40 protein-coding genes (1 of these 40 cut by a window edge) are annotated in these 47223 nt (G+C 66.9%); 23 read left to right on the top strand and 17 right to left on the bottom strand.

Features of this window, described 5'->3' with window-relative positions; translation table 11 throughout:
* The coding region (locus AC1DR1_RS06090) for a hypothetical protein (protein WP_476992327.1) at nucleotides 1-664 on the bottom strand (664 nt) is incomplete at its 3' end.
* A 665-nt stretch (nucleotides 665-1329) separates the two neighbouring features.
* On the bottom strand, nucleotides 1330-1908 hold the full coding sequence (locus AC1DR1_RS06085) for a MarR family winged helix-turn-helix transcriptional regulator (RefSeq protein WP_476992326.1): 579 nt from the start codon (nucleotides 1906-1908) through the stop codon (nucleotides 1330-1332).
* 227 nt (nucleotides 1909-2135) lie between these two features.
* On the opposite strand from AC1DR1_RS06085, the gene AC1DR1_RS06080 reads away from it, so the two are divergent.
* Nucleotides 2136-4502 carry an MMPL family transporter gene (locus AC1DR1_RS06080; protein ID WP_476992325.1) on the top strand — a complete coding sequence of 789 codons (2367 nt, stop codon included), beginning with the start codon at nucleotides 2136-2138 and terminating at the stop codon, nucleotides 4500-4502.
* A 37-nt stretch (nucleotides 4503-4539) separates the two neighbouring features.
* Here the strand turns inward: AC1DR1_RS06080 and AC1DR1_RS06075 are convergent, their stop codons facing one another.
* Nucleotides 4540-5502: an NAD-dependent epimerase/dehydratase family protein gene (locus AC1DR1_RS06075; protein ID WP_476992324.1), complete on the bottom strand. Its 963-nt coding sequence runs from the start codon at nucleotides 5500-5502 to the stop codon at nucleotides 4540-4542.
* Between the two features lie 122 nt (nucleotides 5503-5624).
* On the opposite strand from AC1DR1_RS06075, the gene AC1DR1_RS06070 reads away from it, so the two are divergent.
* The 8 genes from AC1DR1_RS06070 to AC1DR1_RS06035 all read left to right on the top strand — a co-directional run bounded on the left by AC1DR1_RS06070 (nucleotide 5625) and on the right by AC1DR1_RS06035 (nucleotide 14864).
* The gene (locus AC1DR1_RS06070; protein WP_476992323.1) at nucleotides 5625-6401 is read left to right on the top strand and encodes a TetR/AcrR family transcriptional regulator; all 777 of its coding nucleotides are present in this window, start codon (nucleotides 5625-5627) and stop codon (nucleotides 6399-6401) included.
* Between the two features lie 91 nt (nucleotides 6402-6492).
* Nucleotides 6493-6948: a hypothetical protein gene (locus AC1DR1_RS06065; protein ID WP_229994338.1), complete on the top strand. Its 456-nt coding sequence runs from the start codon at nucleotides 6493-6495 to the stop codon at nucleotides 6946-6948.
* Nucleotides 6949-7299: 351 nt separating this feature from the next.
* On the top strand, nucleotides 7300-9168 hold the full coding sequence (gene dnaK / locus AC1DR1_RS06060; RefSeq protein WP_229994337.1) for a molecular chaperone DnaK: 1869 nt from the start codon (nucleotides 7300-7302) through the stop codon (nucleotides 9166-9168).
* 2 nt (nucleotides 9169-9170) lie between these two features.
* A complete protein-coding gene (locus AC1DR1_RS06055) occupies nucleotides 9171-9845 on the top strand; it encodes a nucleotide exchange factor GrpE (protein WP_229994336.1) in 675 nt (224 codons plus the stop codon).
* Between the two features lie 264 nt (nucleotides 9846-10109).
* On the top strand, nucleotides 10110-11093 hold the full coding sequence (locus tag AC1DR1_RS06050) for a DnaJ C-terminal domain-containing protein (protein ID WP_229994335.1): 984 nt from the start codon (nucleotides 10110-10112) through the stop codon (nucleotides 11091-11093).
* 15 nt (nucleotides 11094-11108) lie between these two features.
* On the top strand, nucleotides 11109-11531 hold the full coding sequence (locus AC1DR1_RS06045) for a heat shock protein transcriptional repressor HspR (RefSeq protein ID WP_229994334.1): 423 nt from the start codon (nucleotides 11109-11111) through the stop codon (nucleotides 11529-11531).
* Nucleotides 11532-12211: 680 nt separating this feature from the next.
* Nucleotides 12212-12610 carry a hypothetical protein gene (locus AC1DR1_RS06040; protein ID WP_229994333.1) on the top strand — a complete coding sequence of 133 codons (399 nt, stop codon included), beginning with the start codon at nucleotides 12212-12214 and terminating at the stop codon, nucleotides 12608-12610.
* 91 nt (nucleotides 12611-12701) lie between these two features.
* Complete coding sequence (locus tag AC1DR1_RS06035) at nucleotides 12702-14864, top strand: elongation factor G-like protein EF-G2 (RefSeq protein WP_229994332.1); 2163 nt, start codon at nucleotides 12702-12704, stop codon at nucleotides 14862-14864.
* A gap of 14 nt (nucleotides 14865-14878) precedes the next feature.
* Here the strand turns inward: AC1DR1_RS06035 and AC1DR1_RS06030 are convergent, their stop codons facing one another.
* Together AC1DR1_RS06030 and AC1DR1_RS06025 are read right to left on the bottom strand one after the other, a co-directional pair.
* A complete protein-coding gene (locus tag AC1DR1_RS06030) occupies nucleotides 14879-16288 on the bottom strand; it encodes an aldehyde dehydrogenase family protein (protein WP_229994331.1) in 1410 nt (469 codons plus the stop codon).
* 147 nt (nucleotides 16289-16435) lie between these two features.
* A complete protein-coding gene (locus AC1DR1_RS06025) occupies nucleotides 16436-17014 on the bottom strand; it encodes a TetR/AcrR family transcriptional regulator (protein WP_229994330.1) in 579 nt (192 codons plus the stop codon).
* 169 nt (nucleotides 17015-17183) lie between these two features.
* Here AC1DR1_RS06025 and AC1DR1_RS06020 point away from each other — a divergent pair, with 169 nt between their 5' ends.
* The 4 genes from AC1DR1_RS06020 (at nucleotide 17184) to AC1DR1_RS06005 (ending at nucleotide 21746) form a co-directional block, all read left to right on the top strand.
* On the top strand, nucleotides 17184-17528 hold the full coding sequence (locus tag AC1DR1_RS06020) for a cupin domain-containing protein (protein ID WP_229994329.1): 345 nt from the start codon (nucleotides 17184-17186) through the stop codon (nucleotides 17526-17528).
* A gap of 11 nt (nucleotides 17529-17539) precedes the next feature.
* The gene (locus AC1DR1_RS06015) at nucleotides 17540-18850 is read left to right on the top strand and encodes a flavin monoamine oxidase family protein (protein ID WP_229994328.1); all 1311 of its coding nucleotides are present in this window, start codon (nucleotides 17540-17542) and stop codon (nucleotides 18848-18850) included.
* 164 nt (nucleotides 18851-19014) lie between these two features.
* Nucleotides 19015-20484 carry an APC family permease gene (locus AC1DR1_RS06010; protein WP_229994327.1) on the top strand — a complete coding sequence of 490 codons (1470 nt, stop codon included), beginning with the start codon at nucleotides 19015-19017 and terminating at the stop codon, nucleotides 20482-20484.
* A 248-nt stretch (nucleotides 20485-20732) separates the two neighbouring features.
* Entirely contained in the window at nucleotides 20733-21746 is a 1014-nt protein-coding gene (locus AC1DR1_RS06005) for an isopenicillin N synthase family dioxygenase (RefSeq protein WP_229994326.1), read from the top strand.
* A 191-nt stretch (nucleotides 21747-21937) separates the two neighbouring features.
* Here the strand turns inward: AC1DR1_RS06005 and AC1DR1_RS06000 are convergent, their stop codons facing one another.
* Nucleotides 21938-22909 (bottom strand): AraC-like ligand-binding domain-containing protein, encoded by a 972-nt coding sequence (locus AC1DR1_RS06000; protein WP_229994325.1) that lies wholly within the window; start codon nucleotides 22907-22909, stop codon nucleotides 21938-21940.
* Between the two features lie 147 nt (nucleotides 22910-23056).
* Entirely contained in the window at nucleotides 23057-23647 is a 591-nt protein-coding gene (locus AC1DR1_RS05995) for a TetR/AcrR family transcriptional regulator (protein ID WP_229994324.1), read from the bottom strand.
* 118 nt (nucleotides 23648-23765) lie between these two features.
* On the opposite strand from AC1DR1_RS05995, the gene AC1DR1_RS05990 reads away from it, so the two are divergent.
* Together AC1DR1_RS05990 and AC1DR1_RS05985 are read left to right on the top strand one after the other, a co-directional pair.
* Entirely contained in the window at nucleotides 23766-25688 is a 1923-nt protein-coding gene (locus AC1DR1_RS05990; RefSeq protein WP_476992322.1) for a primary-amine oxidase, read from the top strand.
* Between the two features lie 9 nt (nucleotides 25689-25697).
* On the top strand, nucleotides 25698-26162 hold the full coding sequence (locus AC1DR1_RS05985) for a hypothetical protein (protein WP_229994322.1): 465 nt from the start codon (nucleotides 25698-25700) through the stop codon (nucleotides 26160-26162).
* A 39-nt stretch (nucleotides 26163-26201) separates the two neighbouring features.
* Here AC1DR1_RS05985 and AC1DR1_RS05980 read toward each other — a convergent pair whose 3' ends face one another.
* Entirely contained in the window at nucleotides 26202-29651 is a 3450-nt protein-coding gene (locus tag AC1DR1_RS05980; RefSeq protein WP_476992321.1) for a DEAD/DEAH box helicase, read from the bottom strand.
* A gap of 196 nt (nucleotides 29652-29847) precedes the next feature.
* Here AC1DR1_RS05980 and AC1DR1_RS05975 point away from each other — a divergent pair, with 196 nt between their 5' ends.
* A complete protein-coding gene (locus AC1DR1_RS05975; RefSeq protein ID WP_476992320.1) occupies nucleotides 29848-30759 on the top strand; it encodes a DMP19 family protein in 912 nt (303 codons plus the stop codon).
* 114 nt (nucleotides 30760-30873) lie between these two features.
* On the opposite strand, the gene AC1DR1_RS05970 is transcribed toward AC1DR1_RS05975, so the two are convergent.
* Nucleotides 30874-31401, bottom strand: a complete 528-nt coding sequence (locus AC1DR1_RS05970; protein WP_229994319.1) for a COG4315 family predicted lipoprotein — start codon at nucleotides 31399-31401, stop codon at nucleotides 30874-30876.
* Nucleotides 31402-31589: 188 nt separating this feature from the next.
* Here AC1DR1_RS05970 and AC1DR1_RS05965 point away from each other — a divergent pair, with 188 nt between their 5' ends.
* The gene (locus AC1DR1_RS05965; RefSeq protein WP_229994318.1) at nucleotides 31590-32090 is read left to right on the top strand and encodes a sigma-70 family RNA polymerase sigma factor; all 501 of its coding nucleotides are present in this window, start codon (nucleotides 31590-31592) and stop codon (nucleotides 32088-32090) included.
* Nucleotides 32087-32770 carry an anti-sigma factor family protein gene (locus AC1DR1_RS05960; RefSeq protein WP_364748593.1) on the top strand — a complete coding sequence of 228 codons (684 nt, stop codon included), beginning with the start codon at nucleotides 32087-32089 and terminating at the stop codon, nucleotides 32768-32770. Before AC1DR1_RS05965 ends, AC1DR1_RS05960 begins: the two co-directional genes overlap by 4 nt.
* Nucleotides 32771-32772: 2 nt before the next feature.
* Here AC1DR1_RS05960 and AC1DR1_RS05955 read toward each other — a convergent pair whose 3' ends face one another.
* Nucleotides 32773-33579: a DUF1206 domain-containing protein gene (locus AC1DR1_RS05955; RefSeq protein ID WP_364748591.1), complete on the bottom strand. Its 807-nt coding sequence runs from the start codon at nucleotides 33577-33579 to the stop codon at nucleotides 32773-32775.
* A 104-nt stretch (nucleotides 33580-33683) separates the two neighbouring features.
* Nucleotides 33684-34640, bottom strand: a complete 957-nt coding sequence (gene trmB, locus AC1DR1_RS05950) for a tRNA (guanosine(46)-N7)-methyltransferase TrmB (protein WP_364748588.1) — start codon at nucleotides 34638-34640, stop codon at nucleotides 33684-33686.
* A gap of 103 nt (nucleotides 34641-34743) precedes the next feature.
* Between trmB and AC1DR1_RS05945 the strand changes: the two genes are divergently transcribed.
* A complete protein-coding gene (locus AC1DR1_RS05945) occupies nucleotides 34744-36006 on the top strand; it encodes an MFS transporter (protein ID WP_364748586.1) in 1263 nt (420 codons plus the stop codon).
* A 112-nt stretch (nucleotides 36007-36118) separates the two neighbouring features.
* On the opposite strand, the gene AC1DR1_RS05940 is transcribed toward AC1DR1_RS05945, so the two are convergent.
* Both AC1DR1_RS05940 and AC1DR1_RS05935 read right to left on the bottom strand, forming a co-directional pair.
* Complete coding sequence (locus AC1DR1_RS05940; protein WP_229994069.1) at nucleotides 36119-37408, bottom strand: MFS transporter; 1290 nt, start codon at nucleotides 37406-37408, stop codon at nucleotides 36119-36121.
* 23 nt (nucleotides 37409-37431) lie between these two features.
* A complete protein-coding gene (locus AC1DR1_RS05935; protein WP_229994070.1) occupies nucleotides 37432-38697 on the bottom strand; it encodes a M20 metallopeptidase family protein in 1266 nt (421 codons plus the stop codon).
* Between the two features lie 212 nt (nucleotides 38698-38909).
* Between AC1DR1_RS05935 and AC1DR1_RS05930 the strand changes: the two genes are divergently transcribed.
* Nucleotides 38910-39941 (top strand): Lrp/AsnC family transcriptional regulator, encoded by a 1032-nt coding sequence (locus AC1DR1_RS05930; protein WP_229994105.1) that lies wholly within the window; start codon nucleotides 38910-38912, stop codon nucleotides 39939-39941.
* 302 nt (nucleotides 39942-40243) lie between these two features.
* On the top strand, nucleotides 40244-41599 hold the full coding sequence (locus AC1DR1_RS05925; RefSeq protein WP_229994106.1) for an MFS transporter: 1356 nt from the start codon (nucleotides 40244-40246) through the stop codon (nucleotides 41597-41599).
* 103 nt (nucleotides 41600-41702) lie between these two features.
* On the opposite strand, the gene cycA is transcribed toward AC1DR1_RS05925, so the two are convergent.
* The 4 genes from cycA to AC1DR1_RS05905 all read right to left on the bottom strand — a co-directional run bounded on the left by cycA (nucleotide 41703) and on the right by AC1DR1_RS05905 (nucleotide 45886).
* Nucleotides 41703-43208, bottom strand: a complete 1506-nt coding sequence (gene cycA, locus AC1DR1_RS05920) for a D-serine/D-alanine/glycine transporter (RefSeq protein WP_229994071.1) — start codon at nucleotides 43206-43208, stop codon at nucleotides 41703-41705.
* 497 nt (nucleotides 43209-43705) lie between these two features.
* On the bottom strand, nucleotides 43706-43912 hold the full coding sequence (locus AC1DR1_RS05915) for a CsbD family protein (protein WP_229994072.1): 207 nt from the start codon (nucleotides 43910-43912) through the stop codon (nucleotides 43706-43708).
* A 202-nt stretch (nucleotides 43913-44114) separates the two neighbouring features.
* Nucleotides 44115-44828, bottom strand: a complete 714-nt coding sequence (locus AC1DR1_RS05910) for a class I SAM-dependent methyltransferase (protein WP_229994073.1) — start codon at nucleotides 44826-44828, stop codon at nucleotides 44115-44117.
* A 17-nt stretch (nucleotides 44829-44845) separates the two neighbouring features.
* Nucleotides 44846-45886, bottom strand: coding sequence for a class I SAM-dependent methyltransferase (locus AC1DR1_RS05905; RefSeq protein ID WP_229994074.1), 1041 nt, complete (start codon nucleotides 45884-45886; stop codon nucleotides 44846-44848).
* 198 nt (nucleotides 45887-46084) lie between these two features.
* Between AC1DR1_RS05905 and AC1DR1_RS05900 the strand changes: the two genes are divergently transcribed.
* Nucleotides 46085-46402: a hypothetical protein gene (locus AC1DR1_RS05900; RefSeq protein WP_229994075.1), complete on the top strand. Its 318-nt coding sequence runs from the start codon at nucleotides 46085-46087 to the stop codon at nucleotides 46400-46402.
* 343 nt (nucleotides 46403-46745) lie between these two features.
* Nucleotides 46746-47223 carry the start of a DEAD/DEAH box helicase gene (locus AC1DR1_RS05895; RefSeq protein WP_229994076.1) on the top strand. The gene runs 1427 nt beyond the window's last position, so the window shows 478 of its 1905 coding nt (coding positions 1-478); it begins with the start codon at nucleotides 46746-46748; its stop codon lies off the right edge, out of view.

The raw sequence follows: 47223 nt of genomic DNA, 5'->3' as shown, positions 1-47223 counted from the left end.
GGTCAAAGCYGTAGAGSTGGGTGCCGTTGGCGSTGTAGATGCTGAGCGTGTAAGTGGATCCGGTTCCGAGGCCGGCGGGGAACCTGAAGTTCAGGCCGGCCCTGCCTGCCTTGGGCAGGTCGATCGCGTAGTAATCGGTGTCGTAGAAATTTGCGCTAAGTGTTGAACCGGAAATAGTGGTTCCAAGGGGCACCACTGTCGCGGCGGCGGTGCTGCTGTTGGGTTCGAGTTCGCCGGTCCCCGCGGTCAGGGTGGTGTTGAGGGTGTAGGTCCTGCCCCAGCTTGCCTGGCTGTTTTCGCCGTAGATTTTGATGTAGGCGCGGCCTGCGGGCAGGAACGTGCCCTGGCTGGCGAGCGAGGTTCCGTCAGCGTCGGAGCCATCGAGGTCAAAGCYGTAGAGSTYGGTGCCGTTGGCGSTGTAGATGCTGAGCGTGTAAGTGGATCCGGTTCCGAGGCCGGCGGGGAACCTGAAGTTCAGGCCGGCCCTGCCTGCCTTGGGCAGGTCGATCGCGTAGTAATCGGTGTCGTAGAAATTTGCGCTAAGTGTTGAACCGGAAATAGTGGTTCCAAGGGGCACCACTGTCGCGGCGGCCATGGTGCCGTTGGGTTCAGCCTCGGACGTCGCAGCCAGGGAGGGCGCAGCTGTCAGAAGTGAAAGAAGCACCGCTAGGAGCGCTATGAGTGCTGTGCGTGCCGGACTGAAAATGTGACGTATGGCGCCGATCCCATGTGATGCCAATTTGTCCCCCTGAATTGTGTACTAGCCCTATTGCAGTCGACAAAGTATGTCGAGAGTGTCCACGCAAGATAATGAAGTGCCCGAATTGTCATGCAGAATTTCGCCGGATTCGTCAAATCGAAGAAAGCTGTCAAGTCGCTTGAGTCGCGGCTTGTTGGTTAGGTGCGCGCGGGTAACTCGCTTTGCTGGGGTCGCGCCTCGCTACTCTTGGGGAGAGATGACGTTGTGGCGTGCCGTTGGCTGCGTTGCTGTGCCACCACGTAAGGCTAGGTTTTTAACCTGTATCTTTTCTTGACTTGCCGTCGGAACCGAGTGCTTTCCATGATGAAGCGCCTTCGCAAAGAACGGCATGGTGGTCAACTCCGGCCTCCGCGAATTAGATAGATCGACTTCATTCGTCGACATCACCAATTCAGCATCCTGCCAGTCTTCTCGCCCATTGATCCCGCAACTGACCAGCAATATATCGATGAAAGGGAGCCTTCACCGGCGTTGCCGCCGTAGTCACCGGCATGCAGTTCCAGTTTGGGGAGGCGCTTCCCGGTCGCCGGCCGGAAACCGCCGCCCACCCGTGACGCCCGGGCCGCGAGTCAGCCGGGGCGCTGCTCCGGCGCTTGCTCCGGCCCGGGGCCGTGGGCCGCTTCCTCGCCCGCCCGGACAGTGGCATCGATCATGGAGTTCAGGAACCGGGTGACGATCTCCAGTTCCTCCGGCGTGAAGTTCGCCATGGCTGCACCCATGTGGCGGGCCAGCGGCAGGAACATTGCGCCGCCGTCCCGGTAGGCCTTGGGCGTCATGCGCAGCTGCACCTGGCGGCGGTCAGCGCCCTCGCGCTCACGGACCACGTGGCCGGAACTGTGGAGCCGGTCGATCAGTGCGGTGGTGGCCGGGGAGCTGAGGTTCAGCTCTTTCCTCAGCACCCCTGGAGTGACAATCTGGTCTCGCGCCGCATGCCGCATGATGACGGCGAGGGCGTTGAGGTCCGTGCGGTGCATGTCATTGCGGCCGCCGGCGGAGTCCACATAGCGGTTGGCCTCGAGGGTGAATTCCTGCAGGAGCCGGACAAGGGGCGGCGGACCGGCGGCTTCGGGCGGGACTGTGTTCCTGGGCGAGACCGCGTCTTCGGATAGGCCTGCGTTTTCGGATAGGCCCGGGGATTCGGCTGACACGGCGGACCTCCTTCGTCCCTTGATCCTGCACCGGCGGTCTGACCGCGGCAGGTCGGCGCTGTCGACGGCGCCTTCGGGAGTCTACTGCAGGGTCTGCGCAGCGGCCTGACGCCGGCTGTCTCTATTCTCCTCCGGTGCCCCCGGTCATTGGGTTATCTCTATGATGGAGATAGTCTACTATGGAGTTGATCTCTGCTCCCACTCCGAGGCGCACCCTGGAAGGAAACATGAAAACGACTTCGTCCGCGGCGATCCGTGTCCCGTTCTGGCTGAGTTGGCTGGTTCCCGCAGTGCTCGTCGTGGCCTGGCTGGCGCTCGCCGGCGTCGGCGGCCCGACATTCGGCCGCTTGAGTGAGGTGTCATCAAACGATCAGGCATCATTCCTGCCGGCCGGGGCGGAGGCCACGGAGGCCGCGGACTGGCAGGCCAAATTCCGGGACTCCAAGGAGATCCCCGCCGTGATCGTGATTGAGAGCGGCTCCGCCTTCACTCCGGCCCAGCTGCGCGAGGCCGCGGCACTCAAGGACAGGCTGGAGGCCCTGCAGGGCGGCAGCACGGTGATCGGCCCCATCCCTTCCGAGGACGCCAAGGCGGTCCAGTTCGTGGTGCCCATTCCTTCCTCTGCGGAAGTGAAGACGGTGGTCAAGGAGCTGCGCAACGAGGTTCAGGCGTCCGCGCCGGCAGGAATGCAGACCTTCGTTACCGGACCGGCCGGGCTCACGGCGGACCTGGTGAGTGCTTTCGCCGGAATTGACGGCATCCTGCTGCTTGTGGCCCTCGGGGCCGTGTTCCTGATCCTGCTGATCGTCTACCGTTCCCTGCTGCTGCCTGTCATGGTGCTGTTCACGTCCGTGTTCGCGCTGTGTGCCGCGATCCTGCTGGTGTTCGGGATGGCCAAGGCCGGCTGGATCCAGCTGAACGGCCAAAGCCAGGGCATCCTGTCCATCCTGGTGATCGGCGCGGCAACCAACTACGCCCTGCTGTACGTGGCACGGTTCCGCGAAGCCCTGACCCACACCACCGACCGGACGGCGGCCGCCCTCACCGCATGGAAGGCGGCCTGGGAACCGATCCTGGCCTCCGGCGCCACCGTGATCATCGCACTGCTCTGCCTGCTCTTCTCCGACCTCAATTCCAACAAGGCCCTCGGCCCCGTGGCGGCCGCGGGCATCCTCTGCGCGCTGTTCGCGGCCCTGACCCTGCTGCCTGCCCTGATGGCGCTGCTGGGCAGGGCGGCGTTCTGGCCGTTCCGGCCCAAGCTGCTGCCGGAAACCCAGCGGGAACCGGAACTGGTCACCGGGCTGGAGGGCCAGAAAGGGCTCTGGCGCGCCACCGGTTCACTGGTTGCCCGCCGGCCGCGCACCGTCTGGGTCGCCTCGGTCCTCCTGCTCCTTGTGGCCGGTTCCGGCATCCTGCAGCTCAAGGCCAACGGCGTGGCCCAGACTGACGTCATCCTCACCGCCTCCAACGCCGTCGACGGACAAGATGCCCTGGGCCGGCACTTCGACGCCGGGTCCGGCAGCCCGGCGGTGATCGTGGCCGACCAGGCAAGGGCCCAGGAGGTCCTGGATCGGGTCATGGCGAGCAACGGCGTCGGGGACGCCTATCTGCTGGCCGAAGGCGGCGTTCCCATCATGACCGGCGCCCTGGCCAACCCGGCCAACCCGGCCGCTTCGGGCACTCCCGGCGCCCTGGCCAACCCGGCCAACCCGGCCGCTTCGGGCACTCCCGGCGCCCTGGCCAACCCGGCCAACCCGGCCAACCCTGCCGCTTCGGGCACTCCTGGCGCTCCGGCGGCCCCGGCGTTCCCGGCGGCCCGGGACGGGAAGGTCCTGATCAACGCGACGCTGGACTCCGCCGCGGACTCCACCGAAGCCGAAAACGTCGTGTTGTCGCTCCGCCAGGAACTGAAGGAGATAGACGGTGACGTGCTGGTCGGTGGCGTGACGGCGACGGCCCTGGACACGAACACCACCGCCCAGCGTGACCTCGTCACGATCATTCCGGTGGTCCTGGGTGTGATTCTGGTGATCCTCATGCTGCTGTTGCGCTCGGTGCTCGCGCCGGTCCTGCTGGTCGCCTCCGTGGTCCTGTCCTACGCAGCGGCGATGGGCGTCTCAGCCTTCGTGTTCAACAACGTTTTCGGCTTCCCGGGAGCGGATGCAACGGTGCCCCTGTTCGGCTTCGTCTTCCTCGTGGCACTGGGCGTTGACTACAACATCTTCCTGATGAGCCGGGTCCGGGAGGAATCCCTCAAGCACGGCACCCGGCCCGGCATCCTGCGGGGCCTCAGTGTGACCGGTGGGGTCATCACCTCGGCCGGGGTGGTCCTCGCCGCCACCTTCGCTGCCTTGGGCGTCATTCCGATCATGTTCCTGGTGCAGCTCGCCTTCATCGTCGCGTTCGGCGTCTTGCTGGACACGGTGCTGGTCCGCTCCCTGCTGGTGCCCGCGCTGGCCTACGACATCGGCCCGCGGCTCTGGTGGCCCGGCAAGGCGGGCCAGCCGGGGAACGATGCCGCGGCCCGCAGCGGTGCCCTTTCCTCGCGCGCGCCGTCCTCCCGGCAGGAGGAAGAGGAAGCCGGAGTCCGCTAGGGGGAACCGAAAGCCGCAGCCGCCGTCGCTCTCCCTGTCATTGTCCCCCGTCCGCCCACCAGGCGACCGTGGCGGCGGCTGCCTCGTGCAGCGGGGTCGGGGCCACGCCCAGGGCGGCCTGGCTCGCGGTCGAATCCATCACGAACGGGCGCTCGAACTGGTACAGCGTCTCGGCGATTTCCCGCATGTCGGGGGAGAACACCCCCATCGCCTTCAGCGCCCATCCGGGTATCGCCGTGACCCGCGGGGCCYGGGCGCCGGCTGCCTTGGCGAATGCCCCAGCAAGCTCGCGCTGGGTCAGCGCAGGTCCGGTAGGCGCATGCCACACCCGGTTCCACACCTTCGGCTTGTCCGCCGCGGCAATCATGGCGGCCGCGAGGTCGGGAACGTAGGTAAAGGAATGCGGCTGGTCCGCCCGCCCGATCACCTGTACTGGCTTGCCGGCCGCGACAGGACGGACCATGCGCTCGCCGGCGTGCGACATGCGGACCCGCGGCCCGAAGAAATCGCCGGCCACCATGCTCACGGTGGCGGTGGCGGATGCCGCGCGGGCGGCGAGCAGCTCGGTTCGGACGCCGCGCTTGCCGCCCTGCGCCTGCCGGGGGCTGTCCTCGGCCATGACATTCTCCGGGGCGCTGTAGGAGTACAGGCTCTCCGGGAAGACGACGACGGCGCCAGCCTCGCCCGCCGCGGCGAGCACGTTCTGCTCGGCGGCCGGCAGTTCCCTGGCCCACACGTCGGCGTTGTACCGCGAGCCGTGGATGCAGTGGAAGACCGCCGTGGCGCCGAGGAAGGCCTCACCTAGTTGGGCGGGCTCCGAAACATCAATCGACAGTCTTTCGACCAGCGGATGGGCGGGTCCGCTGCCGGACCTTGTCAGGATGCGTACGCGGTGGCCCGCCGCGGCCAGCTGTTCCGCGACGGTCCAGCCCACCGGGCCGGCCCCCGTGACGACATAGAGCCTGGCCGATGGGCGCCCGGAGGCAGCAGGTTCGGACATTTCGATCTCCTTCGATGATATGAGAGCAGTGCTCTCCCTTCAGGATGCGACGCCCGGAGCGGCAAGTCAAGAGCGGTGCTCACATTTGTTGACAGTGCTCTTGTTTGTGAAATGCTGGACTCATGCCAGAAGACAGGATTGAAGCCGACGCTGATGTTTTTCCGGCAGCCGCGGATTCCCGGCCCCGCACCCCGCGCGAGCGTGCCCGGGCCCAGACCGTCGCCGATATTGTCCGGCTGGGCCGGGAGCATCTGGCCGTGCACGGGGCCGCCGCACTGTCCCTCCGTGCGGTGGCCCGGGACCTCGGCGTGGTCTCCTCGGCGGTCTACCGCTACGTGGAGAACCGGGAAGAGCTGCTGACCCTTCTCCTGATTGATGCGTACAACGAACTTGGCGATGAAGTGGATGCCGCCGTCGGGGCGGTACCGGAAGCAGACTTCGGCGGCCGCTTTGCGGCGCTGGGCCGCGCGGTGCGGGACTGGGCGCTGCGCGAGCCCTCCCGCTACGCACTGCTCTTCGGCAGTCCGGTGCCCGGTTACCAGGCCCCGGCCGAGCGGACCACCGGTCCCGGCACCAGGGTGATTACTGCCCTCATTGGAATCCTCGACGGCGCCTTCCGGGCCGGGCGGGTTGTCGCGACGGGTCGGCGGAGTCCTGCCGTGGCCGCCGGGCTGGCAGGGGATCTGGCGAAAATCCGGGCGGAGTTCGGTCTGGCGGTGCCGGATGACCTCCTGGCCCGCGGCGCCCTGGCCTGGACCTCACTCTTCGGCGCCGTCAGCTTCGAAGTCTTTGGCCAGTACGGCGCCGGCACGTTCACTGCCCGGGAGGAGCTCTTTGACCACCAACTGGCGGTGCTGGCCTACGTCGCCGGACTGCCGGCGGCCGGCGCTGCCGTATGAACCAGGTTCCCCTGTTGCCCCGCGGTGGCGCTCGATAGACTGCCACTGCGCCCGCACGGGCGCGCCCGATGCGTCCAGGAAGGATCCATCCATGTCTGAACAGAACAGGCCCGAAGATAGCAGGCCTGAAGAGAACTTGTCTGAAGAGAACGTGTCCGGAAAAGCGGTGTCCCACGACGCCGATGCGGGTCCCACTGTGGATGAAGCGGAGGCGGCGGCGCCGGAGGGGCAGTACGTCGAGGGCGACTACGGCTCCGCCGGCACGGCAGGCGAAGTCCCGCCCACGGCCGTCGAGGGGGCGTACGCGGCTGGGGACTACGGCAGTGCCGGCGTGGCCGGAGCGGCCGTCGTTGGCGAGGTGGAAGGCGACTATCCCGAGGGCGACTACGGCGAGGGCGGGGTCTCCGGTGAGCCCGCCGGCGTCGCCGAGGAGGGGGAGTACCCCGAAGGTGACTACGGGACCGCCGGAACGGCCCGTCCCGAGCAACCCGGCCGGCCGGCAGTGGGGGAGTCGGCCGACGAGGACGCCGCGCGAGGCGATAGCTAGCGCGAAGGAAGCTGGCGGCACCAGCCGGCGCAGGCGTCGGCTGGTCTGCGGCGCGGGCCAGTGCACAGGGAGCGGGCCTCTGCGGGTGGTCAGTGCACGGGTTCGCGCAGGGCGAAATGCTTCCTAGGGAAGCGGCGGAGGGGCTGGATTCCGGGGAATCTGGGCGGTGATGAGCGGCCGCGGGCCGGACGCGAAACAAAGTTGAGTCGATGTCGCTCAACTTTGAATTGACTTATGACCGCGTCTGGGTAAAGTTGAGTGCAGATCGCTCAATAACGGTCGGACCCGGTTGGAACCACTGTGGGTCCGCGGCCATCTCCGCAAGATTCCAAGGAAGTAAGGAAGCAATCCATGTCACGTGCAGTAGGTATTGACCTCGGAACCACTAACTCCGTCGTCTCCGTTCTCGAAGGTGGCGAGCCCACCGTCATTGCCAACGCCGAGGGTGGCCGCACCACGCCGTCGGTTGTTGCCTTCTCCAAGTCCGGCGAGGTCCTGGTCGGCGAGATCGCCAAGCGCCAGGCCGTCAACAACATTGACCGCACCATCGCATCCGTCAAGCGCCACATGGGCACTGACTGGACGGTCGCCATTGACGACAAGAAGTACACGGCGCAGGAAATTTCCGCCCGTATCCTCATGAAGCTCAAGAACGACGCCGAGTCCTACCTCGGCGAAAAGGTCACCGACGCCGTCGTCACCGTGCCGGCCTACTTCAACGACGCCCAGCGCCAGGCCACCAAGGAGGCCGGAGAAATCGCCGGCCTGAACGTCCTGCGCATCGTCAACGAGCCCACCGCGGCCGCCCTGGCCTACGGCCTGGACAAGGGTAAGGAAGATGAGCTCATCCTGGTCTTCGACCTCGGCGGCGGAACGTTCGACGTCTCCCTCCTTGAGGTCGGCAAGGACGAGGACAACTTCTCCACCATCCAGGTCCGCGCCACCGCCGGTGACAACCACCTCGGCGGCGACGACTGGGACCAGCGCGTCGTGGAGTACCTGCTGAACCAGCTCAAGGTCAAGGGCATCGACCTGACCAAGGACAAGATTGCCCTGCAGCGTCTCCGCGAAGCAGCGGAGCAGGCCAAGAAGGAACTCTCCTCCTCCTCGAGCACCAACGTTTCGCTCCAGTACCTGTCCGTCACCCCGGACGGCCCGGTGCACCTGGACGAGCAGCTGACCCGCGCCAAGTTCCAGGACCTCACCAAGGACCTGCTGGACCGCACCAAGAAGCCGTTCCAGGACGTCATCAAGGAAGCCGGCATCAAGCTCTCCGAGATCGACCACATCGTGCTCGTCGGCGGTTCCACCCGCATGCCGGCCGTCTACGACCTCGTCAAGGAACTGGCCGGAGGCAAGGAGCCGAACAAGGGCGTCAACCCGGATGAGGTAGTCGCCGTCGGCGCAGCCCTGCAGGCCGGCGTCCTCAAGGGCGAGCGCAAGGACGTGCTGCTGATCGACGTCACGCCGTTGTCCCTTGGCATCGAAACCAAGGGCGGCATCATGACGCACCTGATCGAGCGCAACACCGCCATCCCCACCAAGCGCAGCGAGACCTTCACCACCGCGGATGACAACCAGCCGTCCGTGGCCATCCAGGTCTTCCAGGGCGAGCGTGAGTTCACCCGCGACAACAAGCCGCTGGGCACGTTCGAGCTGACCGGCATCGCTCCGGCTCCCCGCGGCGTCCCGCAGGTCGAGGTCACCTTCGACATCGACGCCAACGGCATCGTGCACGTTTCGGCGAAGGACAAGGGCACCGGCAAGGAACAGTCCATGACCATCACCGGCGGCACCGCGCTGTCCAAGGAAGACATCGACCGCATGGTCCACGACGCCGAAGAGCACGCAGCCGAGGACAAGGCCCGCCGCGAGGCAACCGACACCCGCAACACGGCCGAGCAGCTCGCCTACTCCGTGGACAAGCTGATCGCTGACAACGCCGACAAGCTGCCCGAAGAGGTCAAGACCGAGGTCAAGGCCGACGTCGACGCCCTCAAGAAGGCCCTCGAAGGCACCGATGACGCCGCCGTGAAGACCGCGTTTGAGAAGCTGCAGGCTTCCCAGACCAAGCTCGGCGAAGCCATCTACGCCCACGCCGGTTCCCCCGACGGCCACGCCGGTGCGCAGGGTGCCCCCGCAGGCGAGCAGGCAGCCGGCTCCGGCTCCGACGAGGACATCGTCGACGCCGAAATCGTTGACGAAGACGAGAAGAAGTAATCATGCCGCACCACGGTAACGAAGAAGAGCACGGTTCTTCCGAGGGCCGGCGCGACGCCGAACAGCAGGAGAGCGAGTCGCAGAAGCCGGTGATCCACGATCACCGCAAGGTTGACCCGAAGACCGGCCAGGCCCGCCACCCGGGCCAGGAGCAGGCCGGCGCTGCGGACTCCCGTTCCGGGGATGCCCTGTCCCAGGCGGAGGACATCCTTAACAGTGTTGAGGTGCCCGCCGAGGAATCGGTGGCGCAGGGCGTTGACGCGGCCGCGGCGGAGGAGCTCAGGAATGACCTCCGCCGACTGCAGGCCGAGTACGTCAACTACCGCAAGCGGGTCGAGCGCGACCGTGCCGTGGCCGGCGAGATGGCCGTCATCGGCGTCCTGAACGCGCTGCTGCCGGTACTGGACGACGTCGACGCCGCCCGCCAGCACGGCGACCTCGCGGACGGTCCTTTCGCCGCGATCGCCGCCAAGCTGGAGGCTGCGCTGAAGACATACGGACTGGTCCGCATCGATGAGACCGGCGTGGAGTTCGATCCGACCATCCACGAGGCCCTCATCCAGCAGCCCGGCACGGATATCGAAATCGACACCGTCAGCCAGGTGCTGCGCTCGGGCTACAAGTCCGGCGAACGCGTGCTCCGCGCGGCCCAGGTGATCGTGGCGGTTCCGGCGTAGTCGCCTGTCGCGAAGCGATACAAGGGGCCCCGCCCCTCCGCCGGGTGGCCAAGGATCTGCGATCCTCGGCCACCCGGCTCCGGCAGGCCCGATGCCACTCCCGGGCCCCTTGTCTCGCTCCGCTCAGCGGTTGTCTCGCCTAAGGTGAGATGATCGCAGCGGAGCTGGATAGGGGGCCGCGGCGTGGCGGGCACCGCGAAGCGGGCACGGCCCCCTATCCAGCGGAGCTCAAACGCAACACAAAGAATTTGAAAGGAAACGCCATTGGCTAGCCAGGACTGGGTGGACAAGGACTTTTACAAGATCCTTGGTGTCGCCAAGGACGCTTCCGACGCCGACATCAAGAAGGCCTACCGCAAGCTTGCCCGGCAGCACCACCCGGACAGGAATGCCGGTGACTCGGCGTCGGAGAGAAAATTCAAGGACATCTCCGAGGCCTATTCCGTGCTCTCGGATCCCGATGAGCGCCAGCAGTACGACGCCATCCGGGCCATGGGTGGCGGCGCACGCTTTGCCCCCGGCGGAAGCGGCGGGGCTGCCGGCGGAGCGGGCTTCGAGGACCTCTTCGGCGGGCTCTTCACCGGCGGCGGGGGGCGCCATTCCGGCGGTTACAGCACGGCCGGCGGCATTCCGCCCGAGTTCGCAGATCTCTTCGGCGGCGGCGGGTTCGGCGGCGGGGGCCAGTCCTTCCAGCGGGCTCCGCAGAAGGGCGCGGACCGCACTGCGTCCACGTCGATCTCGTTTGCCGGGTCAATCCGCGGCACCACGATCGGCCTGCGCGAACCGGACGGCGAGGTCATCGACGTCCGCATCCCGGCCGGAATCAAGGACGGACAAAAGGTCCGTGTCCGCGGCAAGGGACAGTACGCTGCCGCCGGCAATGGCGACCTCATGGTCACCGTCTCGGTGAAGCCCCACGAGTTCTACGTCCGCGACGGCGACAACCTCCGCATCCACGTCCCGGTGTCTTTCCCGGAGGCGGCCCTGGGCGCGGATATCGAGGTTCCGACGATCGACGGCGATAAGGTCAAGGTCAGGGTCCCCGCAGGGACGCCCTCGGGCCGGACGCTGCGCGTCAAGGGCCGCGGCGTCAAGCACGCCAAGGCCACCGGCGACCTGCTGGTGACAATCGACGTCGCTGTTCCGCGGAGGCTGAACAAGGAAGCGGAGGAGGCCGTGAAGGCCTTCGCCGCGGCAACCGCCGATGAAGACGTCCGCGCGGGCCTGGCAGCCAAGGCCCGGCTCTAGGAACGGGATCCAGCCATGGCCATCGACTTCGATCAGCCGATCTTCGTCATCTCCGTTGCCGCAGAACTGGCGGACATGCACCCGCAGACACTGCGCCAGTACGACCGGCTGGGAATCGTCTCGCCCAGCCGCGCCCCGGGCAAGTCGAGGCGCTACTCGCAGCGGGATGTGAACATGCTCCGCGAGGTCCAGAGGCTCTCCCAGGAGGGGGTCTCGCTGGAGGGCATCAAGCGGATCCTGCAGCTGGAGAACCAGGTGGCCGCCCTGCAGCGCCGTGTCAGCGAACTGACGCAGGAGCTGGGACGGCGCCGCCAGGGCGCCGATTCGCGGATCTTCGCCGCCGGAACGGCTGGCGACGTCGTCAGCCTGGCCCGCGGCAAGCGCCCCCAGGCGAGGTCGCAGGCGCTGGTGGTGTGGCGGCCGCGGGGCATCGACTAGGACAAACAACAGTGCCCGGGACCAATGGTCCCGGGCACTGCTGTCGTTGCGTGCGGTGGGGTGCTGCCGCCGGGGCCTACTTGCCGGCCGCGATGAGCTGGTCGACGGCGGCCCGTTCGCGCTTCCCCCAGGTCTCCCGGGTGACCAGGGCGGCAATGAGCCCGATGGCTCCGCATGCCATATAGACAATTGCCACGCCGCTCCAGCCCCAGGCCGCTGCCGTGGCTGCTGCGATGAGGGGGAGGAAGCCGGAGATTGCGGCCGAGAGCCCTGCTCGGCCTGCCTACCGTGTGGCTGCGTGACTGTGCTCCTCAGCGTCACGTCCTTCGGTTACTTCGAGGCGTCCGGGCAAGTAGTCGCGGGAGCGGACTGAGTACACCGGAACGCGAACAAGTACCCGGCCATCCGATAGTCGGGTACCTGATTTGCGTGACTTCATGCCCGTGCCGCGCGTTGAATTGGAGTGTCAGAAATGCTGGCATGACATGCTCACAGCTCCTACGGGAAGCCCGGGCGCGGAGCCAGCGCAGGAGCAGCGTAGACGCCGGGGGGCATCGCATGCATGATTCAGCCGAATTTGATCCGTCCACTGGCGATCCTTCGCAGTTTGATCCGCCCAGGTTTCATTCGCCCCTCCGGGGCGGGTCCTGGCTGCGGCCGGCTGCGTTGATGGGCACGCCGTGAGCCCGGGACTCCAGGCGGCCGTCCTGTTTGCCGGCTCCCTGCCAGGGCACATCCTGATGTCCCTGGGACAGGCCCTGGTGGTCGTCTGCCTGTGCTTCGACTTCGTCCGCGCGGTGTCCGTGCCGCGGTCCCGCAGCCGGTACGTCGCCAACACCTGGTTCCGGACACTTGCCCTGCCTTCCATCCTGGTCATGGCGTTCAGTGTGCTCATCGACGCCGCCTCCGGCTCCTGGCAGGACGTGGGCGCCGGGGTCTTCATCCTGGTTGCCGTGATCTTCCGGTGGCACTATGACACCGACGAAGACAGCTGGTGGAAGGGCAAAGGCCGGGCCCTGGGCCGTTGGCTCAGGACTCGGGCCGCCTCGGGGTCCATGGCGGCCCCGGCCACGGCGTGAAAAAGCCCTTGCTGTCCGGGCGTCCCAGGGTGTCCAATCCTTAACACAAGGCCCTGCGGGGCACGAGTGGATGCGACGCCGGGAGGTTCTCATGCCGTCGAAGGGCGCCAAAACCCCGTCAAGGGGCCCGGTCCGGGGTACCTCTGACCTCCGGCGGGCCGACGCCAATGGCGCCGCGCCGCCGGAGCAGCCGGACAAGATCCGCAATGTGGCCCTCGTGGGGCATTCGGGTTCCGGAAAAACAATGCTCACCGAGGCCTTGCTTGCCGCCACCGGAGCCATCACCCGTAAAGGCTCGATCGCCGAGGGCACTACGGTGAGCGACTCGGATCCTTCCGCCATCACGCAGCAGCGCTCCGTGGCGCTGGCAGTGGTGCCGGTGACGGTGGGGGAGACCAAAGTGAACCTGCTGGACACTCCGGGCTATACGGATTTCATCGGCGAGCTGCGTGCAGGGCTCCGTGCCGCGGATGCAGTGCTGTTCGTCGTCTCGGCCACCGACGATGTCGACGCCGCGACCACCGCGCTCTGGAATGAGTGCCAGCGGCTCGGCATGCCGCGGGCAGTGGTCATCAGCCGGCTGGACCATCCGCGCGCGGATTTCGACGCCGCCGTCGCCCGCTGCCGTCTGGCATTCGGCGACGCCATCGTTCCGCTCTACCTCCCGGTCCGCGCGGACGGTGCCGTAACCGGGTTGCTGGGGCTGCTGACCGGGACGGTGTCCGAGTACGGTGCGGCGGAACCGGCGTCGGCCACCCGGGCCGCGACCGGCGTCGAACTTGCCGCGGCGGAGTCAGCGCGGGGCGCGCTGATCGAGGGGATCATTGCCGAGAGCGAGGACGAGGCGCTGATGGACCGCTACCTAGGGGGTGAAGAAATCGCTCCCGATGTCTTGATCGCCGATCTGGAGACGGCCGTGGCCCGCGGGTCCTTTCACCCGGTGCTGCCGACGTCAGCGGAGTCCGGGCTTGGCCTGGCGGAGCTGCTCGAGGTTCTGGTTCGCGCGTTTCCGACCCCGGCGGAGCACAGTGTTCCAGCAGCCACGGACCTCGACGGGGCGCCTGCCGGCCCGCTCGGCTGCAACCCCGACGGCCCGCTGCTCGGTGAAGTGGTCCGCACGACGATCGACCCGTTCCTCGGCCGGGTCTGCCTGGTGCGTGTTTTCTCCGGCGTTGTGCGGGAGGACGCAGCCATCCATGTGGGTGGCCGCGGAATGGCGGACCGCGGCCATGAGGACCACGACAGCGACGAGCGGGTCACACACCTGTACTCGCCGCTGGGATCGGGACTGCGGCCGGTGCCATTCTGCGTCGCCGGGGATATCTGTGCGCTGACCAAGCTGGGCACCGCCGAGACCGGCGACACGATTTCGGCCAAGGAACTGCCGTTGCTGGTGGCCCCCTGGGACATGCCGGACCCGCTCATGCCGGTAGCCATCGAAGCTGCCACGCACGGCGACGAGGACGCCCTGGCCAGGAACCTGGGGAAAGTCACCGCCGGCGACCCGACGCTCCGGGTGGAACGCAACTCCGAAACCCACCAGCTGATCCTGTGGTGCATGGGCGAGGCGCACGCCGACGTCGTCCTGGGCAGGCTGCGGGACCAGGGTGTGAACCTGCAGACCGTCCCAGTGATCACGCCGCTGCGGGAGACGTTTGCCGCGCCGGCGGCCGGGCACGGACGCTATGTCAAACAATCCGGCGGCCACGGCCAGTACGCTGTCTGCGACATCGAGGTGGAACCCCTCGACCGTGGCGCCGGGTTCGAGTTTGTCGACAAGACTGTGGGCGGGGTGATTCCCGGGCCGTTCGTCACGTCGGTGGAAAAGGGCGTGCGGACCCAGATGCAGAAAGGCGTGTCGGCCGGGTTCCCCGTGGTGGACATCAAGGTCACGCTGATCGGCGGCAAGACGCACAGCGTGGATTCCTCGGACGCGGCGTTCCAGGCGGCCGGCGCGCTGGCCCTCCGGGAAGCGGCGGCAGCAACACGCATTCAGTTCCTGGAACCGGTTTCGTCCGTGACCATCAGCGTTTCGGAGGACCACGTGGGCGCTGTGATGAGCGACTTGTCCTCCAGGCGGGCACGCCTGACCGGAACCACCTCCGCCGGGGCCGACGGCACCGAGATCAGCGCCGAGGTTCCGGACCAGGAACTGTTGAGGTACTCGGTGGAGTTACGGGCCCTGACCGCCGGCAGCGGCCGGTTCCGGCGCAGCTACTTGCGGCACGAACCCGTGCCGCAAGCGCTGCACTGATGGCCCTAATAAGGTCAGCCGTTGATGACCTGCGGAACGCCGAGGGCCTTGAGGCCTTCGACGCCGAATTCGAGTCCGTAGCCGGACTGCTTGGCACCGCCGAAGGGGACGCGCGGGTCCACGGCGCCGTGCTTGTTGATCCAGACTGTGCCGGCCTCGATCCGGGCCGCGACCTTCCGGGCTTCGGCGGGGTCGGCGGACCAGACGGAGGCGCCGAGCCCGACGTCGAGGGCGTTGGCCATGGCGACGGCCTCGTCCACGGTGCTGTACCGGATGATCGGCAGGGCGGGGCCGAACTGTTCCTCGGCGACGAGCGGGTTGCTGTTGTCGATATCCGCCACGATCGTGGCGGGGTAGAAGTGGCCGGGCTGGTCCTGGTCCGGGTTGCCGCCGAGCAGGATCCGTGCCCCGGAGTCGCGGGCGGCTTCAACGAGCCTGGAGACGATGTCGAACTGCTGGCGGTTCTGCAGCGGGCCCAGGACGTTGTTCTCGTCGAGGCCGTTGCCCATAGGCATGGCCGCGGCGACGCTGGTGAGGGCTTCGCAGACGGCGTCGTAAATGGCGTCGTGCACGTAGAGGCGCTTGAGTGCCGCGCAGGTCTGGCCGGTGTTGATGAACGCGCCCCAGAACAGGCCCTCGGCGATCGCTTTCGGGTCGGCGTCGGGCAGGACGATGCCGGCGTCGTTGCCGCCGAGTTCCAGGGTGAGGCGTTTGACGGTGTCGGCGGAGGATTTGATGATGGCCTTGCCGGTGGCGGTGGAGCCGGTGAACATGATCTTGCCGATCCCGGGGTGTGAGGCGAGGGCCTCGCCGACGTCGCGGCCGCCGGAGACCACGGACAGCAGGCCCTCGGGGAGTTCCTGGTTCAGGACATGGGCCAGGGCCAGGACGGAGAGCGGGGTGTATTCGGAGGGCTTGATGACGACGGCGTTGCCCATCCGCAGGGCGGGGGCGAGCTGCCAGACGGTGATCATCATGGGCCAGTTCCAGGGCCCGATCGCGCCGACGACGCCGATGGGCCGGTAGTGCAGTTCGGCGCGGGTTTCGCCGTCGTCGACCACGGTTTCCGCCTCCAGCACGGTGGCGGCGGCGACGCGGAGCCAGGCGGCGCAGGCGCCGACCTCGAAGCGGGCGTTCGGGCCGTTGAGCGGCTTGCCCTGCTCGCGGGAGAGCAGCCGGGCGAGTTCCTCGGCGGAGCGTTCGACGGCGTCGGCGGCCCTCAGGAGCGCGGCGGACCGGGCGTCGTGGCCCAGCACGGCCCACCCGGGCTGGGCGGTTGCCGCGGCGGCGATGGCGGCCTCGAGGTCCTCAACGGTGTGGACCGGGGCCTGCCCGACCGGCTGGCCGGTGGCGGGGTCCAGGATGGTCCGGGTTTCCCCGGACGTCGGGGCGATCGCGGCGAGAAGGGCGTCGTAGGTTTCCATGGGTGTACTCCACATCGAGTAGTTCAGAGAGCGCGGCCGGTACGGCCTAAGAGTGCTGCTCCAAGCGTGCTCCGGCGAGGCACCGACGGTCTTGTCAATCCGCGAAGAGCTGTTGTGCGGGAGCGAACGGAACGCCGCGGGCATTCCCTACGGCTGCGGACCGGAGGGCGTCCGGAGCAGGAGTATGTCGTGGACTTCCTCGAGAGACGCAGCAATGGTTGACCGATCGACGCCGGCCAGATACTGGAGAACGAGGCCGTCGAGAGCGGCAAAAAGTGTGCGGGCCACAACCCTCACGTTGCCGGTCAGGCCTGAGGCCGTCAGCCCGTCGGCCAGGGCGCTGACGTAGTTCTCGTAGAGGGCGGTCACCGCTTCGGAAAGCTCGGGGCGCCGGCGGGCCTCGAGGATCATCTCGTACTGAAACACCTGCAGTTCCGGTTCTGCCAGAAGTAGCTCCAGCAGCGAGTCCGTGAATGAGTGGCCCAGCGTGGCCGCCTCCCGCAGCTTGGACGCACTGATGGATTGCTCGGCAGCCCAGTCCAGGGCTGCGGCTATGAGGGCGTCGCGGGATCCGAAGTGGTGGGCAACCAACGTGTTGTTGACTCCGGCAGCTTCCGCCACTGAGCGGTAAGTCAGCCCCCGCAATCCCTTGGCAGCCACCACCGAAACGGCGGCGCGCAATAGGGCTTCCTTTCCGGTTCCGTACTTCGAAGGCGTTGCAGTCATGGACCGAGTCTATCGAGTTCGCCGCGGTGCACCTCGGAGCTATTGACATAAAACTAAGCAAATGCTGAGATTGAATTCCACGTGAGACAGATCACGTCGCCTCACGGCCATTTGCCATTCCATTCGGCCCCCTAACGGCGCTCGGCGCCCACAACTCCATGGAGTCAGCATGCCTCTCACCCTGGCCTTTACTACTTCCTCTGCACTCGACGCCAACAAGAACGAGCCATTCGAACTGGGATCTGTTCAGTGGATCCGTCGCTTTGGTGACGGAGAGCGGCCCGCCCTTGCCTGCGGCTACTGGCACGTCACACCCGCCGAGGCACCCGAGCCTTTCGACCTTGTGATGGAGGCCGACGAGACAATCTCCATCGTCCAGGGCCACCTAACTATTGAGGTGGAGGGCGGAGACGTCTATGACCTCTTGCCGGGCGGTGCCGCGTCGTTCAACAGGGGCGCCCGCACCCGGTGGACAGTGCTTGAGCCGACCATCGAATTTTTCGTCTACTCCTAGGAAGTGTCCGAATGAACAACGTAGAGACGTTTGACGTGGTTGTGGTCGGCGGCGGATTTGCCGGTCTCACCGCTGCCCGTGAGCTCACCAGGCAGGGCGCAACTGTGCTCATCCTGGAAGCCCGCGACAGGATCGGTGGCCGCACGTGGGTGGATAAGCGCCTGGGACGGGACCTGGAAATCGGCGGCACTTGGGTGCACTGGACCCAGCCGCATGTCTGGGCTGAACTGACGCGTTACGGCTTGGAGACCACACCCAGTCCCGAGCCGGAACGTGCCTTCTGGTGGGCGGACGGCCGCCGTCACGAGGGCGGGCCCGACGAGTTGCTCGGGCTCATCGCCCAGACAAACGAGGAGTTCGTCCAGGACTCCCGCAAGTATTTTCCGGAGCCTTTCAGGCCGCTGGCCCGCGACGATTTCAAGGCGATCGACGATGTGTCCGTCCAGGAGAGAATCCGTGAGCAATTCCCCGCCGGCGGAACCCGGGACATCCTCGAATCATTCTGGGCCCTGAACTTCAATGGTCCGCTGGACAACGCGGCCTTGACCCAGGCACTGCGCTGGGTTGCCCTCACCAACGGCGACTGGGCGGTGAACTTCGAAGCGTGCGCCACCTACAAGATCGTTGGCGGCACGGCCGCCCTGGCGGCAGCGATCCTCGCGGATTCCGGGGCCGGTATCGAGTACGGCTTCACCGTTGAAACCATCTCGGATGACGCGGCATTCGTGAACATCCGGGGTGCGGACGGCCGGAACGTCCGTACCCGGACGGCGATTGTCACGATTCCGCTCCCTGCCCTGGCGGCGGTTGACTTTGAGCCGCCCCTGCCATCGGCCAAGGCCGAAGGCTCCAGGTTTGGGCAGGTCTCCAAAGGTGCCAAGGTCTGGTTCAGGCTTCGCGGAAAGCATGCACCTTTCGTAGCGCTGGGGGGTGCCGACTGGCCCCTGAATTTCTTCCAGGTGGAGTACACGCTCGACGGCGACACGATCGCCGTCGGGTTCGGTCCTGACGCCTCGAAGATCGACGTGGAGGATCCAGTTGCCGTCCAAGCTCAGCTCGCACGTCTGGTGCCAGCAGTCGAGGTGGTTGCGGTAGCCAGCCACAACTGGGTGGACGATCCGCTATCCGGTGAAACCTGGCCCATGCACCGCGCCGGTTTTCTCTCGACCTACCTCCCGGCCATGCAGGCGGCGCACGGTCTGGTGCTGTTTGCCGGCTCGGATATCGCCAACGGCTGGTGCGGATTCATTGACGGCGCAATCGAGAGCGGCATGAGCGCCGCCCGTGACGCAGCCTCCCTCTTGGCGCTGCACAATTCCTGAACGTCACTGCTGTTCTCAACCAAACTTCGCTCATGAACAACAACCGATCGCTGATCGACAAGAGGGTGACGGGCGTCACCTGCCATGCTGGATTTCACGGTGCAACGCACCCCCATATTCCCAGACCGAAATTCCCCAGACTCATGACCGTTAAGAAGGATCCGATGAGTATTTCAAAATCCGAGTCCCGGACCGCAGAAGACAGTCCCCGCACGGAGCACTCCACTGCGCTGCGCGCCGGCAGCGTCGGCGTCATGGGCATACTTTTCTTTGTGTTGTCCGCCCAGGCGCCGTTGACCGGAATCGTCGGAGCATCACCGCTGGCCGCGGCCCTCGGCAACGGCCCCGGCGCGCCCGGCGCGTATCTGGTGGTGGGCATCGTGATCGTGATCTTCGCCGTCGGGTTCGTCGCAATGAGCCGCAAGATCCAAGCCAACGGCGCCTTCTACGCCTATGTCACCGCCGCCTTTGGGCGGAAGATCGGCGCGGGAGCGGCATGGCTCGCGCTTCTCGCATACAGCACGGTCCAGGCCGCGATGTACGGGCTGTACGGCGCCGCATTCTCAGGCGTCTTCGGAACCGCAGGGATCGTGGTTCCCTGGTGGCTGCTGGCCATGGTCACCATGGCCGGCGTGCAGGTGCTGGGATCCCTCAACATCGAGCTCGGGGCGCGGGTCCTGGCGGTGCTCGTAGGCTTGGAGGTCGCGATCCTGCTCATGTTCGGGTTCACCGTGCTGTTGCGGGGCGGCGGACCGGAAGGGCTCAGCCTGGCGGCGTCGTTCTCTCCCGCGGCGATCGGCGCAGGGGCCCCGGGGGTAGCCATCATGTTCGCTGTCGCCTCCATGTTCGGCTTCGAATCCACAGCCATCTACTCGGCCGAGGCCAAGGACGCCCACCGCACGGTGGCCCGTGCCACGTATCTTTCTGTGGGCGTCATCGCGGTCTTCTTCTCCTTCATTTCGTGGATGCTGGTCAGCTACTACGGCCCCTCGCACGTCATTGATGCCGCGGGCGCGGCCCTCGAATCGGGCGACTCCACCTCCTTCGTGTTGACGCCGATGGTGGAGCTGTTCGGGCCGTGGGCCGGGACCGTCACCGGCATCCTGCTCGTGACGTCCCTGTTGGCCGGCATCATCGCCTTCCACAACGGCATCAACCGCTACCTCCATTCGCTGGCCCTGCGCGGGTCGATGCCCCGCGTCGTGGCCCGGACCAACCGGCACAAGGCCCCCGCCGTCGCCGCACGAATCCAGACGGCGGTTGCGTTCCTGCTCGTTGCGCCGTTCGCCCTGCTGTCCCTGGATCCTGTCCTGACCCTCTTTTCCTGGTTCAGCGGGCTGGCCGTGGCGGCGCTCCTGGTGCTTTACATGCTCTGCTCCCTGGCCGTCGTCGCGTACTTCCGGCGCGAAAAGGTGGCCGGCCAGATCTGGCAAACCGTGGTGGCGCCGGTGCTCGCCACTGCGCTGCTTGGCTGGGTCCTGTCCCTCGTGATCAGCAACTTCACCGCACTGATCGGCGGGAGTGCGGAAACGGCCGTGGGCCTGCTGATGACCGTCCCCATTGTGTTTGCCGCCGGCGTGCTGGTGGAAGTTGCCGTGGAGCGCCGGGCCGCGCGCGCAGGGGTTCCTGCCTAACGATCGGCCCTGGACGCCGGACTTAGACACAGAAGCGGAAGTGCCTGAACCGCACCCCGAAAGTTGGACTTGAAAGTAAGAGTCCAAGTTTCGGAGGTGCGGTTCAACGTCGCCTTATCCCAGGGCGCTGACCTACTCCGGATGTCTTATTTCGACACGTTAAATCCTCATCGCTGCAGCCCGGTCCGTAACATTGGAACTAATACAGGCTCCGGCTTGCCAAGTTCGCTGTAAAGGACTAGTTGACGTTGTCACTCGAATCATTGCCCGTCCTGGACTTCTCTCGATTGAGTGCTGGCCCGGAAGAGGCCTCCCGGTTTCGGGACGAACTGCGCAATGCCATGCATGAGGTCGGGTTCCTCTATCTGGCCGGCCACGGCATCCCGCAGGAGCTCATTGACGCCATGCTCGACGTCTCCCGCCGCTTCTTCGAACTGCCGGACGAACAGAAGCTCGCGGTCGAGAACGTCCACAGCCCGCAGTTCCGCGGCTACACCCGCGTCGGCGGTGAACTCACGGATGGGGCGGTCGACTGGCGCGAGCAGATCGACATCGGCGTCGAGCGTGACGCCGTGGAGCCGGGCGCCGGCGTCGCTGATTACTGGCGTCTGGAGGGACCCAACCTGTGGCCAAGTGGACTGCCCGAGATGCGGGCGATCGTCCATGAGTGGACCGAGCGGCTGAGTGCCATCTCCCTCGCTCTTCTGCGGGCGCTTGCCGTGTCCCTGGGAGCGCCCGAGGACACCTTCGACGCGGCATTCGCCGCACGGGCGTTCCCCCTGCTCAAAGTTGTGCGCTATCCGGGGGAGTCCAACCCGGAACCCAAGCAGGGTGTCGGGTCCCACCGCGACGGCGGTGTGCTGACGCTCCTCCTCGTGGAACCCGGAAAGGGCGGACTCCAGGTCGAGTACCAGGGGAAATGGATCGACGCACCCCAGGTGCCAGGAACATTCGTGGTCAACATCGGCGAGATGCTTGAGCTGGCCACGAACGGCTACCTTAAGGCGACTCTGCACCGCGTGATCTCGCCCCTTCGCGGCACTGACAGGATTTCTCTCCCGTTCTTCTACAACCCGGCGCTGGACGCGACCATGCCCCAGCTCGCGGTGAGCCCGGAGTTTCAAGCCAAGGCCCGCGGCCTGTCGGTTGACCCGACGAACAGCCCCATTCTGGAGACCTACGGGGATAATGCCCTGCGCTACCGGCTCAGGGCCCACCCAAACGTTGTCGCAGTTCACCACGCGGATCTGATGACGAACTGACGTCGGTGCACACTCCTGAATCCGGCCGGAACCCGTGCCCGTTCTCTCCGAAGGCCAGGCCGGGATTCGTAGCAAATCTGGCCGGCGAAACCAGCCCGCGCAGCTGCTCCGGCAGCCTCCCTGGCAGCAATGAGGAACCACAGCGGGCGCTGACAATGGCAGGTGCTCTCAGCGGCGGGTGCAGGTCAGGCTCAGGCGCCGCGCCGCCAGTCGCTGGGAGACTCGCCGAAGGCGTCCCGGAAGGAGCGGCTGAAGTGGGCCGCATCCAGGAAGCCCCAGCGCCCGGCCACGGCCCCCACCGTCAGGCCGGCCAGGAGCGGATCGCGCAGCTCGCGGCGTGCCCCTTCCAGCCGCTGGGTCCGGATCCAGCTCGCCACGGTGGTCCCGGATTCGTGGAAGACGTTGTGCAGGTGCCGGGTGGAAATGAAATGGGCTGCAGCGATGGAGGCGGGCGAGAGCAGCGGATCGGCCAAGTGCGCGTCGATGTACTCACACACGGATGCCGCCAGAAGGGCCTGTGGCCTCATCCGGTCCGGGGACATGTCCAGTTCCGAATGCAGCATGGTGGAGACAAGATCGAGGGCATTTGTGGCGAGTCGGGACCCGCTGGGACCGCTCAGCGCGTCCAGGTTCTCTGCGAGGTGGGCGAGGAACGGCCCGACGATCGCGGCGAGGCCGCCGTCGGAAGCCATCCGCACCGCCGAAAGCTGAGCGATGCAGTCCGGCGGCAGGGAGAGCGCGTCCCAGGGGAACATCACCACCATGAGCCGGGCGTCCCCCTCGAACGCAAGCGTGTAGGGGCGGCTGGTGTCGTAGATGGAGAGGTCGCCCGGGCGCAGGAGCGCCTCGCGGTTGTCCTGGATGAGGAGTCCGGTGCCCTGCAATTGGAGATTGAGCTTGAAGTAGCGCTGGGTGGACTGGGCGATCAGTGCCGGCGTGCGGTGGACCTCATGGCTCGTGGAGGAGACCTCGACGACCGCCACACGGTCCAGCCTGCGGGCCCGCATGCGGCCGCGGAAGTTGTCCGCATCTGTGCTCGAGGCGGCCAGGGGAACGAAGGACTCCGCGACGAGGTGCCTCCAGTGGTCGAAGGAGGCTGCCGTGCTGTTAATGACATCCTGTCCGGCGGGGTTGGCCACGGGGCGGGCTGCAACTGCGGTCATCGAAGATCCTGACGCCGTCGTATTTCTGGGACTGTGTCGTGGGACACAGTACCTTCAGGGTAGCGCCGCAACCCGCCGATGTCATCTTTTTTCGACAACCGGCGAAAAAAGATTGAGCCGGCTGCCCGCCCGGTGTGCCGGCCGCGCCTAGCTGGCCAGCAGTGCCAGGAAGCCCTCCAGCTGCTCGTTCAGCCCTAGCTCCACCTGGCCTTCGGGGGCGAGTGCCGCCGCGATCTGCGCCCCGAGGAGGAAGTTGAGCAGTTGCCCGGCCAGCGCGGCGTCGGCGACGGCTGTGGTGACGGCGCCGGATTGCCGCGCATGGGCAAGGTGCTGACTGATCGATGCAAGCCACTGCTGCATCGAATCCCGGTGGATCCGGGCCTTGCCGGGATCGTTGATGGCCTTTTGCCAGAAGGGAATGACGATCCGGGCCTCGTTGATCCGCTCCTCATCCAGGGGCAGCACCTCGACACAAAACGACCTCAAAGCCGCCAGCCCGGACTGCCCGGCGGTGACTTTCGCGATGCGTTCGTTGGTGCGGTTGAAGACGTGCCCGAACGCGAACGTCAGCAGGTCATCCTTTGTGGGGAAGTACGGTTTGAGGGCCCCGTTCGCGAAGCCGGCCTCGAGGGCGATTTCGCGCATCGTGGCGCTTTCAATGCCGAGTCGGGCGATGGTCCGCCACGTGGCGTCGACGAGTTCGAGCCGCCGCTGGTCGTGGTCGACAATCTTTGGCACCGGATAGCTCCCCAATTTTCTTGCGTCGGACTCTTGTGGCACAGCTTACATTTCCGTATTCTCTACAACTATAGAAAATAAAGTTCCGACCCGCCAGGGTCCCCGAACGAAGGCCGTCATGATGACCGCACTAACCGACATCCGCACCCCGTGTAGCCCGTACAGTCTGGCCACGAACGCCGAAATCACCGCAGTCCAAAGCATTCTGCGCACCGCGGGCCTGCTGGGCGAGACCAAGCGCATCGCGTACCTCGGCCTCGTGGACCCCACCAGGAACGCGCCGGCGGGAACCGAGGACCGCCGGTTCCGGGTCTTCCTGCACGACATCTCCGGAGGGAGGCCGGCCGACGTGACCGTCTCGGTTTCCAGCGGCGCGGTGATTTCCGCCGTCGAGCTGGACACGGTACTGACCGGCGAGCTTCCTGTCCTGGAGGAGGAGTTCGAAGTCGTCGAACAACTCCTGGCCACGGACCAACGGTGGCTCAAGGCGCTGGCCGGCCGGGGCCTGGACGTCAGCAAGGTCCGCGTCGCCCCGCTGTCCGCCGGGGTGTTCGAGTACCCGGAGGAACGTGGCCGCCGGATCCTGCGTGGCCTGGCCTTCGTGCAGGATTTCCCCGAAGACAGTGCCTGGGCGCACCCCGTGGACGGGCTGGTGGCGTACGTCGACGTCGTCAGCCAGGAAGTCACGCAGGTGCTGGACACCGGCGCCGTCCCGGTTCCCGCCGAACACGGAAATTACACCGATCCGGAACTCACCGGCCCGCTGCGCACCACGCAGAAACCCATCAGCATCACCCAGCCGGACGGACCCAGCTTCACCGTCACCGGCGGCAACCACGTCGAATGGGAAAAGTGGAGCGTCGACGTCGGCTTCGACGTCCGCGAAGGCGTGGTGCTGCACAACCTTGCCTTCCAGGACGGCGACCGCAAACGGCCCATTATCAACCGGGCATCCATCGCCGAAATGGTGGTCCCGTACGGGGACCCGTCGCCGATCCGGTCGTGGCAGAACTACTTCGACACCGGCGAATACCTCGTGGGCCAGTACGCCAACTCGCTGGAACTGGGCTGCGACTGCCTCGGCGAGATCACCTACCTCAGCCCCGTCATCAGCGACGCCTTCGGCAACCCCCGGGAAATCCGCAACGGCATCTGCATGCATGAGGAAGACTGGGGAATCCTGGCCAAGCACAGCGACCTCTGGACCGGGATCAACTACACCCGCCGCAACCGCCGCCTGGTGATCTCCTTCTTCACCACCGTCGGCAACTACGACTACGGCTTCTACTGGTACCTCTACCTCGACGGCACCATCGAGTTCGAGGCCAAAGCCACCGGCGTCGTCTTCACCTCCGCCTACCCGGAAGGCGGCTCGGCCAACATCTCCCAACTCGCCCCCGGCCTGGGCGCCCCGTACCACCAGCACCTGTTCAGCGCCCGCCTGGACATGGCGATCGATGGCTTCACCAACCGGGTCGAGGAAGAAGACGTGGTCCGGCAGGCCATGGGCGAGGGCAACGAACGCGGCAATGCCTTCTCCCGGAAACGCACCGTCATTGCCCGCGAAGCCGAGGGCGCGCGTGAGGCCGATGCCCGCAGCGGCCGGACCTGGGTCATCTCCAACCCGCAGTCCCGGAACCGTCTCGGCGACCCCGTGGGATACAAGCTCCACTCCCAGAACCAGCCCACCCTGCTGGCCGACCCGGAGTCCTCCATCGCACGGCGGGCCGCCTTTGCCACGAAGGATCTCTGGGTGACCCGGTTCGCGGAGGAGGAGCGTTACCCCACAGGCGACTTCGTCAACCAGCACGCCGGCGGAGCCGGGCTGCCGCAGTATGTGGCACAGGACAGGGAGCTGGACGGCCAGGACATCGTTCTGTGGCACACTTTCGGCCTGACCCACTTCCCGCGTCCCGAGGACTGGCCCATCATGCCGGTGGACACGGTCGGCTTCAAGCTCCGGCCCGAGGGCTTCTTTGACCGCAGCCCCGTGCTGGATGTGCCCGCGAGTGCACAGCCGGCCGGCCACTGCCACAGCTAGCCCGGCGCCATGAGCGTTGCAGGCGGCGTGGGCGTTGCGGGCGGCGTGGGCCGGCGGGGCGGCATCGTTTTCCATTCGCGGATCTGTTCCGCCGTGACGGCGGCGTCGTGCCTTACCCACCTGGGGCTTGCCGCCGGGAACCAGCACGGGACATGGCTGAACCTGCTCATGCTCGCCATGGTGGCAGTGTGCCTGCCGTGCGCCGTGCACATCTGGCGCCACGGAAGGATCACGGCCCTGCGCCAGGTGATGGCCGCGGCGCTGGCCATGACCGGGGTGCACGCGGTCCTGCTCCTCGGCACCGGATCCGGCGGCTCGGGCCACCTTCACTCCGGAGCGGGAACCGCTGCCGCAGTGGCCGGAGCAGTGCCCGCAGGCTCCGGGGCGCTGCTGGCGGTCATCGCGCTGGAAATGACGACGGCGCTGCTCGCCGCGACGCTCGTGGCCCGGTTCCGCGCACAGGCCCACGACTGAACAGTGTTAGTCGTTGAACAGTGTCAGTCGTGAACCGCGTCAGTCGTTGAACAGCCCCGCGAGGTCTTCCGCCGTCAGTGCGGAGCCGGTGAGCGCATCGCCTTCCATGACGTCGGCGAAGAGCTGGGATTTCTTGGCCTTGAGCGCCATGACCTTCTCCTCGATCGTGTCCTTGGCGACGAGCCGGTAGACCATGACGTTCCGGGCCTGGCCGATCCGGTGGGTCCGGTCCACGGCCTGGGCCTCCGACGCCGGGTTCCACCAGGGGTCCAGCAGGAACACGTAGTCGGCCTCAGTCAGGTTCAGGCCGAAGCCGCCGGCCTTGAGGCTGATGAGGAACACCGGCGCGGCGCCGTTCTTGAACTCGTTCACGACGTCGGTGCGGTTGCGTGTGCCGCCGTCGAGGTAGCAGAACTCGATGTTCTCCTCGACGAGCCGCTCCCGGACCTTGCCCAGGAAACCGGTGAACTGGCTGAAAATCAGGGCCCGGTGTCCTTCGGCCACCAGGTCCGCGAGCTGCTCGAACAGGACATCGAGCTTGCTGGAGCGCACACCGGACAGTGACGGATCGATCAGCGAGGGATCCAGGCTCAGCTGCCGGAGCAGGGTCAGTGACTGGAAGATGGTGAACCGGTTCTTGTTGACATCCTCGATCAGGCCCAGGATCTTTTGGCGCTCCCGCTGCAGGTGCGTCTGGTACACCTTCTGGTGCCGTGGATTCAGCACGACTTCCAGGATCTGCTCCTGCTTGGGCGGCAGATCCCGGATGACCTGCTCCTTGGTGCGCCGCATCATGAGCGGCCGGACCCGCCGCCGGAGCTTGTCCAGCTGCCCCTTGTCGCCGTTCTTCTCCACGGGCTTCTGGTAGTACTCGGCGAACCGTTTGGGGCTGGAAAAGAGTCCGGGGGCCACGATCGAGGTCAGCGCCCAGAACTCCATCAGGTTGTTCTCCAGCGGGGTGCCCGTGATGGCGAGTTTGAAGGCGGCCGGCAGTTTGCGGGCGCACTGGTAGGCCTTGGACTGGTGGTTCTTGACGAACTGCGCCTCGTCCAGGACCAGGCCGGCCCAGGCCTGGGAGGCGTAGGCCTCGTAGTCGATCCGGAACAGGGCATAGGAGGTGATGATGATGTCGGCGCCGGCCATCGCCTCGGCCGGATGCGAGCCGCTCTTGGCGAAGGTTTCGCCGATGGCGCGCACGCTCAGTCCCGGCGCGAACCGTGCCGTCTCCGCCTCCCAGTTGCCCACCACGGAAGTGGGGGCGACGACGAGAAACGGGGCGGTCCCGGCGGAAGGGCCCGCCGAGGATTGGCCGGCAGGGAGTGCGTCGGATTGTGCATCGGGGTCTGCAGCGGTCCCGGCGGCGTCTTTCGCGGCGCAGATCAGGGCCAGGGCCTGCACGGTCTTGCCCAGGCCCATGTCGTCGGCCAGCACGCCGCCGAGGCCGTGGCGGTACAGGAAGCTCAGCCAGTTGAAGCCCTCCAGCTGGTACGGGCGCAGCTCGGCGTTCAGCGTCCCGGGCAGGGGAAGGCCCTTGATGCCGCCTTCGAGCAGGCCACCCACGGACTCGCGCCACGCGGCCGCCTGTTCGTCGACGATGCCGAGGTGAGCCAGCTCGTCCCACAGCCCGGCCTGGAAGCGGCTGATCTGCAGCGGAGCGTCCTTGTCGCCGGGGTTGTCCTGCAGGGAGCGGGCCTCGTCGATCAGCGCCCGCAGCTGGTGCAGCTCTGGCAGGTCCAGCGAGAAGTACGCCCCGCTGGGCAGCAGCATGCGGGTCTGGCCGGCGGCGAGGGCGGAAAACAGCGCCGCGAAGGAAACCGGCTGGCCCTCCAGGGTGATGACGATGCCCAGATCGAACCAGTCGCGGCTGTCCGTCGCCTTTGTGGAGATCGCCACCACCGGGGCTTCTTCGGCTTCGCGGTAGTCAGCAATCTCGCCGGACGTATCCACGGAGACGTCGGGGAGGTCGCGGAGCCGGGGAAGCACGTCCTCGGTGAAGGCTAGCGTGTCCAGTCCGGCCAGTTCTGCCGTGGCTGCCAGGCGCGGCGTGCCCCAGCCGCCGGTCGCGGATTCGCCCAGGGCCGGTACCACGTCCCAAGGTTGCCCGACCCCCTCAAGGATGCGCGCCTCGGCGGGGTCGTCCCGGTAGCCGTGATCGCCCGGATGCCGCCACAGCGGCTGCGCCGTGACGAGGTTCCCGGACGTGTAGTGCCATTCCCAATGCAGCCGGACCCGGTGGTCCGCCCCGTAGTTGGCCAGCAGGGACAGGGTGGGGACCGCAAGGGTTGGCAGTTCCACGGACTCGTCGGAGGCGGTGACCCGGGCGGTCTGCTTGAGCTTGGGGTAAAAGCCGGTCAGGAAGCGGCTTTCGTCCCGTGCGGGGATGTGCAGGGTGGTCCCGCCCGTGACGAAGGTCAGCAATTCCTCGCTGAGACCGCTTTCCAGCGGGGCAAGGGTGATGACGGGGTCGGCGGGGGCGATGCCGGGCAGGGCGTCGCCGTCGGAGGCCAGGAAGATCCCGTGCGCCGGGCGGCCGATGGTCCCRACCGACGCCGGATCCACCACTTCGCCTTCGACCGTGATGGTCGGCGCGAGCTCGAGCCCGCCGTCGTCGCCGCCGGTGCCGAATCGCGCCAGGTTCAGCCCGACGGCGGCAGGCTGCTCGACGAACCGCACCGCCTCGTCGCCGCGACTGTGGACCAGGGCGACGCCGATCTTCTTGGCCTGGGACAGCAGGCTCCACAGGTTCTTGCCGGCGTAGGTGTTCAGTCCCAGCCACAATCCGGTGCCGGAGTGCTGGCGGTTCGCCACGGCTGTGTGCGAGGCGAGGAATTCCTGCATCCACTCAACATGCGCCTCGTTGCATTCGCGCCGGTAGTTCAGGTAGCTCAGCGTGCTCCAGGAGACATCGCCGCGGATCCACTTGCCCTTGGCCCCCATGATGACGGGGCGTGCCTTGAGCTGGCGGACGCTGCGGAGCGGATCGCGGCGGCCCGTGTAGGAGAAGTGCGGGGCGGGTTCCTCGACGTCGAACTGGAGTGCAAGCGGGGTGCCGTTGGCGGACGGCGTGATCCCCGGGTGGGCGATCAGGGGGCCAAGGGCCTGCTCCCAGTCGGCCATTTCCGGCGGCGCGCTCTGGCGGGACAGCCGTGTACCCTCTGCGGGGGCCAGCAACTGCTGCCGGGTTGCTGGGTTGTCTTCGGCCGCGAAGAGCAGGGCCGCCACGTGCTTGCAGTCCTTGCGGACCGGGCAGCTGCAGACACCCACCGTGCAGCTCCATCCGCCCGCCTTCCGGACAAGCTTCGCCGTCGTGGAATAGGGCACGTCGGAACCGCCCCGCACTTTGCCCAGCAGCAGGCCGGTGGCGGCATCGAAGGAGATCCCCGAAACGCGGCTCCCCATGGCGTAGGCAAGCCCGGCCGCGAGGGAGCGGTCGTTGATCGCGGGAGTCTGAATTGCCAGTGCCGCACTCTCGTCCGGATGGGATGGCATGTGCGTGCTACTTTCGGCAGGTGGTCATCTGATCCATCTTACCGAGCCTTAGCAGGCGCTGGAACTTCGCCGGTGGCCGCGGAACCGCCGCTCAAACTTCGCTTGACGTTCAACTGGGGCTCGGCTGCCCGCCGTGAAGACGGACCTACCGTGGAGAGGTCCGGAGTATCAGCAGTGCCAGCAGTAAGGATTCCGCATGACCAACGGTGTGCCCACCAATCAGTCCGCCCACAACTACCCGACCGTGCTGACCACGGAAAGCCTCAAAGGCGGAAGCCAGGACGTTGTCGACGCGAACGTCAACGTGGTCAACGCCATGTTCGAGGAGTTGCTGGACGCGGACGAGATCTCCCCGGCCGCGCTGCGCAGTTACTACGTGGACTTCTACCTGACGCAGGCGCTGGCCGGCGGCTTCGCGCAGTACGTGTTCACGGCGCCCGAACGGGAGGAAGTCGATCCCTACGTCCGCGAAGGCCTGGCGGCCATGGGTGCCGCCGCGCACCTGGATCTCTTCAACCGCACGGTGGCCGCCTTCGGCGCCCTGACCGACACCGACGTCGACACTTACCTCGACGGCGGCAGCGGCTGGGACGCCGGAGGCGACACAGAAGGAGAAGAACCGGGGGACGGAGTCTCCGACGCCGTTCGGCGCATCGAAGAACTGGACGAGGAATTCGAATCGGTCCTCGCAACAGAGGACATCGCGGCGCTGAACGCCGCCTGGCTGCGCGGCCAGGCGGACTTGCTGATCCTTGGCGACGACGACCTCGACGTCCACATTGCCGGGCGGGTTGCCCGGCTTTCCGATCTCGCGGAGCGCCAGGCGGCAGCCGCCGAGGAAGCGCTCCTGGATGCGCCGGAGTTCGAACAGATTATCCGGGAGCTGTGCGACATTGCCGGCCACAGCCTGGAGCGGATCACCATGGGCGATCCGAACTACGAGCACAACGGGGAAACCACCCTGGCCTGGCACTTCACCACGGAACAGGGCGAATTCCTCATGCTCGAAGACGACGTCGAGGCCTTCATGCTCAACCCCCGGACCCAGGAAATCCTCGCGGCCGTCGAGTTCGAAGAAGCCGTGCAGTTTGAAGAGGCAGGCGCGTAAGCGGTCTTCCCCCCGGTACGGCCGGCGCCTGCCCCCAAAAACAGGCGCCGGCAGTACGCCGCCCGGTTCGCCGGGTCAGAAGAGCCGGACTGGACGGATCCGCGGCCTGTGAGCCTACCCTGCGGGCGGTGCGGTGATCATCTCCCCGGAGGGCGCCACGAGGTACCAGACTCCACCGACGCCCTGGCCCGTGATGTCTCCCGCGGCCTTGTCCTTTTCGTAGTAATAGATCGGCATCCCGTTGATGGTCACCTGCATCTTTCCATCGGCCGTGGGGATGGTTCCGACCTTGCCGGTGACGCCGTTAACGGTGGGGGTCGCCGTCGTCGAGGTGACCGGGGGCCACGCCACCAGGCAGTCGCCGGTGCAGGCGCTGGTCCCGGAGTCCTTCGTGTCCTTGGTGAAGTAATAGACACTCAGTCCTTGGCCGGCCACCACGATCTGGCCCGCCTTGGACTCGCCCACCGAGAGCTCCGCAGCGGACATGGACGCGGGGGCCGAAGTCGCCGGTGCGCTGGATTCTGCGGGAGCGGAGGTGGCCGGTGCCGCCGATGTCGGCGTCGTGGTCGTTCCGCCGCCGCAGCCGGACAGTAGCGCGGCAAGGGCGAATGCGGACAAGCCAATGCTGAGGTGCTTCTTCATTTGCTGCTCCTAGGCTCGAGCCAGCCCAACTCGGAGGCCGGCGCTACGAGATACGACGCCATTGAGCGCGGAATGGTTCAAGGCGGAGCTGACATGTTTATGTCGGGGCTGTCCTGGGGGCACACTGAACTATTGGGTGCGCCCGTACGTCGTACAGGGGCAGAACAAGAAATCCCGGGAGGTGGGACATGCCGCTGGACGAAGACGTCGTGGCTGCTATTTACCGCGACCATGGGACGGCCTTGAAGCGCTTCGTCCTTAGCGCCTCCCGGGATCCGCAGCTCGCCGACGACGTCGTCCAGGAGACCGTGCTGCGGGTCTGGCAGCAGGCGCCGCAGATCACCGGCAGCCTGCGCAGTTACCTGTTCCGAACGGCCCGCAACATCATGATCGACAACTACCGCAAGGCCCAACGACGTCCGCAGGAAGCCGGCGAACGCGATGTCCCGGACGTTGCGGACGGCGCCGGGCGCATCGATGACCTGCTCAACAAGGTCCTGATGGAGGAGGCATTGCTGCGGCTCAGCGCGGAGCACCGCGAAGTCCTTGTGGCGCTCCACTACCGCCGCTACACAGTCCAGGAGGCATCCGCCCAATTGAAAGTCCCCAGCGGCACGGTGAAGTCCCGGGCGTTCTACGCCGTGCGGGCCCTACGGACGATCCTCGACGAAATGGGGGTGCAGCGGTGAACGGGACCGAGCTGCATCAACTCCTCGGCGCGTATTTGCTCGGCGGGCTGGAGCCAGCCGAGGCCGCAGCCTTCGAACAGCACCTTGCCGTGTGTGCCGACTGCCGCCAGGAGCTGGACGATCTCGCCAGCCTCCCCGCGCTGCTCGACGCGATCCCGGTGTCCGACGCCATCGCGCTCACCGCGGCGGCTGCGGCTGCCCGCGAGCGGGCACTTGTTCCGCCGGAACCGGTACCTGTCCCGCGCCGGCTCCTGGACGAGCTCGCCGCCCGCCGCCGGCGAGTGCGGCGCCTGTGGGCGACGGCCGTGGCCGCAGCCGCCGCCGCATGCCTGGTGCTGGGGGTCATGGCCGCTCCGCTGCTGAACCAACCCGCCAAACCGGACGCGAGCTATTCCGTTGAGGCCAGCAGCGGACTTGAGGTTACGGTGGGGCTTGTCAAGAAAACCTGGGGCACCGAGCTGGCGGTGGACGGACGGAGCCTGCCCCACGACGGGACCCTCTCGCTGTGGGTGAAGGACCGTGACGGCGGCGAAGACCGTGCCTGCGCGTGGACGGCGACGCCGAGCGGCAGGGTGCGGATCACGGGGGCGACGCCGGTGCAGCTGGCCAGGATAGCCAGTGTCGAGATGCGCGACGAGCAGCAGCAGACCGTAGCTGTTATCGCCGTGCCTCAGGGCTAGCCCTACATCTTCGCGAGCTTGGCGCGCACCGCCATGTAGATGCCGTAGCAGATCAGGCCGACCCCCACGGCGGCCAGCAAATACACACCGAACGGCTGCTCCCGCAGGGCCTTCAGGCTGCCGTCGAGCCCGGTTGATTGTTCGGGGTGTGCCGTCACCGTGGCGATGATGATCAGCAGGCCCACGAGCAGCAGGGCGAAGCCCTTCGCGACGTAGCCGACGACGCCGATGACCGTCACAGCAGTACGCGCCTGCTTCTGGGCCGGCATGCGCAGGTACTTGAGGAAGGACTTCCGGAAGCCGCGGATCGCGTAGACGATCCCCGTGACGGCTACCGCGGCGCCGATGACCATCAGGAGCGCCACGCCGCCCGGGGCCTTCATGAGGTTTACGGTCATATCGGAAGTTGACTCACGGTTATCGGAGCCGGCCCCGGTGGCGACCGACGCCAGCGTGAGCGCGAAAAAGGCGTACACCACGGCCTGCAGGGCTGCCTTGAGTTTCTTGCCGACCTTTTTCTTGGTCGGCAGGTGCCCGAAATCGAAAATCGCGTCGGATGCTTGCCAGATGGCCAGCGCAACGCAGGCGGCAAAAGCGGTCCAGAGCAGCAACGGCCCGGCCGGCTGCGCGGCGAGCTCTTCCACCGCGCCGCTGACGTCGGCCTGGCCCCGGCCACCCATGGCGAGCCGGATCGCGACCAGCCCGATCAGGAAGTGCAGCAACCCGGACACAGCGAAACCGGCCCGTGCTGCGATTTCGAGGGGCTTCGAATTGGTGACGTCCTCGGCGACGTCCGCGGCGTCCTTCATTTCTTCTTTGATGATCGTTTCCTTAGTGCTACCCAGCGTGGTTCGTTCCGTAATCGTGCCACGCCAAGCCGCTCAGGAACAGATGCCTGCGGGGCCCGGGGTGCCTAAATTCTGCGGTAGCTGAGATCGAAGATCAGGCGCCCGGCCTCGTGCGCCTTGTTCTCGAAGCTGGTCAGGATCCGGCCGTGAAACCGCGGCGCCCAGCCGCCGGTTCCGTCGACGCCCTCGTTGGGCCCGGTGTGCTCGGTGCTGACGGGTGCCCGGCCTTCCTTGACGGGCGCCCCGCCCACGCGGGACTCGACGCCGGATTCCCACACCTGGGTCAGGGGGCTGTCAGCACCGGCGCGTTCACCCTCGTGCAGGTTCTCGAACTCCGCCGAGCCCGCCATGACCTCGCGGACGTGAACGGCGTAGTTGGACCAGTCGGTCGCGATCCGGAAGATGCCGCCGGGCTTGATGGCCCGGGCGGCGAGATCCACGAAGTCCGGCTGAATGAGGCGGCGCTTGTGGTGCCGGGACTTGTGCCACGGGTCCGGGAAGAAGACCCATAGTTCCGTGACGGAGCCGGCGGGGAGCATGGTCGCGAGCACCTCGGGGGCGTTCGCCTCCACTACCCGCACGTTGCTCAGTTTGCGGCTGTTGATCTTGATCAGCGTGTTGGCCAGGCCGGGGGTGTAAACCTCCACGGCAAGGAAGTCATTGTCCGGGTTTTCCTCCGCGGCGTGGCATACGGCGTCGCCCAGTCCGGAGCCAATCTCCACAATCAGCGGAGCCGTCCGGCCGAATTCGGCCTCCGCGTCGAACATGTAGTCCGGGTGCACTGAGGTGTTGGCGACATGGCGGGGGACCTCAACCGCCCAGCGGTCCGCGTGCTCCTCCCATGCGGCCTGGCGGCGGCCCTGCAGGCGCGTGCCGCGGCGCACAAAGCTCACCGGACGGCCTCCGTACGTGCCGAACGAGGCCTGGCTGCCGGGGGTCACGGGGCGCGGAAGTCGGGTCTCTTCAGGGGTGCCGGGATCCGGGTCTGCCGGGGTGCCGGGGGATTCTGGGGATTCGCTCATCCCTACCAGAATAGTTGAGTTTGCGGGGCCGGGGCGCCCCCGGGGGGACCCCGCGACCTCCCGGCGAAGGGGCGGCGGGACGGGGCCTGCAAGAATTGGGCGGGTGACTTCAGCTGGGAAAACTGACGAGCAGGACCTTTCGGCCAGCGTTGCTGTCCGGGATGACACACCCGGAGCGCCCCGCGCCCCCGGCCGCCGCATGCTCGCGTACATGGGCCTCTGCCTTGTCCTGATCGGGCTGAATCTCCGCACCGTGTTTTCGAGCTTCGCGGCGGTACTGCCCGAGGTGACGGCCGACGCCGGGCTTCCGGCCTGGGCGGTCGTGCTGCTGACCACTGTGCCGGTGACGCTGCTGGGTGTGTTCGCCCCGCTGGCCCCGTGGCTGGCGCGCCGGTTCGGCGCCGAGCGTGTGCTGCTGGGTGCCATGGCTGTGCTCACGGCCGGGCTGCTGCTGCGGCCCGTGGAGCTGCCCGCGGCCGGCCATCTGCCGGCCCTGCTCGCCGGAACCGCCGCGTGCGGCGCCGCGATTTCGCTGTGCAACGTGCTGCTTCCCGGGGTCGTCAAGCGTGACTTCCCGCACCGCCTGGGCCTCATGGGCGGCCTGTACACCACGGCCATCTGCGCCTCGGCCGCCCTTGGTGCGGGTTTCACGTTCCCGGTTTTCCGCGCAACAGGGCAGTGGACGGCCGCGCTCTGGTTCTGGGCGCTGCCGGCCGGCGTCGTCCTTCTCTTGTTCCTGCCGCCGGCGCTCCGGGCAGGTCCCGGCGGGCCGCCGCGGCCAGCCGGAGGCGTCAGCGTCTGGCGCTCCGCCGTGGCCTGGAACGTGACTGCGTTCATGGTCCTGCAGGCCATGATGTCCTTCAGTGTCTTTGCCTGGCTGGCCCCGATCCTGCGCGAACGCGGCGTGGACGGCGGCACGGCCGGCCTGATCGTCTCGGCCTCGATTGTGCTGCAGATGCTGGGCTCGCTGTTCGCGCCTGCGCTGGCCACGCGGTTCCGGGACCAGCGCGGCATCAACACGGCCGTGGCGCTCATGACCGGGGGAGGGTTCGCTTTGAGCATCTTCGGCCCCCTGGACTTGATCTGGCTGTGGACCGGGCTGCTCGGCCTGGGCCAGGGGAGCCTGACCGCCGCGGCGCTGACCCTGATCATGGTCCGCACCCGCGACGGGCACACCGCGTCCCAGCTCTCCGGGATGATGCAGGGCGTGGGCTACGGGCTTGGCTCCAGCGGCACCCTCCTGGTGGGCCAACTCCACCAGTCCACCGGGTCCTTCGCCGTAGCGGGCGTGCTGTTCTTACTGGTGGGCTCGCTCGCCGCCGTGTTCGGGTACAGGGCCGGGCGCGACCGTTTTGTCGGCGGTTGACCGCCCTGCTGCCCCCCCCAACTGACCCCAAAAACACGTTGAGCTATCAGTTGTTGCTGTCCTGAGCCTTCCAGAACAGCAACAACCGATAGCTCAACCTGGCGGGACAGGATCAGAGGGTGAGGTCCTTGCCCTTCGTTTCCGGGATGGTGAAGACGAACATCGCGGAGATGGCGAGGAGAATCACGGCGTACACGTTGAACAGCTGGGGCATCTGCACGGTGGTGCCGAGCCACTGCTGGAGATAGGGCGCGGTTCCGCCGAACACCGCTACGCAGATGGAGTAGGGGACGCCGACGCCCACCGTGCGGATGCTCGTGGGGAACAGTTCGGCGTACACGGCCGGGACGATCGCCGCGCTGGCGGCGATGAAGATCAGCATGACGGACATGCTGACGGCCAGCTGCCAGGCGGAATCCTTCAGCAGGGCGGTCATCGGAAAGTGCATGACGCCTGCGCCGATTGCACCGGCCCACAGCACTTTCTTGCGTCCGATCCGGTCGGACAGCCTGCCCCAGAACGGCAGCGCCGCGATGAATACGATGTTGCCGATCACCCCGGCCCACAGGGCCTCGCCGCGGTCAATCTTCAGGGCGGTGGTGGCGTAGCTGGGGGCCACGACGCCCCAGATGTAGTAGATGACGGTCAGGCCGACGGTCAGGCCGATCACCTGGAGGGCCTGCTTGCGGTGGCGGACGATCTGCGGCCAGATCGGGGCGCGCTTTTCCGCAGTGGCTTCGCCCTCAAAGACGTCCGTTTCATGCAGCCGTGACCGCATGATCAGCGCGTAGAGACCCATGGCCGCGCCGATCAGGAACGGGATGCGCCAGCCCCACGCGTTCATGACCTCGGTGCTCAGGGTCATGTTCAGCACGGCACCCAGCAGGGTTCCGAACAGGATTCCCACAGTGCCGGACGTGTAGATCAGGGTGGCCCAGAAGCCGCGGTGTTCCTTCGGCGCCATTTCGGACAGGTACGTCTGCGACGACGGCAGCTCGCCGCCATGCGCCAGGCCCTGGATCAGGCGTGCCACCAGGAGCGTGAGCGATGCCCATACGCCGACGGCCGCGAACGTCGGCGCGATGCCGATCATCAGGCTGCCCACCGACGCGAGCCCCACGGCCAGGGTCATGGATGCCTTGCGGCCGATCCGGTCACCGATCCACCCGAACAGGAAGCCGCCGAAAGGGCGGGCAACGAAGCCGACGGCGAAAATTGCCAGCGTGGACAGCACCGCGGACGCAGGATCCGACTTGCTGAAAAGCTGGCTGGCGATGAACGGCGTGAACGTGGCGTAGATGGCCCAGTCGTACCATTCGACAGCGTTGCCGATGCCGGTGCCGATGATCGTCTTACGGGTGGACGTCCGGGTCGCCAGCGGCGTGCTCGCGGTTGTAGTCATGGTCTTCTCCCTCAGGGGGTGGGCTAGGAAAGGGTGGAGGAAGCGGCGGTGTTGGCCGCGGCGGGAGCATCGGCCGCCGCAAGTGCGGCCAGCCTCGAAATGGCGAGTTCCGCATAGAGCGCGGCGCCGTCGGCCAGCACGCCGTCGTCGAACGTGGCGTACGGGGAGTGGTTGAACGCGGATGCGGCGTGGTCGGCGTCCCGGGGGACGGCGCTCAGCCCGATGAACGTGCCGGGGACCTCGGCGAGAACCCTGGAGAAGTCTTCGGAGCCGCTCAGTGGAGTGGCCCAGCGGGCGAGCCGGGAATCGCCGAACAGGCCCTCGATGACGTTTTCCGCGGTGTGCGTTTCGTCCTCGTCCGTGATGGTGAGCGGGTATTCCTGCTGGTAGTCGACGTCGACGTCGAGGCCGTGCGCCGCCGCGATTCCCTTCAGCAGGCGCGGCACGGCGTCCATCATTTTCTGCCGGGATTCCTCGGAGAAGGTCCTGATGGTGGCCTCGATGCGCGCGGTTTCCGGGATGATGTTGCGCTTGGTGCCGGCCTGGAGGACCCCCACGGAGAGGACTACGGGATCGAACATGTTGAACTGGCGGGTGACCATGACCTGGAGGGCGGTGACCATTTCGGCAGCCGCCGTCACGGGGTCCTTGGCAGAGTGCGGGGCAGACCCGTGGCCGCCGGCGCCGAGCACGGTGACCATCAGGCCGTCGGAAGAGCTGAGCATGACGCCGGGCTTGGTGCAGAACGTCCCGTGCGGTTCCAGGGCGGAAAACACGTGCATGCCGTAGGCGGCGTCCACACGCCGGCCGGCGGCATCCAGCACGCCTTCGCGGATCATGTGGCTGGCACCGTCGAAGCCCTCCTCGCCGGGCTGGAACATCAGGACGACGTCGCCGGCCAGCCGGTGCCGGCGTTCGGCCAGGAGCGTGGCGGCCCCTGCCAGCATGGAAGTATGCAGGTCGTGGCCGCAGGCGTGCATGGCGCCGTCGATCCGGGACGTGTAGTCCACGCCTGTTTTCTCCTGGACGGGCAGGCCGTCCATGTCCGCCCGCAGCAGCACGGCCGGGCGGGAGCCGGCGCCGGTTCCGGACGCCTGGCCGCGAAGTACCGCGGTGACCGACGTCGTGTCCTGGCCCAGGGTGATCTCAAAGGGAAGCCCGTCCAGGGCTTTGAGCACCTTTTCCTGGGTGCGGGGCAGCGTCAGGCCGATCTCGGGTTCCCGGTGCAGTTCATGGCGGAGCCGGGCAAGGTCCGCCTGCATTTCCCGGGCATCTGCGGTGATCGGCACGTGTTCTCCTTGTTTGTCGAAATCTTGTTTGTCGAAGTCGCTGGGTTGTGGCACTGGCTTGGGATTTAGATTGTGATTTGGCTTGGTTCGCGTCCGGTGAGGACGTCCTGCGTCTATTCTCAAGTGACATGGTTCACATGCGGTTCAAGGCCAGAAAAAATGCAAAAAAGTGCCGCCACCGCAGGTTTCGTGCACGAATAAAGGGAAGAATGATGGAACTCAGCGAGGACGACCTCGCCCTGATCAACGTCCTGCAGATTGCCCCGCGCCTGAGCTGGGCGGATGCAGCCCAGGTGCTGGGCGTTCACGCCACCACGCTCGCCGCCCGCTGGGAGCGGCTGCTGGCATCTGGCGTTTCCTGGGTCACGGCCCACCTGATCGGCGACCCTCAGCAGATGTGCCTGGCATTCGTCGCCGTGGACTGTGAAATGCACCGGCGCGAGGAAGTCACCGCCAGGCTCGCCGAGATGCCGGAAATCGTCACGGTGGAGGAGGCGGCCAGCAACCGGGATCTCATGCTGACCGTCATTACGCCCTCCCTGGACGATTTCAGCCTGAAGGTCATCTCGCGGCTGAAGGAGATCGACGGCCTCCTCAAATATCAGACCGCCCTGTGCACCAGGTTGCACGCGAGCGGCGGCTCCTGGCGGCTCAATGTGTTGAGCCGCGCACAGCAGGCTGCCGTGCGGGCATTGGCCGGCCACGAGGCCACCGGGGTTGCCCGGGCTGCCGCCCGGGAAGCGCTGCCGGACAGCCACCTGGCGCTCCTGCCGTTCCTGGCCAGGGACGGACGGGCCACGGCGGCGGACATTGCCCGCGGGCTGGGCAGGCACCCCGCCACCGTCCAGCGCCAGCTCAACCGCGTGCTCGCCAGCGGCATCCTGTCCTTCCGGTGCGAGGTGGCCCAGAAGTTCTCGGCCTTCCCCGTGACCTGCCAATGGTTCGTCAATGTCCCCGCGGGGCGGCACGAGGCAGCCGCAGCCGAGCTGAGGACCATGCGGAACGTACGGCTCAGCGCCTCCACCACGGGGCCCACGAACTTCGTGATCATCATGTGGCTGCAGTCCCTGGCGGACGTCATGAACATCGAGGTGGCGCTGCAGCAGAAAGTGCCCGGGATCGTGCTCGTGGAAAGCGTCGTCATGCTGAGCACCGTCAAGCGCGTGGGCTGGATGCTGAACCCGGACTCAAGGGCAAGTGGCGCCGTCGTGGTTCCGGCCCAGGGGTCCGACGCGGCAGGCTGACCGCGGCGTACCCACCGGGGCTGACTGACAGCTGAGAACCGGGGCACGGCGTGCCGCGGTTCCAAGTTGTGGCATGCTTCCCGTAGGCGCCCTGCACCTGCTTCGCTTGCTGCGTCAGGAGCCGCGCCGCCAGCCCCGTTCCCGCCCGGACTGGCCTTGACCTCAAGCCGAGTTGAGGTTTTAGGGCTGCGTCCATGTCTACCGATCAGGTCCCGCCCGTGTCCCGAACCGACCCACCATTTCAGAAATCCAGTCCGAAACCCGTCCCGGAATCGGCCGGAATTTTCCACCGCAGCTACCTGATGGTGACACTCGGCGCCTGCGCGCTGGTGTTCCTGGCGGCCTTCGAATCCCTGGCGGTGACCACCATCATGCCGCTCGTCAGCCGGGAACTGGACGGCGCGAGCCTCTACGCATTGGCCTTCGCCGGACCGCTGGCCACCGGGGTGATCGGCATGGTGGCCGCAGGAAGCTGGTCGGACCGCAAGGGGCCGGTGGCGCCGCTCCTGGCCGCGGTGGGCATGTTCGTGCTCGGCCTGCTCATCGCCGGTACCGCCGGAACCATGCCGGTCCTTGTGTCCGGGCGGCTCGTGCAGGGACTCGGCGGGGGCGGGCTCACCGTGGCCCTGTACGTTGTCATTGCCCGGGTCTACCCGCCGGTCCTGCATCCGAAAATCTTCGCCGCCTTCTCCGCGGCCTGGGTCATCCCGTCCCTCGTGGGTCCGTTCGCGGCCGGCGCCGTGGCGCAACTGGCGGGCTGGCCGTGGGTCTTTCTCGGCGTGGTCGGACTCGTGGTCCCTGCCCTGCTCCTGACGGCCCCGGCCCTTCGCGGTCTGAACGGAAGCTCCGGCGCCGCCGCCGAAGATTCCCCGGGAAGCGTGGAGACCGCAGCCGGCGGCCCGCCGGGCGGCCTTGCAAAGCTGGGGCTGGCGGCGCTGGCAGCGCTCGCCGTGCTGGGCCTGAACCTGTCCGCCGCGGTACCGGGGGCCGGCGCGGTGCTGGCGGCGGCCGCCGTCGCCGTCGCACTCCTGGCCGTCCGTCCCCTCATGCCGCGCGGAACGCTGACCGCCCGGCGCGGCCTCCCGAGCGTGATCCTCACCCGCGGGCTCGCGTCCGCCGCCTTCTTCGGCGCCGAGGTGTACCTGCCGTACCTGCTCATGGAACGCTACGCCTTCGCCCCGACGTTTGCAGGCCTCACGCTCACCGGCGGCGCCATCGCCTGGGCGGCGGCCTCGGCCATCCAGGGCAGGCTGGGGACCCGCCTGGAGCACCGGAGGGCGGTGCGGATCGGCTCGGCCCTCGTCCTTGGCGCCGTCGTCCTGGCCCTCGTGACAACGGTGCTGGCCTGGCCGGCCTCCGTCGCGATCGGGGGCTGGATCTTCGCCGGGGGCGGGATGGGCCTGATGTATCCGCGCCTTAGCGTCATGACCCTGGCCCTCTCCACCAAGGACACCGAGGGCTTCAACAGTTCGGCCATGTCCATTTCGGATTCCCTCGGCGGCGCCCTGGCCCTCGCCGGCACTGGGATCGTGTTCGCCGCATTCGCGACGGCGACTCCGTCGGCCTCGTTTGCCGGAGTCTTCGCGCTCACTGCGGTGATCGGCGTCGCCGCCGTGGCCGTCGCCCCGCGCGTGGCCGCCGTCAGGACAACCATGTAACGGGCACGGCACCATAACGGCACGGCACCGTAACGGCACGGCACGGCAAAGGAGCCCCGGCCGGATGATCCGGCCGGGGCTCCTTGTGTATCAGAAGTAAGGATCAGGCAGCCGCGCGGGCTTCCTCCTGTGAGCGGACGGCCTTCCATTCCACAATCCGGGCCTGCTGCAACGGGGTTTTCCGGTTGAAGTGCCAGGCCGCACCCAGCAGCAGGAACCACACGGGTGTCACGAAGAGTGCCAGGCGGGTGTCATCGGCCTGCGCCAGCGCCACCAGCATGAAGACGAAGAACGCGAGCACCACGTACGGCATGAAGGCGGAGCCGGGCATCTTGAAGGCCGAAGCCTCGTGCAGTTCCGGCCGCCGGCGGCGGAAGGCGATGTAGCTGATCAGGATCATGGACCACACAAACATGGTCAGCACGGAGGCCACGGAAGTGACGATCGTGAACGCGCCGATTACGGAGTCGCCGGCATAGAGCAGGACCAGACCGGCCAGCAGGAAGATGCAGGAGAACAGCAGCGCGTTCTGCGGTACCTTGCGGATGCTGAGCTTTCCGAATGCCTTGGGCGCGTTCCCGTCCTGGGCCAGGCCGTAGACCATCCGGGACGTTGAGTAGATGCCGGAGTTGGCGCTGGAGGCGGCGGAGGTCAGGACCACAAGGTTGATGACCACTGCGGCGATCCCCAGTCCGGCCAGGGTGAACATGCCGATGAACGGGCTGCTTGCGGGGTCGATGGTGCGCCACGGATTAACAGCCATGATGACCACCAGGGCGCCCACGTAGAAGAGGAGGACGCGGACCGGGATGGAGTTGATGGCCCGCGGCAGGTTCTTCTCCGGGTCCTTGGTTTCGGCGGCGGCTGTGCCCACCAGTTCGATCCCGGCGAAGGCGAAGATGGCGATCTGGAAGCCGAGGACGAAGCCGAACATGCCGTGCGGGAACATGCCGCCGTCGTTCCACATGTTGGCGAGGTTGGCTTCGGCCCCGTTCGGGGACGTGAAATGGGTGGCGATCATGACCGCGCCGGTGATGATCAGGGCCACGATGGCGACCACTTTGATGATGGCAAACCAGAACTCCGCCTCACCGAACGCCTTCACGGTGGGGAGGTTCAGGAGGATTAATACCACGGGCGTGAGCAGCGCCGGGATCCACAGGGGCGTGCCGGGCGCGAGCTTGTCCACGTATCCGGCAATGGCGACGATGTCCGCCACCCCGGTGACTACCCAGAAGAACCAGTAGGACCAGCCGGTGAAGAAGCTGGCCCAGGGGCCGAGCAGGTCGCCGGCGAAGTCACTGAAGGATTTGTAGTTCAGGTTGGAGAGCAGGATCTCGCCCATCGCGCGCATCACGAAAAACAGCATGAAGCCGATGATCATGTAGACGAAGATGACGGACGGCCCGGCGAGCGAGATGGTCTTTCCGGAACCCATGAACAGGCCGGTGCCAATTGCGCCGCCGATGGCGAGCAACTGGATGTGGCGGTTGCCGAGGGCGCGGGCGAGGTGCGGCTCGCGGCTCCCGGCGCCGGAGTCACCGTTGGCGGAGGCGGCAGTGTCAGATTCTGAAATGGCCGGAGCGGCCGAGGTGGTGCGTTCAGACATGAGGCTTCTTCCTTGTCACAGGCGGTCGCCCCGGGCGGGGGTTCCGCAGTGCGGGCCGCACAGATCCGTCAGTGTGTGACGGAGGTAACAGTTTTGGCGGGTAAATCAAGGTTAGGGCCGGTATTTCGCGGTCCGTGTTGTCGCGACGGCCCGCGCAGGTGGCCCGGCCGGCCGGTGATCTGCCGTGGCGCTCCCGGCGGAACGGACCTCCCGGAAGGCGCCGGAGCAGGTCCGGAGTCCACATCCTTCGCGGGCTCTAGGGGAATATGCGGCGCCGGCACGGGCCGCCGCCTGCCGGCTCCGGTTTCGCGTTTCCGCAAATCAGCCGCCGTGGGCAGGTTCGACAACTGTCGATCATCTTAGCTTCAGTTGTCGTCCGCTGTCCTTTGTCACATTTTTGCGCGGCGACAACTGCGACGACGGCGGAAACGGGACGGCCCCGCCTTGGGCGGGGCCATCCCGTTGCGGGGGTCAGCTGCGGGTTTCAGTAACGCGGCTCAGCTGCGGGTTTCAGTAGCGCGGCTCAGTAGCGCGGTTAAGTAGCGCGGCTCAGCAGGGCAGTTCAGTTGCGCCCGCTTGGGCCGGGCCTGCTCATGCTGGCCATCGCGCTTGAGGTCCTCATTGCCAGTCATCGTGCCGGTACCTTCTTTGGCTGCACCGATGTGGTGGATGACCGTGAGTTTGGCCTTGCCGTCGATTCCCATGATGTTCCCTTCCCCTGATTGCTAGGTCATGCGGTGTTGCTGTACGTCCACAGGGCCAACGGGCGCGGTCAGTTCCAGCCACATTGGGGATTCGGAACAGAACCCGAAGTGGATGGCCCGGCAGTGTATCGATTTCGAGGGTGGGTTCAGCGACGGCGTCCGCGATCCCGGGGGATGCTCCCTCGACCGATTGCCCGGCAGCCTACTGGGCCGCCAGGCGGGTGGCCCGCAGCACGGCATCCGTGAGGGACACTGCCTCGCCCTCGGGCCCGATGGCGCTGCGTTGCCGGCTGTCCAGGGCCGCGACGCGCCACAGCGGCTCCTCGATCCGGAGCTCCCGGGCAAGGTCCTCGGCGGTGAAGAACTTCTCCGGCGTATGGTGCGCGCCCCACGGAGGCAGCCCGTCGGGGTGATGGCCGACGATCAGCAGCGTCCCGCCGGTCCGCACCGCGGCCGCGGCGAGCTGCAGTGCCTGTTGCCACGGCATCTGGGTGGAATGCAGGAACTGTGCCGTGACGAGGTCGAACAGCCGGTCCGGGACCCACGTGGCAAGATCCTGCTGCACCCACTCGATGGAAGCATCCTGGCCGTGTTCCCGGGCGTGGACGGCCGCACGCTCCAGGGCGACGGCGGAAACGTCCAGGCCCGTCACGGTCCAGCCGCGGGCAGCGAGCCAAATGGCGTCCGCACCTTCGCCGCACCCCAGATCCAGGGCGTCGCCGGGAGGCAGGTCCGCCACCTCCGCGACGAGTTGCGGGTTCGGATCCCCGCTCCACATCTTGGGGCGGCTGCTGTACTTTTCATCCCATATCCTGGCCGCGGTGCCGGGCGCCGCATGCTCGGCGGCGTCGTGCTCGTGGCTGGGGGTGTGGCTGTTTCCTTGCCTGTGGCTCTGGCTCTGGCTGCGTTTTGTCATGGTTTCCCCTCATCTCGTTAGTCCGACGGGTTTGGCTGGCGGTCTTCCTGCGGGCCGTGGCCGGCACCGGGCGCCACGGCGGGCGCCACGACGGCGGTGACGAACCCGGCCGGCGCGGACCGCCGTCGGGTCTCCCGGCCGAAATTCCGGTGCTCCTCCAGGACCAGCCCGAAGGACCCAACAAAGTCCGCGGCGCTTTTCCTCGCCGGGGGAGTGTTGTCGATGCCAAAGGTCAGCGGCTCGCCGACGAATCTCGCCGCAGCCCGGGCGTACCGCATGTAGGGCGAACGCGAGGCGATGGTTTCCCTGGAGAAGTAGTCAAAGGCCACGACGCTGCCCGGGCCGGTGCCGGCGATCCTGCGCAGTGTTGCCTCGACCGAGTCGCGGTCCAAATACATGGTCACCGCTTCCCACAGGAACAGTGCTGGCCTGCCGGGGTCGAAACCCGACGCCACGAGCTTGTCCATCCAGTCCTCGGTCTCGAAATCGGCGGACACGTAGGTGGCCAGGCGTGCCGACAGGCCCGCTTTCTCGAGCATCGCGAGTTTGTAGGCCTGCGTCCTTGGCAGGTCGATTTCAAAGCAGCGCACACGGTCCTTTGATGACAGCCTGAACGCCCGGGTGTCGAATCCCGCACCGAGGACCACCAGTTGGTCAACTTCGGCCAGATGCCGCTGGAGGGCAGCATCGTAGTAGCTGGTCCGTGCTGTCGACTGATGGCGCATCGGTGCCCGCCCTTGGTACGGATATCGGTAGATCCTGGGAACGAATCCCGTCAGCAGGTGTCCCACGAGCGTGGGGGCCGTCTCCAGCCGGAACCCTTCCTGGGACACATTCGGCATGACCGCCATGAGCCGGGCCGCAGGCTCATCCGCCCTCGTCCCCAGCCGGTGCTGCATGTAGCGCGTGTAGAGGGAGGCGAACAGTGTGGCCGAAACGCCCGCACGCCGGCTGTAGTTAAGCAGTCGGGGGACTGATGCGGCATAGCCGGCCGCCCCTAGGGGCAGCAGCGCCACTTGGATGACTCGAAAGAAGCCAGCGGCGAGAATTCCCGGCATCGTGCCCCGTCTCCTCTCGTCGCCTTGCCCGCCCACCATGCTCCTCCGGGACGCAATGGTGGTCAATACACGCTCTGGGCTTGCCTTAGAACGACATGAAGGCGGAGGGACACGTAGAAATCACCCCCCGGAAACGAATCCGAAACCTGTGTCGTGAATGCTGGGCACAAGACATTGAACACTGGGGAGGCAATGATCATGGACGTTGATGAAGCACGGAAAATCCGCAGCTCCGCTGAATTGAACGTAGGGGACCAGATCGAGGCTTGGCACAACGGGAAGCTCTTCCACCGGGGCGCGGTAACCCAGACCGTCACGGGCGTGGACCTGTTTTGGATCCTGGATGCCCGGACGGGATCCCGCCGGCTCATCGACGCCGAGGCGCTCGTGATCCTGCGGCCCGCCGGACCCGGCTCGGCCGAGGCGCCGTCACGGGCACCCGCCCACACTTCCGCCCGCACGCCCACCGAGACGTCCCACATGCCGCTGTTCCAAGCCCCCAGCCTGGCCGGCTAGGAGCCGAGCCGATGGCCCCGGATACGGGACCCTGCCCCGCCAGATGGTAGACTACTAAAACTTGATGTGCAGTGATGCCCACTTTGATTCGGTTGACCGACTTCGGTCCGTCAACGGGATCCCTGCCGGTTTCCTTCGGGAATCCACACGCAGGCAGTGGGATTTTTTCATGTGAGAGGCACATCCTGCGTCGATGAACGCGTTCCATTTGGTCCCGGCGGCCGCTTGCTGAAGTTTGGCAACAGCCCGGTTGATCACCTGACTTTTCTTCGGCGAACCCTTGAGCCAACCGGCATCGGGGGCCGATATCCGCACGGATACCGCCTGAAAGACTTTGAAACACATGACTACATTTGCTGCCCTCGGCACGCCCAAAGCACTTGCCGACACCCTGACCGCCCAGGGGATCGTGGAGCCCTTCCCGATCCAGGTCAAGACCCTCCCTGACACCCTGTCCGGACGCGACGTCCTGGGCCGCGGCCGCACCGGCTCCGGCAAGACCATCGCATTCGCCATCCCGCTTGTGGCACGCCTCGCCGAGCGGGAAGCCAAGCACTTCCGCAAGCCCGGCCGCCCGATGGGCCTGGTCCTGGCCCCGACCCGCGAGCTGGCCACGCAGATCAACGCGACCATCGAGCCGATGGCCAAGGCCATGGGCCTGACCACCACCGTGATCTACGGCGGCATCTCCCAGGCCCGCCAGGAAAAGGCCCTGCGCGCCGGCGTCGACATCGTCATCGCCTGCCCGGGCCGCCTGGAGGACCTGATCCGCCAGCGCATCCTGACCCTCGAAGCAGTCGAAATCACCGTGCTGGACGAGG

This window comes from Arthrobacter sp. P4_F10 (assembly GCF_056401435.1).
Note: the sequence above shows the minus strand (reverse complement) of the source record. Positions and strands in the feature narration are given on the sequence as shown.

Coding starts and splice junctions, on each gene's coding strand:
- AC1DR1_RS06080 (WP_476992325.1), top strand. CDS start 2,136: ATGAAAACGACTTCGTCCGCGGCGATCCGTGTCCCGTTCTGGCTGAGT.
- AC1DR1_RS06015 (WP_229994328.1), top strand. CDS start 17,540: ATGAACAACGTAGAGACGTTTGACGTGGTTGTGGTCGGCGGCGGATTT.
- AC1DR1_RS05925 (WP_229994106.1), top strand. CDS start 40,244: ATGGTGACACTCGGCGCCTGCGCGCTGGTGTTCCTGGCGGCCTTCGAA.
- AC1DR1_RS05955 (WP_364748591.1), bottom strand. CDS start 33,579: ATGAAGGACGCCGCGGACGTCGCCGAGGACGTCACCAATTCGAAGCCC.
- AC1DR1_RS05975 (WP_476992320.1), top strand. CDS start 29,848: ATGACCAACGGTGTGCCCACCAATCAGTCCGCCCACAACTACCCGACC.
- AC1DR1_RS05910 (WP_229994073.1), bottom strand. CDS start 44,828: ATGACAAAACGCAGCCAGAGCCAGAGCCACAGGCAAGGAAACAGCCAC.
- AC1DR1_RS05900 (WP_229994075.1), top strand. CDS start 46,085: ATGGACGTTGATGAAGCACGGAAAATCCGCAGCTCCGCTGAATTGAAC.
- AC1DR1_RS05915 (WP_229994072.1), bottom strand. CDS start 43,912: ATGGGAATCGACGGCAAGGCCAAACTCACGGTCATCCACCACATCGGT.
- AC1DR1_RS05990 (WP_476992322.1), top strand. CDS start 23,766: ATGATGACCGCACTAACCGACATCCGCACCCCGTGTAGCCCGTACAGT.
- AC1DR1_RS06070 (WP_476992323.1), top strand. CDS start 5,625: ATGCCAGAAGACAGGATTGAAGCCGACGCTGATGTTTTTCCGGCAGCC.
- AC1DR1_RS05930 (WP_229994105.1), top strand. CDS start 38,910: ATGGAACTCAGCGAGGACGACCTCGCCCTGATCAACGTCCTGCAGATT.
- AC1DR1_RS06000 (WP_229994325.1), bottom strand. CDS start 22,909: ATGACCGCAGTTGCAGCCCGCCCCGTGGCCAACCCCGCCGGACAGGAT.
- AC1DR1_RS06045 (WP_229994334.1), top strand. CDS start 11,109: ATGGCCATCGACTTCGATCAGCCGATCTTCGTCATCTCCGTTGCCGCA.
- AC1DR1_RS05965 (WP_229994318.1), top strand. CDS start 31,590: ATGCCGCTGGACGAAGACGTCGTGGCTGCTATTTACCGCGACCATGGG.
- cycA (WP_229994071.1), bottom strand. CDS start 43,208: ATGTCTGAACGCACCACCTCGGCCGCTCCGGCCATTTCAGAATCTGAC.
- AC1DR1_RS05970 (WP_229994319.1), bottom strand. CDS start 31,401: ATGAAGAAGCACCTCAGCATTGGCTTGTCCGCATTCGCCCTTGCCGCG.
- AC1DR1_RS06065 (WP_229994338.1), top strand. CDS start 6,493: ATGTCTGAACAGAACAGGCCCGAAGATAGCAGGCCTGAAGAGAACTTG.
- AC1DR1_RS05905 (WP_229994074.1), bottom strand. CDS start 45,886: ATGCCGGGAATTCTCGCCGCTGGCTTCTTTCGAGTCATCCAAGTGGCG.
- AC1DR1_RS06055 (WP_229994336.1), top strand. CDS start 9,171: ATGCCGCACCACGGTAACGAAGAAGAGCACGGTTCTTCCGAGGGCCGG.
- AC1DR1_RS06030 (WP_229994331.1), bottom strand. CDS start 16,288: ATGGAAACCTACGACGCCCTTCTCGCCGCGATCGCCCCGACGTCCGGG.
- AC1DR1_RS06025 (WP_229994330.1), bottom strand. CDS start 17,014: ATGACTGCAACGCCTTCGAAGTACGGAACCGGAAAGGAAGCCCTATTG.
- AC1DR1_RS06010 (WP_229994327.1), top strand. CDS start 19,015: ATGAGTATTTCAAAATCCGAGTCCCGGACCGCAGAAGACAGTCCCCGC.
- AC1DR1_RS05985 (WP_229994322.1), top strand. CDS start 25,698: ATGAGCGTTGCAGGCGGCGTGGGCGTTGCGGGCGGCGTGGGCCGGCGG.
- AC1DR1_RS05940 (WP_229994069.1), bottom strand. CDS start 37,408: ATGACTACAACCGCGAGCACGCCGCTGGCGACCCGGACGTCCACCCGT.
- AC1DR1_RS06020 (WP_229994329.1), top strand. CDS start 17,184: ATGCCTCTCACCCTGGCCTTTACTACTTCCTCTGCACTCGACGCCAAC.
- dnaK (WP_229994337.1), top strand. CDS start 7,300: ATGTCACGTGCAGTAGGTATTGACCTCGGAACCACTAACTCCGTCGTC.
- trmB (WP_364748588.1), bottom strand. CDS start 34,640: ATGAGCGAATCCCCAGAATCCCCCGGCACCCCGGCAGACCCGGATCCC.
- AC1DR1_RS06035 (WP_229994332.1), top strand. CDS start 12,702: ATGCCGTCGAAGGGCGCCAAAACCCCGTCAAGGGGCCCGGTCCGGGGT.